Consider the following 57300-nt stretch of genomic DNA (forward strand, 5'->3'; position numbering starts at 1 on the left):
CTCCCGCACCGCCCCGCACCATGGCCGCCACCTGCACAACCCCAATAACAACAGGTCCAACGCCATGAGCACGTTCCGTCCTCGCCAGCTTTTACTGGCCACCGCTGTCGCCAGCCTTGCCCTTCCCGTCGTCGCCGAAGAACACGGTTTCCTGGAAGACGCCAGCGCCAACCTCAACCTGCGTAATTTCTTTATCAACCGCAATTTCACCAACCCAACCAAAACCCAGGGCGGCGCGCAGGAGTGGACGCAGAGTTTCATCCTCGACGCCAAGTCCGGCTTCACCCAAGGCACGGTGGGGTTCGGTGTGGATGTGCTGGGGCTGTACTCGTTGAAGCTTGATGGCGGGCGCGGTACTGGCGGTACGCAGTTGCTGCCGCTGGATCATGACGGCCGGCCGGCGGATGAATTCGGGCGTCTCGGCGTTGCGTTCAAAGCGCGTATTTCGAAGACAGAAGTAAAGGTCGGCGAATGGATGCCTGTGCTGCCGATCCTGCGTTCGGATGACGGCCGTTCCCTGCCGCAAACCCTGCGCGGCGGGCAGATAACGTCCAAGGAAATCGACGGCCTGACACTGTACGGCGGCCAGTTCCGCGCCAACAGCCCGCGCGACGACAGCAGCATGTCGGACATGTCGATGGTCGGCAAAACCGCTTTCACTTCGGACCGCTTCAACTTCCAGGGCGGCGAATACGCGTTCAACGACAAACGCACCCAGGTCGGCCTCTGGAATGCCCAGCTCAAGGACATCTATAGCCAACAATACGTCAACCTGACCCACAGCCAGCCACTCGGTGACTGGACCCTGGGCGCCAACCTCGGGTTCTTCTACGGCAAGGATGACGGCAGCGCCCGCGCAGGCGACTTGGACAACAAGACCTGGTCCGGCCTGTTCTCCGCCAAGTACGGCGGCAACACGTTCTATGTCGGCCTGCAAAAACTCACCGGCAACAACGCCTGGATGCGCGTCAACGGCACCAGCGGCGGCACCTTGGCCAACGATAGCTACAACTCCAGCTACGACAACGCTCAGGAAAAATCCTGGCAACTGCGCCACGACTACAACTTCGCCGCCGTCGGTGTGCCGGGGCTGACGCTGATGAACCGCTATATCAGCGGCAGCAACGTACACACAGGCACCATCACTGACGGTAAGGAATGGGGTCGCGAAAGTGAATTGGGCTACACCGTGCAAAGTGGCAGCCTGAAAAACCTGACGATGCGCTGGCGCAATTCGAGCATGCGTCGCGACTACAGCAACAACGAGTTTGACGAAAACCGGTTGATCGTCAGTTACCCGATAAGTCTGCTGTAATCCGGCGCGGCACTTACTGTATCGTGCGCGCCTGCCGCTGCTGATCCGCCCAGCAGCGGCCTCTTTTTCGAGCCCGCGCACACCATGAAATCCTTCGCCATCGCATCCGCCGTGCTGGCCCTGGCCGTGAGCCTCAGTGGCTGCATCGGCGCGCCTATCGCCCTGACGCCCCAGACCGAACAGCGCCTGCAAGCACAGGCGCCGATCCGTTTTCTGCTGACCTTCGATGACGGCCCCAGCGCCTCGGGTTACAACAACCCGAGCCGTTCGGTGGTGGCCGACCTGGCGCACAACCCGGTGTTGCCGGGAATCAAGGCCGTGTTTTTTTTACAGACCGAAGCGGCCCGTTCCGGCGGCAGTTCACGGGGTCGCAAGACCATGGAGCGTGAGTACGCGGGCGGTCATATTCTGGCGTTTCACACGGCCACCGCGTTCCATACCAACCACCGCTGGCTGAACAACGCCGAACTGGATAGCACCCTGGCCCAGGGTTCTGCCGATATCGCCTCGATCACCGGCGCACCACCGGTATTGGTCCGTCCGCCGTTCTGGAACTACGACCGCCGCACCTTCGCCGCCTACCAGCGCCATGGCATGCACGTTCTGCTGACCGACTTGAGCGCCAATGACGGCAAGATCTGGGGTTTCAACGGCAGCCCACGCCGCCGCGCCAACCTGTATCGACAACTGTCGGTCGTGCGCGAACGCATCGCGCTGGGGGAGTTGCCGACAGTGGACGGCGTGATACCGGTGGTGGTGACCTTCCACGACATCAACCGCTACACCGCGCGGCATATGCAGGAATACCTGCAGATCCTGCTGGACAGTGCCCAGGTCACCGGCATGAAGACCGCCGCCGAGCCGTTCTACACCGACCGTAGCGCACTCGAACGGGCAGCGCTGTCACGCACCGTGAAGGCTGTCAGTGAGGAAGTGCATTTACCGGGCGTGTGGAATTGGGTGTGGGACGCCGACTCCCACTGACCTTAAGCCGTGTGAAGAGCAAAAATGTGGGAGGGGGCTTGCTCCCGATGGCGGTGGTGCAGTCTCAATAACGCTGACTGATCCATCGCCATCGGGAGCAAGCCCCCTCCCACATTTCGACCGCGTTTCAAATCTACTCTGGTTGCCGGGACTCAACACCCAATTCATCCCACACCGACTCTGCCAGGTGAAAGGTGGCATTCGCCGCCGGGATACCGCAGTAGATCGCGCTCTGCATCAGCACTTCCTTGATCTCGGCACGGGTCACGCCATTGCTGGCAGCCGCGCGCAGATGCAACTTGAGCTCTTCGGCGCGGTTCATGCCGATCAGCATCGCAATCGTGATCAGGCTACGAGTGTGCCGAGGCAGGCCAGGACGGGTCCAGATATCACCCCAGGCGTGGCGGGTGATCATTTCCTGAAACTCGCTGTTGAACTCGGTCAGGGCATTGAGGCTGCGGTCGACATGGGCATCGCCCAGCACTTCGCGGCGTACTTGCAGGCCCTCGGCATAACGTTGTTTCTCTTCCACAAACAGCTCCTCAACGGGCCAGCAAAAATTCAATCACGCGGTCGCTGAATGCAGCGCCGGCCTGAACGTTGGACAGGTGCGCCGCGTAGAACTCAGCGTACTCGGCCCCCTGCACATGATTCTGGATAAAGTGGCTACCGGCCGGCGGTGTGACGGCATCTTCGGTGCCCGCAATCACCAGCGTCGGCACTTTGATCGAGCGCAGTTGCTCACGGAAATCCGCATCACGCACGGCGCCGCAGCTGGCCGCGTAACCTTGGGGTGACGTGGACGCGAGCATGTCAGTGATCTGCTGGGCCTGATGGGGGTTCGCCGCTGCAAAGTCGGCGGTAAACCAGCGTGCAATGGAGGCATCGCGCAAGGCGACCATCGCCGCCGAGCCATCGCGCAACACCATCTCGATGCGCGGGTTCCAGATCTCCAGCGTGCCGATCTTGGCGGCGGTGTTGCACAGCACAAGGCGGTTCAGGCGGCCACCTGCGTGGATGCCGAGCCATTGGCCGATCAAGCCACCCATGGACAGCCCGCAAAAATGCGCACGTTGAATATCCAGTGCGTCCAACAGCGCCAGCACATCACGGCCGAGTTGCTCGATGCTGTAGGGCCCTTCGGTAACCAGGGATTTGCCGTGGCCACGGGTATCGAAACGCAACACGCGAAAATGCTCGGTGAAGGCCTGGATCTGGATGTCCCACATATGCAGGTCGGTGCCCAATGAGTTGGACAGCACCAGTACCGGCGCGTCCACCGGCCCATCCAGTTGGTAATGCAGGTCGCCCTCGGCGAGTTGTACAAATGGCATGGGGGCCTCCTCAGGCAGTCAATTCAAAATGTTCGGTGACAGCACGCGTGACCCACGTATGGGCCTGGCCCAGATAGTGGGCAGGGTCGAGCAGTCGGTCCAGTTCGGCCGCAGATAACTCAGCGGTGATCTGCGGTTCGTCCGCCAATACCGCGCGCAGATGGCGCCCCTCGGCGACCGCACGCTTGCAGCACTGCTCCAGCAGATGGTGCGCGGTTTCGCGGCCAAGGCGTTGGGCAAGCACAATGCTGACGGCTTCGGCCAGTACCAGGCCTTGGGTCAGGTCGAGGTTCTGCTTCATGCGCTCGGGGTCGACTTCCAACCCTTCGCTCACCAGTAGCGCCTGTTGCAAGGCACCGGACACCAACCGGCAAATCTCCGGCAAGGTTTCCCATTCCGCATGCCACAGTCCCAGGCTGCGCTCGTGCTCCTGGGGCATGGCGCTGAACATCGTCGAGACCAACCCAGGCACGCGCGTAGCCGCACTGATCAGCACCGCAGCGCCTACCGGGTTGCGTTTATGGGGCATGGTGGACGAGCCGCCCTTGCCAGGCGCCGACGGTTCGAACACTTCCGCCGCTTCAGTCTGCATCAACAGGCTGATGTCCCGGCCCAGCTTGCCGAGACTGCCCGCGATCAAACCCAGCACGCTGGCGAACTCCACCAGACGATCTCGCTGAGTGTGCCAGGGCTGTTCGGGCAGGCTCAGTTGTAACTGGGCCGCCAAGGCCTCGGCCACGGGCATCGCCTGTTCACCCAACGCCGCGAGGGTTCCGGAGGCGCCGCCAAATTGCAGCACCAGCAAGCGCGGTTTCAACTCCGCCAAGCGCTGGCGGCTGCGCGTCACAGCGCCCAGCCAACCGGCGATTTTCATCCCCAGCGTGACCGGCGTGGCGTGCTGCAACCAAGTGCGCCCGGCCAACGGCGTCACCGCGTAACGCTGGGCTTGGGCGGCAAGCACATCGCCCAAGCGGGCCAGGTCGGTTTCGATCAACAGCAGTGCACGCCGCAGTTGCAGCACCAGGCCGGTGTCCATCACGTCCTGGCTCGTCGCCCCCAGATGCACGTAGCGCTCGGCGCCGGCATCTTCACTGGCAATCAACTTGCCCAAGGCCTTCACCAATGGAATCGCCGAGTTCCCGGCCGAGGCAATCGCCACGCCGAGGGCGTCCATGTCATACAGTGACGCCAGGCACGCCTGGGCAATTGGTGCGATGGCCGACGGCGGGATCAACCCGACCTGAGCTTGCGCCCGGGCCAGGCCGGCTTCGAAATCCAGCATGCCCTGCAAGCGCCCCTCGTCGCAGAACACCTCGGCCATGCTGTCAGCGGTGAAATAGGCGTCGAACAGTTGGTTGCTCGTGCGCAGTGTCATAACGCGTCCCTTACAAATCGTGGTGCAAGTACTCCGCCTGTTTCGGCAGACGCAAGCTGAACAGGAAGGCCACGGCCATCATGCCGGTGACGTACCAATAAAAAGTGTTTTCCATGCCCATGGATTTGAGTCCCAAGGCCACGTATTCCGCCGAGCCACCGAAGATCGCGTTAGCCACTGCGTAAGCCAGGCCCACACCCAGGGCACGTACGTGCGGCGGGAACATTTCCGCTTTCACCAGGCCGCTGATCGAGGTGTAGAAACTCACGATAGCCAACGCCAGGGAAATCAGTACAAAGGCCAGGAACGGGCTTGTCACGGTTTTCAGGGTCAGCAGGATCGGCACCGTGCAGAGGGTACCGAGGGCGCCGAACCAGAGCATCGAGTTACGTCGGCCGATCTTGTCCGAGAGCATGCCGAACAGCGGCTGCATGCACATGTACACAAACAGCGCGCCGGTCATGATGTAGCTGGCGGTCTTGGCGTGCATCCCGGCGGTGTTCACCAGGTACTTCTGCATGTAGGTGGTGAAGGTGTAGAAAATCAGCGAGCCGCCCGCGGTGTAGCCGAGCACGGTGATGAAGGCCGCTTTGTGATTGCGAAACAGCGCGGCGACGCTGCCGGCGTCCTTGTCCTGGCGGGTTTCCTTGCTGGTGGTTTCCTTGAGGGTGCGCCGCAGCAACAGGGAGATCACCGCCGCAATCGCACCGATCACGAACGGAATCCGCCAGCCCCAGGCGCGCAGTTCTTCTTCAGTGAGGATCTGTTGCAGGATCACCACCACCAACACCGCCAGCAGTTGCCCGCCGATCAGGGTGACGTACTGGAACGAGGCGAAGAAGCCGCGCTGGCCTTTGAGTGCGACTTCACTCATGTAGGTCGCGGTGGTGCCGTACTCGCCACCCACCGACAAGCCCTGGAACAACCGCGCCACCAGCAGCAATGCCGGGGCCCAGGCGCCGATGTCTTTGTAAGTGGGCAGGAAGGCGATGACCAACGAACCGGCGCACATCATCAGCACCGAAATCATCATCGAATTTTTGCGCCCGTGCTTGTCAGCGACCCGGCCGAACAGCCAGCCGCCGATGGGGCGCATCAGGAACCCGGCGGCGAATACACCGGCGGTGTTGAGCAGTTGCACCGTGGGATCGTCCGACGGGAAAAATGCGGGGGCGAAGTAGATAGCGCAGAAGGCGTAGACGTAGAAGTCGAACCATTCGACCAGGTTGCCGGAGGAGGCACCGACAATCGCAAAGATCCGTTTGCTGCGCTCTTCTCCGGTGTAGTGACTGGTGGCTGTTGTCATGATTTTTTCACTCAGTGGGAACGGTTATAGCCTAGACATACTTTGCAATAACCATGTTCCGCAAGCAGACATTTGGATAGGGATCTCCTGAACTGGCCTCATCGGGGGCAAGCCCCCTCCCACATTTTGAGCGCGCCGCCTATCAAATGTGGGAAGGGGCTCGCCCCGATGGTTCCCTGACAAGCGACTCAGTAGTCGAAGAACACCGTCTCCTTATCTGTCCCCTGCAAAATCACATTCCACTGATACACACCGTCAGCATCCTGCTTGGCAATCAAGGTGCTACGACGCTCGGCAGGCACGCACGCCAGCAAGGCGTCATCCCCATTCAACGCCTCACCGTCAAAATAAATCCGCGTGAGCAAGTGCTTCACCAAGCCACGGGCAAACACCAGCACCACTAAGTGCGGCGCCTGGGTCGTGCCCTTCAGGCCCGGCACGCTGCCCGGCTTGATGGTGGTAAAGCGAAAACGTCCTTCGGCGTCCACCGGCACCCGACCGAAACCCTCGAAGTTGGGATCGACGGCCTTGTCCTGGTCATCTTCCGGGTGGTCGTATTTGCCGGCGGCGTTGGCCTGCCAGACTTCGAGCATGGCGTCGTTGACCACATCACCGTTGCCATCCACCACTTGCCCGCTGATCGCCACGCGCTCACCAAGGGTGGCGGCGACGGTCAGGTCTTCGCGGTTCAGCCAGGTCAGGCCAATGTGGTAGTACGGCCCGACGGTGTGGGACGTGGTTGCGTAAAGGCTCATCTCATTTCTCCATCGGCGTGGCGTCGCGGCCGCGCAGGACGATGTCCCAGCGGTAGCCGAGGGCATAGGAAGGAATGGTTTTTTCCAGGTCGAAACTGGCGATCAGGCGCTGCTTGGCCGAAGTGTCCGGCACACAGTTGTAGATCGGGTCGTATTCCAGCAGCGGGTCGCCAGGGAAATACATCTGCGTGACCAAGCGCGTCAGCACGCTGGGGCCGAACAGCGAAAAGTGGATATGCGCCGGGCGCCACGCGTTGTGGTGATTGCCCCATGGGTAAGCGCCGGGCTTGATGGTCTGGAACTGATACCAGCCATCCGCGTCGGTGACGGTACGGCCGGTGCCGGTGAAGTTCGGGTCCAGCGGCGCGTCGTGCAGGTCACGCTTGTGGTTGTAGCGGCCGGCGGCGTTGGCCTGCCAGATCTCCACCAGAATGCCCGGCACCGGCAAACCGTTTTCGTCCAGTACACGCCCATGGATGATGATGCGTTCGCCCTGGGGCTCGCCTTCATGCTGGGCGGTGAGGTCGTTGTCTTTCTCGTTGATCCGCTCGGCGCCGATGGTCGGGCCGGTGATTTCCGACAAGGAATGGGGCAGGAACACCAACGGCTGTGACGGCGAACGCAAGTTCGTCGACTGGTAGGCCGGGTGCAGGTAATCAGGTTGGGTGCCCGCTTGCGGGCGCCGGTAACCGGGCTTGTCACTCATGGAGCAATCCTCTCTTATTAGATGCGTTCAATCGCCAGGGCCAACCCTTGGCCGACGCCGACACACATGGTCGCCAGGCCTTTACGACCACCGGTTTTTTCCAACTGATGCAGGGCTGTCAGTACCAACCGCGCACCGCTCATGCCCAACGGATGACCGAGGGCGATGGCGCCGCCGTTCGGATTGACCTGGGGCGCGTCGTCGGCAATACCCAATTCGCGCAGTACCGCCAGGCCTTGGCTGGCGAAAGCTTCGTTGAGTTCGATCACGTCAAAGTCGGTGACCGCCAACCCCAGGCGTTCCACCAGCTTGCGCACCGCTGGCACCGGACCGATGCCCATCACACGCGGGGCGACACCGGCGCTGGCCATGCCCAACACGCGGGCACGCGCCGTCAGGCCGTGTTTCTTGACCGCTTCGGCGGACGCCAGAATCAGCGCCGCCGCACCATCGTTCACACCTGAAGCATTACCGGCGGTGACGGTCTTGTCAGGGCCGTTGACCGGCTTGAGTTTGGTCAGGGCTTCCAGGGTGGTGTCTCGTGGATGCTCATCGTGCTCGACCACGGTTTCGCCTTTTTTATGGGCAACCCTTACCGGCACGATTTCTTCGGCAAAAAAGCCCGCAGCCTGAGCGGCCGCCGTGCGTTGCTGGCTGCGCAGGGCGAAGGCGTCCTGATCAGCACGTGAAACCTGATAATCATCGGCGACGTTATCGGCGGTCTGCGGCATCGCGTCCACGCCGTACTGGGCTTTCATCAATGGGTTGATAAAGCGCCAGCCGATGGTGGTGTCTTCCAGCTTCATGTTGCGCGAAAACGCCGCGTCAGCCTTGCCCATCACGAACGGCGCACGGGACATCGACTCAACGCCCCCGGCAATCGTCAGCTCCATTTCGCCGCTGGCGATGGCGCGAAAGGCGGTGCCAATGGCGTCCATGCCCGAGGCGCACAAACGGTTAAGGGTCACGCCCGGAATGCTTTCCGGCAGACCCGCCAGCAACAGCGCCATGCGGGCGACGTTGCGGTTGTCTTCACCGGCCTGGTTGGCGCAGCCGAGGAACACCTCATCCACCGCGCTCCAGTCCACCGACGGATTGCGCTCCATCAGCGCCTTGATCGGCAATGCCGCCAGGTCATCGGCGCGTACGGTGGACAGGCCACCGCCAAAGCGGCCGATGGGAGTGCGAATGGCATCACAAATAAATACGTCGCGCATCAGGCTTCTCCCGGTGCTTGGCCGTGGGCGGCAGCGGTGCGGGCTTCGAGATCACGCAGGGCGGTCAACTCGACCTCGGTCGGCTCGGCGGTGGTGCTGACTTGGTCGGCAAAGCGAATCGCCCAACCGGTAGCGGCCACCACTTGCTCGCGGGTCACGCCAGGGTGCAGCGCGGTGACCACGAATTCATGGGTGCCCTCTTCCGGCTCCATGATGCACAGGTCGGTAATGATTCCGACAGGACCGGCACCCGGCAGGCCCAGGCGTTTACGTGAATCGCCGCCCTCGCCGTGGCCGACTGAGGTGATGAAGTCCAGCTTGTCCACAAACGAACGGGACGACTGCTTGAGGATAATCAGCACGCTTTTGGCGGAGCCGGCGATTTCCGGCGCGCCACCGGCACCCGGCAGGCGTACTTTGGGCTGGTGATAGTCACCGACCACGGTGGTGTTGATGTTGCCGAAACGGTCGACTTGAGCTGCACCGAGAAAGCCCACGTCGATACGTCCGCCTTGCAGCCAGTAGCGAAAAATCTCACCGGTTGGCACCACGGTGTCAGCGGTTTCCGCCAGTTCGCCATCACCAATGGACAACGGCAGTACCGAGGGCTTGGCGCCAATCGGGCCGGACTCGTAGATCAACACCACATCGGGCGATGAGGTCAGGCGCGCCAGGTTGGCCGCTTTGGATGGCAGGCCGATGCCGACAAAGCACACCGAGCCGTTCTTGAGGCGGCGCGCGGCGGCGACGGTCATCATTTCATTGGTCGAGTAAGCCATTACTTGGCCTCCTGCGCGGTGGCCAACTTGGCCTGGTATTCACTGAAATCAGCAGTGCCGTGGATGTATTCGTCGATCCAGGCGGTAAACGTCCCACGGTCGCGGGCAATCGGATCCCACGCCTGGTAGAAGCGGTTGTCGCGCTCGTTGTAACCGTGGGCGTAGGACGGATGCGCGCCGCCGGGTACGTGGCACACAGCAGTCAGGGCCCAGGTGGGCAACACGCAGCTGTTCATCGGTGCATTCAGGTCGTCGACAATTTCTTCAACGGTGACAATGCAACGCTTGGCCGCCAACGCCGCTTCCTTCTGCACACCGAGAATCCCCCAGAGCAGCACATTGCCCTTGCGGTCGGCCTTTTGCGCGTGGATCACCGTGATGTCCGGACGCACCGACGGCACCGCCGCCAGCACTTCGCCGGTGAACGGGCATGTCACGCTTTTGATCAATGGGTTGACTTTGGGCAGGTCGGAACCGGCGTAGGCACGCAGTACCGCGAACGGCAGGCCAGAGGCGCCGGCGACGTAGGCATTGGCCAGGTCGGCGTGGCTGTGTTCTTCGATTTCCAACGGTTGCGGCCATTGCTTCTCGACCGCGTCACGCAGGCGATGCAGGGAGCCCACGCCCGGGTTGCCGCCCCAGGAGAAAATCAGCTTGCGTGCGCAGCCGGCACCGATCAACTGGTCGTAGATCAGGTCAGGCGTCATACGCACCAGCGTCAGGTCTTTCTTGCCCTGACGAATGATTTCATGGCCTGCGGCGGTAGGGATCAGGTGGGTGAAGCCTTCGAGAGCGACGGTATCGCCGTCGTTCACGAAACGCTTGACCGCATCACGCAGGGTGAGAATTTCAGCCATGGGGTTGGGCTCCCGGTGTTGATCGAAAAAGGCGCTGAGGTGGCGCCGAAGTGCTTGAAGATTAAGCCGGGGAAATGGGCCAAACAATCCGATAATCGACTCAGCGTTCGATTATCGAACATATTGTTGTCTAGCTAATCTTCTGGTGTGAGAGGGCGCTTGCCCTCTCCCAGCTTAGAAACCTGCCAAGCTCAGGTGGCATCCGCATGGCTGACCATGCCCTTGATCACCACCGCCGTCGTGGCCACAGCGGCCGGGATCACCAGGGCGGTGAGCACCTGCTCAAAGTTCCAGCCCAGGCCCAGCAAGGTGGCGCCCATCCAGGCGCCGAGGATCGCGCCGAAGCGGCCGATGCCGAGCATCCACGACACGCCGGTGGCGCGGCCTTGGGTCGGGTAAAAGCGCGCCGCCAGGGACGGCATCGCCGATTGCGCGCCGTTGACGCACATTCCGGCGATCAGCACCAACGTCGCCAGCACGGTGATATTGCCCAGGCTCTGACCTACCGCGTAGGCAAACACCCCGGCCAGCAGGTAAAAGATGCCGATGACTTTGTGGGGATTGAACCTGTCCATCGCCCAGCCCACGCCGACGGCGCTTAACACCCCACCGAACTGAAACAACGCGCCAATAAACGCGGCCTGCTCCATGCTCGCGCCACTGTCACGCATCAGCGTCGGCAACCAACTGGTGAGCAAGTACACGATCACCAGGCCCATGAAGTAGGTGAGCCACAGCAGCAAGGTCCCGGCGCTATAAGTGCCGGAGAAGATCACCGCGAACACGTTGCGGGCCTTGACGGTTTTTTGTTCGGGCACGCTGAAGGCGGTGGCCTGGGCGACGATGTTGGGCTCGATGGGTGACAAGGTTTTGCGCACCTTATCGGTGCCGCGGTTGCGCACCACCAAGTAACGCGCCGACTCCGGCAGCCAGAGCAGCAGCACCACCACCAGGATCAACGGCAGGATGCCGCCGATCATCAATAACGCGTGCCAGCCGAACGCCGGGATCAGTTTGGCCGAGATAAACCCGCCACCGGCCATGCCCAGGTTGAAACCACAGAACATGCTGGTCACCAGCAGCGACTTGTGGCGCTCGGGGGTGTACTCGGACAGCAGCGTGGTGGCATTAGGCATACCTGCTCCAAGGCCCAGCCCTGTGAGGAAACGCAGCACCAGCAACTGGTCGACGTTGCTGCTGTAGGCCGAAGCCAGGCTGAACGCGCCAAACACCAAAACCGCGCCGACCAGCACGACTTTACGACCGAAACGGTCGGCCAGCGGGCCCGAACCTAACGCGCCGAACACCATGCCGATCAACGCGGCGCTCATCACCGGACCAAGGCTGGCGCGGTCGATGCCCCAGTCCTGGGACAGCGCAGGCGCAATAAAGCCCATGGCGGCGGTGTCGAGGCCATCAAGGAAGACAATCAGGAAACACAGGATAACCACGCGCCACTGATAGCGTGACAGTGGCTGGGTGTTGATGAAGGACTGCACGTCCAGCGTGGTACCGACAGAAGGCTGATTCATTATTTTTATTCCACACCGAGGGCGGGCCAACGACCTGGGGTCGTCATTATTATTGGGGCGCCCTTAAGAGCGCTGCCGCACAGTAATAAGCCGGGGGAAATAGCGTCAATTGATCAAGCCGGGATCTGTGCGGTCACCGAACACCTTAGGCAAACAACTGCGCACTCAGCTCACGGCTGGCGCTGAGCATGCTCGGCAGGAAGCGCTGTTCCAGCTCGCTGCGGCTGACGCGTCCGGCATGGGTACTGACGTTGAGCGCTGCCAATACCTGGCCAGACGCGTCATACACCGGCACGGCGATGGAGCGCAGGCCTTGCTCCAGTTCCTGGTCGACGATGCACCAACCCTGCTGACGCACTTGTTGCAGGCATTCGAACAAGGCTTCGGGAGTGGTGAGGGTGCGGCTGGTCTTGATTTGCAGGTCCGCGTGGTCGAGGTAATCCTGCAGCGAGGCGTCGTCCAGCGCCGCGAGCAGGATGCGCCCCATGGACGTGCAATAGGCCGGCAAACGCCCGCCCACCGACAGGTCCACGGAAATCAGGCGTTGGGTGGTGGCCGAACGGGCGATATAGAGGATGTCGTCGCCTTCGAGGGTCGCCATGTTGCAGGCTTCGTGCAGTTGTTCACTCATACGGTCCAGATATGGCTGGGCCGACACCGCCAACGGCGTGGACGACAGGTAGGCATGACCGAGGGTCAGTACTTTGGGCAACAAGGAATAGGTACGCCCATCGGTGGTGGCGTAGCCAAGTTTGATCAGGGTATGCAGGCAACGACGCACAGCGGCGCGGGGAATTTCGGTGCGATGGCTGATTTGGGCAATCGTCAGATGACGTTTGCGCTCCTGGAATGCCTGCACCACGGCCAAGCCACGGGCCAGGGAGGTCATGAAATCCGGGTCACCGGTAAACGCCTGGATACGCTTGGCCGGCGAGGCAACGATCGGCGGCGCCACTGAGGCGAAAGAGTTGCGCAATTGATCGTTCATCTCAGGTTCCTTTCTCTTATTGTCAACCGCAGGGATTGGGCAGGTATTACAAGCCGCACCGACCGATCTGCACAAGGCAGGGCCGGCAACATTGGGCGATTATCGGACGATCATGCGATTATCGCAATTTGGGGCGTACCTTAGCGACCGGCCTCGCGATGGCGCCTTGGCAAAGTAAAGTTACGGTGAAAGGCTTGAACCTTTAGTTGCTTGTTGAATTTATGGCGCCAGAATCTCAGCAACTACTCACGTGTGCGTGTAACAAAACGCTCACACAAAGTTGACGCTTTTCAACTTTATGCCGATAGTGTTATTCAAATGCGCCGCTATAATGCACCCTGTGCGGAGGTCAGCCCGGTTTCACTTTCGGGGCCAGAGCTCGCCAGGCCAGGCACATGCAGTGCATGGACAGTCGCAACTACCTGCTTTGAATGACAGCCATAACCAACGGTTTCCAGTATCCGTTGTTCAAACTTGAACGCATCAACTGCTCAACTTTGAACAATCCGAGGGCGACATTCAGGCATAACGCTGCAGCGTAATTACACTCAACTCAATTAGGTAACAATGTGACGAAAGATGAACTGCGCGCGGAACTTGAGCGCCAGGAGCAACGTTACAAGGATGTTTACGGCGGGGAAGTCACCACCTACGCCGCCCAGCCTGAACCTGAACGCAAACCATGGCGCAAGCGAGCCAGCCTGCTCGACCAGGCATTTGCCCAGGAAATCCAAAAGATTGAACAGGAACTCAAAGCCGAAGAGCCATAAGCGCTTCGGATTGAGCCTAGGGTTCGGCCCTGACTGCTGGCAGCTAGCCATCGGTCGGGCACCCTGAGTCCCACTCCCACCAGTAAAATTTCATACAAATGTTTCAAGGATGACGATTCGGTGACAAAACCGTGTCTTTTCAGCCCTGCACTTTATAAATCAAAGACTTGCTAAAGCCCCGAAAACCCTGGGATCGCCCGGTTTCGCCCCAGGCGTTTCAATGAAGATTGTTACCGATGAGCAGCTAATGCATCGATTACTGAGGTTTTCTGGCATAATCGCGCCCCCTTACGACCGGGTCAGAAAACCTTCATGATCGATTTATTCAGCGGACTGGATGCTTGGGTTCTAGTGAGCCTGTTGCTCGCCCTCGCCTTTGTCCTCGCCTTCGAGTTCATCAATGGCTTTCATGACACCGCTAACGCGGTGGCCACAGTCATCTATACCAAAGCCATGCCGCCGCATCTGGCCGTGTTCTTCTCCGGGGTGTTCAACTTCCTCGGCGTGTTGCTCGGTGGTGTCGGTGTCGCCTACGCCATCGTGCATCTGCTGCCGGTGGAGTTGCTGATCAATGTGAACACCGGCCATGGTTTGGCGATGGTCTTCTCGTTGTTAGCTGCGGCGATCACCTGGAACCTGGGCACCTGGTACTTCGGTATCCCTGCTTCCAGCTCCCACACCTTGATCGGTTCGATCCTCGGTGTCGGCCTGGCCAATGCCCTGATCAACGATATCCCCCTGTCTGACGGTGTGAACTGGCAGAAAGCTGTTGATATCGGCGCATCCCTGGTGTTCTCGCCAATGGCTGGCTTCCTGGTCGCAGCCCTGGTGCTGATCGGTCTTAAATGGTGGCGTCCGCTGTCGAAGATGCACAAGACTCCGGACCAGCGCCGCAAGCTCGACGACAAGAAGCACCCGCCGTTCTGGAACCGCCTGGTCCTGGTGATCTCCGCCATGGCCGTGAGTTTCGTGCACGGCTCCAACGATGGCCAGAAAGGCATCGGCCTGATCATGCTGGTGCTGATCGGCATCGTGCCGGCGCAGTTCGTACTCGACCTGGGCAGTACCACCTATCAGATCGAACGCACTCGCGACGCCACCGTGCATTTGAGCCAGTTCTACCAGCGCAATAACGCCACCCTCGGCGAATTCCTGGCCCTGGGCAAAAGCGTGAAAGACGATCTGCCGGGCAAGTTCCAGTGCAACCCGCAGCAGACCGAACCTACTATCAATGCGCTCGTCAGTACGTTGAAAGGTGTCTCCGACTACCATTCGCTGACTTCGGATCAGCGTATCGAAGTGCGTCGCTACCTGCTCTGCCTGGACGACACTGCGAAGAAAGTCGGCAAGCTGCCGGGCCTGGATGCGCGTGAGAAGTCCGACCTCGACAAACTGCGCAAAGACCTGACCGCCACCACCGAGTACGCGCCGTTCTGGGTGATCCTCGCCGTCGCACTGGCCTTGGGCCTGGGCACCATGGTGGGTTGGAAGCGCGTGGTACTGACCATCGGTGAGAAGATCGGCAAACAGGGCATGACGTATGCCCAGGGCATGTCGGCACAGATCACCACCGCTACCATGATTGGTTTTGCCAATATCTTCGCCCTGCCGGTGTCCACGACCCACGTGCTGTCTTCGGGCGTGGCCGGCACCATGGTCGCGAACAAAAGCGGCCTGCAAGGTGGCACTGTCAAGACCATCCTGATGGCCTGGGTGTTGACGTTGCCTGCGACTGTTGGGCTGTCGGCCGGGTTGTTCTGGTTGGCTTCCAAGGCGTTGGGTAGCTGATAGATTTGGGTTGGAAAAGAAGGCGTGATCCTGATGGGGGTTGCGCCTTTTTTTTGGTTTTTTTGGCGGGGGACCTATCCGTTGCTGCAGCGACGGATATACACACAAAAACAACTCAAAAAAAAAGGCGACCGAAGTCGCCCAAAATGCCTTGCGTGCTCATGTAACCCGGAAAGACCTAGGGTTTTTTACGCTTGTTTGCGTCTTTCCAGATGAAGAATCCAAACCCTACAAAAAACAACACCATGAGGCTTACAGTCAGCACTCCGGCGAATACCACATTATCGATAAACATGACCGGCCTCCTGCACTTGCCCTGTTGCGATAGGGCTAAGTTACTGGAGAAGGCGGATTGAAAAATTGACGGGGATCAATGTCGCCCGCAACGGGGCGTAAAGAAGGGGACTAACTGACCTGCATCAACAGATGCAGGCCGTGTTAACGCTTTTTCGGTTTGTTCTTTGATTTTTTCTTGCCTTTGCCTAAAGGCATCGCGTGTTCAAACGCCTGGCGCACTTCATTCAGGCGTTTGTCATTGAGGTCATGTACGCGCTTGGCGCGTTCGGCATTCAGGTCGATCAGCTTGTCGTCATCACTCATGGCTTGTCTTACGTCGTGGCGAGTAGGGTTCAATAATGCGGGCTGCTGCGCCCGACGGCAAATCAGCGCGCGACAAATGGCAGGCGGTCGCCCAAAATCGGCACTTTCCGCACGACCCAGGAGGCGCACTCAGGTGGCTCTGCACAAGGATCTTCCACCGTTGCTGGCACTACGAGCCTTTGAAGCCGTGGCCCGCCACTTGAGTTTTATCAAGGCGGCGAGTGAGTTATCGGTTACCCAAAGCGCCCTAAGCCATCAGGTGCAAAAGCTCGAACAGCATCTGGGTAAACCGCTGTTTATCCGACGCACCCGCGCGATCGATCTGACCGCCGACGGGCAGCGTTACTACGATGAAATCCGCCCCGCCCTTGACGCCATCGCTGCCGCGACCCGCGCCCAACGGCAGCTGCCCAGCGCCACTGTGTTGCGCATCGGCCTGCTGGCGTCTTTCGCCACCTTGTGGCTGGCCCCGCGCCTGGCGGGGTTTCTCAACCGCTATCCGCACATCCAGGTGGAGCTGTTGCCAGCGATTCAACTGGCCAACGTCGCCGCCGCCGAGGTCGACCTGGCCATTCGTTACGGCAAAGGCGATTGGCCGGACGTGCGGGCCACGCGGCTGATAGCTGAAGTGATTTCACCGGTGTGCAGCCCGGCATTCAAGGCCAGTCACCTGCACAACGGCCCCTTGCTGATGGCAACCTCGCACCGGCCGTTCGAATGGACGGATTGGTCCCAGCATTATCAAGTCGACCTCGAACACCACCCGCGCGTCATGCTGCATGACTACAACATCGTGGTCGAAGCCGCCGTCGCCGGCCAGGGCATTGCCATGGGCCGTCACCGCCTGATCCAACGCCGGCTTCAGGACGGCAGCCTGGTGGAAGCCTTCGACTGGCCGCCCTACCACAGTGACATCGGCTATTGGCTGATCGCCCCCCAAGGTTCCACCGGTGAAGCGGCCGAGTGTTTCAGCCAATGGTTAAAGGAGGTCTGCGCTGACGCGTGAGTTATTTCGATACGTCGCGTGAGATCTATCCGTTTGTCGCAGCCTCCCCCGGACCAACATGCTCAAACCTCTTGAAATCAGAGGATTCAGCATGAGCAACTCCATCCGCCAACGCGTGAACGCCCTTGGCTTGACGCTGCCAGCCCCCAGCCAGCCGATTGCCAACTACATCAACCATGTCATCAGCCAGAACCAACTGTTTATTTCCGGGCAGATCCCACTGCTCGACGGCAAGCCTGCTTACCTCGGCAGACTGGGGGAATCCCTCAGCGAGGAAGACGGCACCCAGGCGGCAGAACTGGCTGCACTGAGCTTGCTCGCGCAATTGAGCGATGCCTTGGGCGATGACCTGTCGCGCTTGGTACGCACCCTGCGCCTGGGGGTGTTTATCGCCAGCAGCGCTGACTTCCAGCACCAGGGCGCGGTGGCGAACGGTGCGTCGAACCTGCTGGTGAACGCACTCGGCGAACAGGGCCGGCATGTGCGAACAGCGGTGGGTGTTGCCAGCCTGCCGGCCGGCGTGGCGGTGGAGGTTGACGCAATTTTCGAGTTGCAGCCGTGAGCCCGCTGGATATTCAACGATTAAGGGAGGCCACTCCCGGCTGCCAATCGGGCCTCGTGCACTTCAACCATGCCGGCGCGTCCCTGCCAAGCCAGGCGACACTGGACGCCATCATCGACCAACTACAGCGCGAAGCCCGCGACGGTCCAATGGAGGCCGGTGAGCATGGCGCCATGCTGATGGAAAAAGCCCGCCACGCCGCCGCGCAACTGCTCAATGCGCCCACCGCGTCCATAGCGTTTGCCAGCAGCGGCTCAACTGCCTGGAACATGGCGTTCCAAGCCTTGGGCGCGTGGCAACCCGGTGATCGCATTCTGGTGGGGCGCCACGAATGGGGCGGCAATCTGGCGAGCATGCAGCTGGCCGTGCAGGCGGGTGCACGGGTGGAAGTCATTCCCTGCGATGCAACTGGCGCGGTTTGCCCCGTGGCGCTGGAGTCAATGATCGATGCCCATGTAAAGCTGATCGACCTCACCTGGCTCCCGGCCAACGGCGGCCTGATCAACCCCGCCCAGGCCATCGGCGCAGTGGCCAAGCGTCATGGCATCCCCTACTTTGTCGACGCAGGCCAAGCTGTCGGCCAAGTGCCGGTGGATGTACAAGCGTTGCAGTGTGACGTACTCAAGTCGGCCGGTCGCAAACACCTGCGCGGGCCGCGAGGCACGGCGCTGCTGTATGTACGGCCGGACTTTCTCAAGCACCTGGACCCGGCCCAGCGTGACGTGCTTTCTGCCCCCTTGGCCGCAACCGGTTTCGACCTGCGCGACGACGCCAGGCGCTTTGAAACCAGCGAAGTGTCCTTCGCGCTGTTAGCGGGTTTGGGAAATGCGCTGCACGAGATGAATCACCTGGGGATTGAGCGCGTATGGGAACGCGTCGCACAGACCAGCACACAAATTCGCGAAGCTCTACGTGAGATTTCGGGGATTTCCCTGCATGAACTGGGCACGCTTCAATCAGGGCTGATCGCTTTCAACCTCGCCGGCTGGGACGCCTTCGAACTAAAACGGCAATTGGGATTGAAGCGCATCAATATCGGCGCCAACGGCGTGGGCTACACCCCGCTGGATATGCAGGCGCGTGGCCTGGCAAGCGTTGCAAGAATCTCCGTCAGCCCCCTGAACAACGATCACGACATCAAGTCGCTGATGGCAGCCCTGCGGCAACTGAGCGCTTAAACTTCGACGTCAACCCACAAGCCCTGGCGCGGCGCGTCTTCGATCAACGGCACGACCGGTACGGTGTTGTCGGCATTGAGCAGGTCGCCCGGAATCGCCAGGTGCTGATCCGGGTTTTCATCGGCTTCGCGCCGACGTTTCTGTTGTTCCTGCTGGCGGCGTTGTTCCTCGCGCAGCAAAAAGGTCGACTGCTCGGCATCGCCCTTTTTCAGGTCGATCGTGCTTTCGTTGGAGCCCGCTTGCACAGGGACCACGGGCGGAATATCCGGTTTCTGGCGGACCGGGTCGAGTTGCGACGTAACCGGTACAACGCTGACGGGCAGCATGGGTGGCAGCATGATAGTTGTTCTCCTGTCAGCAGGCTGTCGGCGGACCGGGCGACGACTTGAGCACGGACTCGCCAACCTGTGACCTAGTCGACACTCGCAAGTGCCCGCCACCCGTCGATTCAGCGCTCGCCCCTGCACTCAAACGGAGTAGTTTTCGTCAGAGTCCTTTGGCTGAGGGCCTTGTTCCGTTAAGATAGTCGGCTTTTTCACGGCGGGAGTCAGGCAGCATGGCGCAGCAGTATCAACCGGGGCAACGCTGGATTAGTGACAGCGAAGCAGAGCTGGGGTTAGGCACCGTTCTGGCACAGGACGGCCGCTTGTTGACCGTGCTCTATCCGGCCACTGGCGACACTCGCCAGTATGCGCTACGGAATGCGCCCCTCACCCGCGTGAGGTTCTCGCCGGGTGACTCCATCACCCATTTCGAAGGCTGGAAAATGACCGTTCAGGAAGTCGACGACGTCGACGGTCTGTTGGTTTACCACGGCCTCAATGGGCAGAACGAGCAGGTCACCCTGCCGGAAACCCAACTCTCCAACTTCATCCAGTTCCGACTGGCCAGCGACCGTCTGTTCGCCGGCCAAATCGACCCGTTGGCGTGGTTCTCGCTGCGCTACCACACCCTGGAACACACCAGCCGCCAATTGCAGTCCTCGCTGTGGGGCCTGGGTGGCGTGCGTGCGCAACCCATTGCTCACCAACTGCATATCGCCCGTGAAGTCGCTGACCGTATCGCGCCGCGGGTATTGCTGGCGGACGAAGTAGGCCTGGGCAAGACCATCGAAGCCGGCCTGGTGATCCATCGCCAATTGCTGTCGGGCCGCGCCAACCGTGTGCTGATCCTGGTCCCGGAAAACCTGCAGCACCAGTGGCTGGTGGAAATGCGCCGCCGCTTCAACCTGCAAGTTGCGCTGTTCGACGAAGAACGCTTCATCGAAAGCGATGCCGCCAACCCGTTCGAAGACACTCAGTTGGCCCTGGTTGCACTGGAATGGCTGGTGGACGACGAGAAGGCCCAGGACGCGCTATTCGCCGCCGGCTGGGACTTGCTGGTAGTCGACGAAGCCCACCACCTGGTCTGGCATGAAGAAAAAGCCAGCCCGGAATACACGCTGGTGGAGCAACTCGCCGAAGTGATCCCCGGCGTACTGCTGCTCACCGCTACCCCGGAGCAACTGGGCCAGGACAGCCACTTCGCTCGCCTGCGCCTGTTGGACCCGAACCGATTCCACGACCTGCACGCCTTCCGCGCCGAGAGCGAGAACTATCGCCCGGTGGCCGAAGCCGTGCAGGAGCTGCTCGATAAGGGCCGCTTGTCACCGACTGCACACAAGACCATCCAAGGCTTCCTCGGCAACGAAGGCGAAGCGCTGCTCACCGCCGTCAACGATGGCGACGCCGAAGCCAGCGCGCGCTTGGTGCGTGAGCTGCTCGACCGCCACGGCACCGGCCGCGTGCTGTTCCGTAACACCCGTGCCGCCGTGCAGGGTTTCCCGGAGCGCAAGCTGCACGCCTACCCAATGCCGAACCCGGATGAATACCTGGAGTTGCCGCTGGGCGAACACGCCGAGCTGTACCCGGAAGTCAGCTTCCAGTCGCAACCGGACATCGATGAAGAAAACCGCTGGTGGCGCTTCGACCCGCGCGTCGAGTGGCTGATCGACCAGCTCAAAATGCTCAAGCGCACCAAAGTGCTGGTGATCTGCGCCCACGCCGAAACCGCCATGGACCTGGAAGACGCCCTGCGCGTGCGCTCCGGCATCCCGGCCACGGTGTTCCACGAGGGCATGAACATCCTCGAACGTGACCGCGCCGCCGCCTACTTTGCCGACGAAGAGTTTGGCGCACAGGTGCTGATCTGCTCGGAAATCGGCAGTGAAGGCCGCAACTTCCAGTTCTCCCACCACTTGGTGCTGTTCGACCTGCCGTCCCACCCCGACCTGCTGGAACAGCGGATCGGTCGTCTGGACCGGATCGGCCAGAAGCATGTAATCGAACTGCACGTGCCGTACCTGGAAACCAGCCCGCAAGAGCGCCTGTTCCAGTGGTACCACGAAGCGCTGAACGCGTTCCTCAACACCTGCCCGACCGGCAACGCCTTGCAGCATCAGTTCGGCCCGCGCCTACTGCCGCTGCTGGAAAACGCCGACGACGGCGAGTGGCAAGCCCTGATCGACGAAGCCCGTGCCGAGCGCGAGCGCCTGGAGCAAGAGCTGCATACCGGTCGTGACCGTCTGCTGGAGCTCAACTCCGGCGGCGCTGGCGAGGGCGATGCGCTGGTTGAAGACATTCTTGAACAAGACGACCAGTTCGCCCTGCCGATCTACATGGAAACCCTGTTCGACGCATTCGGCATCGACAGCGAAGACCATTCGGAAAACGCGCTGATCCTCAAGCCCAGCGAAAAAATGCTCGACGCCAGCTTCCCCCTGGGCGACGACGAAGGTGTAACCATCACCTACGACCGTAACCAGGCACTGTCGCGCGAAGACATGCAGTTCATCACCTGGGAACACCCGATGGTGCAGGGCGGCATGGACCTGGTGCTGTCCGGTTCCATGGGCAATACCGCCGTGGCGCTGATCAAGAACAAGGCGCTCAAGCCGGGCACCGTGCTGCTGGAGCTGCTCTACGTCAGCGAAGTCGTCGCACCACGCGCACTGCAACTGGGTCGCTACCTGCCGCCGGCGGCACTGCGCTGCTTGCTGGATACCAACGGCAACGACCTGTCCGGCCGCGTCTCGTTCGAAACCCTGAACGACCAGCTGGAAAGCGTGCCACGGGCCAGCGCCAACAAGTTCGTGCAAGCCCAGCGCGATCAACTCACCCCGCGCATCAACGCCGGTGAAGAGAAGATCACTCCGCGCCACGCCGAACGTGTGGCCGAGGCCAAGCGTCGCCTGGCGGCAGACACCGACGAAGAACTGGCACGCCTGACCGCGTTGCAAGCGGTCAACCCGACCGTGCGTGACAGTGAGTTGGTTGCCCTGCGCAACCAACGCGAGCAAGGCCTGGCCATGCTCGACAAAGCGGCGCTGCGACTAGAAGCGATTCGGGTGTTGGTGGCGGGTTGATTACCGCCCTGCCCTGCTGAACAAGAAGGCCCGCGCAATGCGGGCCTTTTTTATTCGCTGGAGAACAGCGTTGGCTTTGCGGGCTTCATCGGGGGCAAGCCCCCTCCCACATTGATCAGTGGTCGACATAACAACTCGGTCAACTGTGGGAGGGAGCTTGCCCCCGGTGGAATCACCGCGGTTTCAAGCAGTCGCTGCCGCAGCCGGCACCTCAACCGCCATCAAGCCTTCCTTCATACGCTTGGCATCACGCACAAAACTGCGTGACGCCTGGAACAGAAACAACATCGTCAAAAACAGCGCCACCGGAATCAGGTACATGGCGTCGTGCAAGCCCACGGCTTTATAAGCCTCGGTCATCTGCGCAGCCCCATCGGCATACATCGCCGAATGGGCAAAGTGGTCGGACAGCCCGCCCACCACAATCGGCCCCATCCCGCCGCCGAGCAAGTACAACCCGGCAAAGAACAACGCCATCGCCGTGGCCCGCAGGCGCGGCTCGACCACGTCCTGAATCGCGGTGTACACGCAGGTGTAGAAGTTATACGCAAACAACCAGCCCACACTGAACAGGGCCACAAACACGCCGATCTCGATGCGCCCGGCGTGCAATGCCCAGGCGGTGGTCACAGTGGAGATGATCAGGCTGAACGCCGCAAACAGCAGCCGGCCATTGGCAACACGTTGATGGATCTTGTCGGCAATCCAGCCCCCCAAGGTCAAGCCCACCAGGCCGGTCAACCCGACAATGACGCCAGTGGCGACCGCCGCGTCCTGCAGTGGCATAAGGAAATAGCGCTGCAGCATCGGCACCAGGAACGAGTTGCACGCGTAGGTGGCAAAGTTGAAGCACAGGCCAGCCAGCACCAGCCACAGGAAAGTCGGCACAGCCAGTACGCGGCGAATCGGGCGGTCGACGCGTTCCTGGGAGACTTGTACGGTTTCGGCGGCGCCGCGCTTGGGCTCCTTGATATAGAACATGAACACCGCAAGGATCATCCCCGGCACGGCGGCGATAAAGAACGGCGCGCGCCAGCTGTCGAAGGCCTTGACCATCCAGCCAATGGTAAAGAATGCCAGCAATAGGCCAAGCGGCAGGCCCAGCATGAAAATCCCCATGGCTCGAGCACGGCGGTGCGCCGGGAACAGATCGCCAATCAGCGAGTTGGCGGCAGGCGCATAACTGGCTTCACCGATACCGATACCCATGCGCACCAGCAAGAATGTCCAGAAACTACCGACCAAGCCGTTGACCGCCGTCAGGCCGCTCCACGCGAACAGGCCCCAGCCCATGAGTTTGCTGCGCGAGCCGGTATCGGCCATGCGCCCCAGCGGCAGGCCGGCAATGGCGTAGACGATAGTGAAAGCGGTGCCGATGATGCCGAGCTGGAAGTCGCTCAGGTGCCATTCCATGCGGATTGGCTCGATGATGATCGCCGGAATCGTGCGGTCGAAGAAGTTGAACAGGTTGGCCAGAAACAGCAGGAACAGAATGCGCCAGGCATTCGCCGCTTGGGTCGAGTTCTGCATGGGTCCGTCTCTTTTATTGTTATGAGAGCTGCGATGCCCGATGCATCCTGCCCGGTACCTGCAACATAGTCAGGCGAGCTCTGGTTGTCTGTAATGATTCGTAAAGCTGATAGGGCATGATTTCACCCGGTGCTGCGGGACTTCACCTACAAAAATATAAGTGCGCCACCCTCTTCCCAACGGCCATGACGCGGATAGAATGGCGAGCCTTCCCGCAGCACCCCCTTCTTACCTTTCTTATCGATGACGCCCATGTCCGAAGCCAGTCCGTGTCTGAGTTGCGGTGCCTGCTGTTCACACTTCCGTGTGTCTTTCTTCTGGGGTGAGTGTGCCTCATCGGGGGGCACGGTGCCGGATGACCTGGTGGTGCAGATCAACCCGACCCGCGTGGCGATGATCGGGACTGATCAGAAGCCCGCACGCTGCTGCAGCCTTGAAGGTGAAGTCGGCAAAGGCACCAGTTGCTCAATATATGAGCAGCGTTCAAGCCCCTGCCGAGAGTTCGATGCGTCGTGGAGTCAGGGCGAACAGAACGTCGACTGCGATGCAGCCCGTGCCGCATTTGGCCTGCCGCCGTTGCAAGCGCCGTTCGAATTGGAACTGCCCATCAGCGCTTAGCATTAATCGCTATGGGCGGCATGCCAAAATCATTCAGAGCAAAGTGCCATTATCCCTGGCAAATCCTTCGAGGCTTCTATACTCGACCCCATAGGTCATTGCCGCAGGCTGTGACGTGACGCTATGACGGGACATGCTATGGAATGGCTGGGTCTGCACTTCTTTACCGATCTTCCAGCGAACGGGCACTTATTACTCAATTGCAGTCATAACCCTTTCCTGGTGTTGCTGGCCTATCTGGTGGCCTGTGCGGCGGGGTTCGGCACCCTGGACATGGCGGAACGCGTTGGCCATGTCGAAGATCCCACCGCACGCCGCCACTGGCGCTGGCTGGGTGCCGGCTGCCTGGCGGGTGGCATCTGGTCTACCCACTTCATCAGCATGCTGGCCTTCCAGGCCCCCATTGCGATTCACTACGAACTGATTACAACATTCGCCTCGCTGCTGATCGCCCTGATCGCCTCGTTGTTCGCCATGAAAACCCTCAGTCATGCCAACCTGCGGTTCCACCAATACGTGCTGGCGTCGGTCTGGATGGGGTTTGGCATCGCGTTGATGCACTACGTCGGCATGTCAGCCATGCGCTCCCAGGCTCAGATGTATTTCGAGTCGGGGCTGTTCCTCGCTTCTGTGGGCATCGCCATGGGCGCCAGCCTTGCCGCGTTATTGCTGTCGAGTTACCTGCGCACCGGCACTGGGGTATTTCATCAACTGCTCAAATACGCCGCCAGCCTGGTGCTGGGCGCGGGCATTCTCAGCATGCACTTTACCGGCATGGCCGCGACGCAATTGATCGTGCCCACGGGTGCCGACCTTTCATTACCGCTGGACAACAACCCGATCCAATTGGGACTGTCGGTCGCCGTGATCACCCTGCTGGTAATCGGCAGCAGCATCAGCGCTGCTCTGGCGGACAAGAAACTGCAGCACAAGGAACGCGACCTGCGTCGGGTCAACGCACTGCTCAGCGAACTGGACCAGGCGCGCGCCTCTCTACAACAGGTAGCCCATTACGATGCCCTGACCAGCCTGCTCAATCGCCGGGGTTTCAATCAGATCTTTGCGGAGAAAATCGCCGAAAAAACCGCTTCAAACGGCATGATGGCCGTGATTTTCCTGGACATCGACCACTTCAAGCGCATCAACGACAGCCTCGGTCATGACGCCGGCGATCAATTGCTCACCGTACTCGCCAGCCATATCAAAGGCTCGGTGCGCAGCCATGCAGACGTGGTCGCCCGGTTTGGCGGCGATGAGTTCTGCATCCTGATCAGCGTCCACCACCGCGACGAAGCGCGGCACCTAGCCCAGCGCATCATGCAGAAAATGAAAGAGCCCATCGAACTGGCCGGCCGCCGCATGGTAATGACCACCAGCATCGGCATCAGCCTGTTTCCCGACGATGGCCTGACCTGCGAAGAGCTGCTCAAGACCGCCGACCTGGCGCTTTACCAGTCCAAGGATACGGGGCGTAACAGCCTGAACTTCTTCAGTTCCAACCTGAAGACCCGGGCCTTCCTCGAACTGCAATTGGAAGAAGAACTGCGCAGCGCCTTGCGCGCCCAGAACCAACTGGTGCTGTTCTACCAACCGATCTTTGACATGAAACTGGGCAAGGTCACGCGCCTGGAGGCCCTCGTGCGCTGGCAGCATCCGCAACATGGGCTGCTGGCACCGGACCGATTTATCGGCATTGCCGAAAGCAACGGACTGATCGCCGACCTCGACCACTGGGTACTGCGCCAGGCCTGCCATGACTTGAGCCTGCTAACTGACCGAGGCTATACCGACCTGACCATGGCGGTGAACTGCTCGGCCCTGAACCTGGCCCGCGATGAGCTGGCAGATGAGATAGAAGACGCCCTGCGCTTCAGCGGGATCGGCGCTAATCGCCTGGAGCTGGAAGTGACTGAAAATGCGCTGATGGGCAACATCAGCAGTACCCTGGCGCTGTTGAGGCAAATACGTTCGCTGGGCGTGTCGCTGGCCATCGACGATTTCGGCACCGGCTACTCCTCCCTCGCTTACCTCAAGCGCCTACCGCTCAACACCTTGAAGATTGATCGTTCGTTCATCCAGGACATTCCCAAATCGACCGCCGATATCGAGATCGTCCAGGCGATTATCGGCATGGCCCATACCCTGCACCTGCAGGTGGTGACCGAAGGCGTGGAAACCCATGCCCAGTTCGAACTGCTGCTCCAACACGGCTGTGATTACGTCCAGGGTTACCTGCTGAGCCCAGCAGTGGCCGCCAGTGACATCATCAGCGTTATGCAGGGCATCGACATACACAACCCGCTTTATTCGTTGAGCATGGCAGCCACCAAAGACACCATCGCGCCGAGAGAACCTGCCCCGGGCCGACCTGGGCCCACCTCTATCGTCAGGCCAATTCGCTGACGCCGACTCTTTGGCATTTCGCCATCATTCATCTAAAGATTCCCGACGAACGGCCGATTCATCAGAGTCCGGCCAGGTTTTCCCTGAGAACAAGGGTTCAACCCGATCGTCCCGGACAAGGACGCACTGCAAAGTCGCGAACTCCCATTCCGTGATGGCCCTTTGATTCTTTCCAGCCATCCGCCCAGGCACATGGCGCACAATGACTTCTAAAAATAACTCTGCCACCGTGGTATCCGACGTGTTGCTCGCAGCGCCTGCGCAGAAGCCCTCAGGTTCAACGTCATTGACCACTGCCCGCCCGCTGTCCACCCAGCAATACCTGTACTTCACCGAAACCAATACCGACCGTATCCTCGATAACCTCGATGGCCTGCGCGACATGGTGTTTCCACGCCCGCCTCATCTGGAAGTGGACGGCGAGCAGCGCAGCGAGCAAGAGTTTCCGTCGGTATGCCTGATCGGCCTGGGCCGCTGCGGTTCGAACATTGCGCTGGACGTGGCGGAGTTGGTGTACAACGCGCGCAAGTTCTACCTGAACGAGTTCAGCAACGAAGATAAGTCGTTGGACAAGGGTTACAGTCCGGCCCAGTGGATCCGCAATAACCTGCGCCTGGGCGGCGGCAAGGCCAGCAAGCCGGTGTTCCTGGTGGAACCGTTGGTGATGCTCGGCGACCTGGACAAGGACATCGCCGGGCGTATTCGCTTCTCACGCAAGGGCGAAAAAAGCGGCTTCCTGCGCGACTACAGCAAGATGAAAATCATGGACCTCTCCGAAGTCCATGCCGGTGGCGCCGGTAACGCGCCGATCCTCGGCCAATACCTGGCGAAGATCATCCTCAACAAAGACACCCAGCGCTTTTCCAGCCCCGACTGGAAGATGATCCATTCGTACCTGATCGATTCCTGCGGCATCAAGGCCAATCAGTCGCGCCTGTACTTCTCGATCTTCAGCGCCGGTGGCGGTACCGGCTCAGGAATGGCCTCGGAATTCGGCCTGGCCCAGCAGCACTCGTACATGAACAAGACCTTCGACACCAAGCCCGCCGACGAGCACGACAGCAAAAGCGGCCATGCTTTCGTCTTCGAGCCGATCTTCACCAGCGGTATTTGTGTGCTGCCGAACATTTCCGATCACCGCAGTGAAATGTCCGAGGCGCTGCACATCAACGCCGGCCGGCTGCTGTGCAAATACCTTTCGGAAGAGTGGGACTTCTCGTACAACTTTGACAACGAAGACAGCAGCGAAGCCAGCGTGAAGGGGCGTATCCGCCCATGGAACGCGATGATGCTGATCTCCAACGACATCATGCGCTATGCCGAAGAAAGCGATGACGGCAACATCCAGAACATTGACGTCAATGCCATGGAAAAACACGCCAACCAGTACATCTCCCAGCAGATCTTCAACATCCTCACCGCCCAGGCCGTGACCACCGACTACGACCAGAACTACTTCCGTCGCGCCGGTATCGACATCGGTGAAACCATCCGCCTGGACGCCAATGACCTATTCATGAGCCTGGCCGGCCCGGTGGCGATTGCCTACGCCGAGTCCGTGGTTCCGGAAACCCCAGTTCCTTCGAATGACAAGTTCAAAGTCTTCGAGAAGGAGCCCCAGCGCCTGAATATCGACGATCTGTTCTTCCGCTCCATCGACCTGCCGCACTTCAATAAGGTTACCCAGGCCATCGAAGGCATCAGCCTGTTGCCAATCGAGTCCAAGCGCTACAAAGCGTCCCTGGAGCAGTACAAGAATTCCGGCTATGACGCAGCGGCGCTGCACGACCTGCACTTCTTCAAGAACTGCTCGTCGGTGGTGTCCATCGTCTCGCTGCCCAAGGACTACAAACTGTCCTACATGGACCTGAACCGGCTCAAGACTCACCTCAACAGCCTGTTCCCCAATACCACGCTCAAGCGCTACGCCTTGGTCATCGGCGCGTCGGCCAACCTGTCGCTGACCACCCTGATTGCCAAGAGCCCCTGCCTGTCGGATGACTTCCTGACGCTGATCGTGGCGTTTATCAAGCGTTGCTTCGCGCGCAATCCGTACCGCTTCGATGACACGCTGGACAACTCGATCCTGGATTTCATCATCCACGAGGACTTCGACGAAGACCGTATCGACGAGCTGCTCAACGAGTTTGAAAACCCGGCCAAGATCCTCGACACCAACTGGTACGCGATCAAACCGATGTATGAGAAGAAGTACCGGGAGCTGATCAACGACAAAGACAAGTTCGTATCGATCAATGACATTCGCCTGTCACGGGACTGCGTGAAGAAAGCGATCAAGTACCTGCGTGAGATCTATCGTCACCGCATCGGTAAGACCAAGGTTATTTCGTTGAATAACCATACCGGCAAAACGGCCTGATACTGTGCGACGGCGCCGCGTGGCGCCGTCGCAACGTCATTGCGTCATGCGCTGGCGCAGGAACGCGAGGATGGTTTGTTCGTCAGCGCGCTTGGCAGGCCGGGGAATATGCTTCGGCCAGCCGGCGTCTTTCGCACCGAAAAACCGCTGCTGCTCCGCCTCATCCCAGCCGCGAATCTCCCGCGAAGCCGATTCCCACCAGCCATGTCGGCACACGTCGTAGTACGGATGCTCGGGCGCCGAGCTGCCGTAGAGCAAATCGCGGCCGACCTTTTTGACACGCTTGCACTGATTGCGCAGCTTCCATTTGATGCGCAGTCGCTGCCAGGGCGAGGGCACCGGCTTGACCCGCGGCACATCAAGGCAACGCGCTACCAGCTCAGGGCCGAATACCTCACCGTGCTGGGCGAAGAAGTGCGCCTGCATGGCATGGAAGAAGCGCTTGTCGGCATAGTAGTGATGCACGAACTTGCACGCCTCGCGCACCTTCTGTTCGCGCATCGCAAAGGAAATCGCGATTTGCTCGATGGTGTGGATATCGAACGAGTGCTGGGTCCACTCGTCGATCAGGCAGATGGACGCTTCGAGCAGCGGCGCATCACTGGCGCGGACACCGCACAGGCCACTGTTGTAGAGCTTGAAGCTGTTATCGGCAGAGATGCCATGGGCCTGTAGGTGCTCGCCCAACTTGAGGTAGTCAGGACGCTTGCACACGTAGCTCCAGTCGTATTCGAAGCCATCCATCACGTACTGGCCCGGCTCGATCAGCTCAAGCACGCGATGGGGGGATTTGAGAAACAGGGTGTCGGTGTCAACGAACAGGGTCTTGTCCGCAAGCGCAAGCCCGTGGGCAATCGCGCACGCCTTGCGGCGGTGGGCATAGCCGTTTTCACCCTGCCATTGGGTCAGGGTCTGCTCGGCCAAGGTGATGGTCTCAACCGGCCAGCCGAAGTAATCCTGGGGGCGATCGGTCATGACACGGATGCACAACGACTCGCCCGCTTTGAGCTGGGACAAGGCAGTGAGGATACTGAACTTGGCTTCGCGCCGATAAACGTCCTGATTACCGTAAATAAGGTAAAGCAGCTGGTGCGAGGACTTGGCTAAAGGGGGCAGCGCTGACGGCATGACGAGCTCCGGGTGACAAGCGGCGAACTTTACCGGAATTCACCCTTTCCCACGTCATGATCTGACAGCCGCTACGCTTTATTCACACTGAGAAACAATTCTCCCGCCTATTCGCTCGCAAGATAACTGTTCCCATGACGCGCACGTCACCCTGAGCTGTGACCTTTCTCCACGGCAAGATGCCATCACCGTATCTGCGGTTACTCGGCTACACACTTTTGCCACGGAAAAACACGCACCGTTTTAGTGCTCACCTCTATTGCACCGCCCTTTCCTGGATCAATATCCACGGCGAAACCACCACCGCCCACAAACTCGGGTCACGCTCCACCAGGTCCAATGCCCGCGTCGCAGACACTTCGCCCAGGCTACCCGAGGCCAGCCAGGCAGCGACTTTGTCACGGTTGTCCTCGGCCATTCCCTCGGCGGCTTCGATCAAATCCAAGCCGGTGTCGACCCACAATAGGGCACCCTTGGCAAAGAACGGTTCAAGCTCCTTCCAGGAAATTTCGGCGGTTTCACCGAGCAGCTTGGCATAGAGGGTGCTAGGTTCTTGCGTCATGGGAGTTCACCTTGGGAAAAAATCGGCGCAATCATAACGTCGCGACCGAGGTAGAAAAACCCAGTTGCAAATGAGTCATCGATAGAAAGTGTCAGGAAAGCCAAGGATTGCCCGAAACTCTGGCATCACCCCGCCGCAATTCTGTCTTTTTCTTTCATTTAAGCGACACGCCAAGGTTTTGCCCCCAGCAGCCAGCTTTTCAAGCGATGAACCGGCGCTCTACACTGTACCGGTACAGTTGCCAGGGCACTGCCGGGGGATATCCGAGATATCTGATCCGGTTCTGCAGCTCACAAGGCCGCTAGAACTATAAAAAATACAACAGTAAGAGTGGAGCACTATGAATAAGGCTACTAAGCAGATTTCCAAACTGTTTGCCGCTATGGTCCTGGCTGGGGTTGCCGGCCATTCGTTCGCAGCTGACACCATCAAGATCGGCATCGCCGGTCCAAAGACTGGTCCTGTAACGCAATACGGCGACATGCAATTCATGGGTGCCAAGCAAGCTATCGCCGACATCAACGCCAAAGGCGGCGTCGACGGCAAAATGCTTGAAGCCAAGGAATACGACGACGCTTGCGACCCTAAACAAGCCGTGGCTGTCGCCAACAAAGTAGTTAACGACGGCGTTAAGTTCGTGGTCGGTCACCTCTGCTCCAGCTCCACTCAGCCAGCGTCCGACATCTATGAAGACGAAGGCGTGATCATGATTACCCCGGCGGCCACCAGCCCGGAAATCACCGCCCGTGGTTACAAGCTGATCTTCCGTACCATCGGCCTCGACAGCGCCCAAGGCCCAGCGGCCGGCAACTACATCGCCGACCACGTGAAGCCTAAAATCGTTGCCGTCCTGCACGACAAACAGCAATACGGCGAAGGCATCGCCACCGCCGTCAAAAAGACCCTGGAAGAAAAAGGCACCAAAGTTGCCGTCTTCGAAGGCCTGAACGCTGGCGACAAAGACTTCTCCTCGATCATCCAGAAACTCAAACAAGCCAACGTCGACTTCGTTTACTACGGCGGCTACCACCCTGAGCTGGGCCTGATCCTGCGCCAAGCCAAGGAAAAAGGCCTGAACGCCAAGTTCATGGGCCCTGAAGGCGTCGGCAACGACTCCATCTCGCAAATCGCCCAAGGTGCTTCCGAAGGCCTGCTGGTGACCCTGCCGAAATCCTTCGACACCGACCCAGCCAACAAAGCCATCGTTGAAGAGTTCACCAAGAACAAGCAGGACCCAACCGGTCCGTTCGTGTTCCCGGCCTACTCGGCCATTGAAGTCATCGCCGGCGGTATTACCGCTGCCAAGAGCGAAGACACCGCCAAAGTGGCTGCCGCCATCCACGCGGGCACCTTCAAGACCCCTACCGGCGAGCTGAGCTTCGACGCCAAGGGCGACCTGAAGGACTTCAAGTTCGTGGTCTACGAATGGCACTTCGGCAAACCAAAAACCGAAGTTTCCCCTCAGTAAGCCAGGCGTTACTGGTCCAACAAGCCCACTGTGAGAGCAGTGGGCTTTGTTTTACGAGGTTTATGGGCCTGTCACCCGCGATCCGGGCGCTGGCTCACCTGAAAATCTTAAAACCGTCACCAGCGGTTCGCTGGCAAACGCTTTGTGCAAATGTGCTCACAGAACACAGCACAGGGCCGGAACATGACTCCACCAGTGAAATGCGTATCGGGTTTTTAGGAGCGCTGTAATGCCTGAGATCTATCATTTTTTCCAACAGCTGGTTAATGGCCTGACCATTGGCAGCACCTATGCCTTGATAGCCATTGGCTACACAATGGTTTACGGCATCATTGGAATGATCAACTTCGCCCATGGCGAGGTGTACATGATTGGTTCCTACGTGGCCTTCATCGCCCTTGCCGGGCTGGCCATGATGGGTATCCACTCCCTGCCGCTGTTGATGACCGCCGCGTTCCTTGCGTCGATCGTCGTAACCAGTGCCTATGGCTACAGTATCGAGCGCGTTGCCTACCGTCCCTTGCGTGGCAGCAACCGTTTGATCCCGCTGATTTCCGCCATCGGCATGTCGATTTTCCTGCAGAACACCGTGTTGCTGTCTCAGGACTCCAAGGATAAATCCATCCCGAACCTGATTCCGGGGAGCTTCTCCTTCGGCCCAGGTGGTGCGGAAGAAGTGCTGATTTCCTACATGCAGATCCTGGTCTTCGTCGTCACCCTGGTGGCCATGCTGGGCCTGACCCTGTTCATCTCCCGCTCCCGTCTGGGGCGCGCCTGCAGGGCCTGTGCCGAAGACATCAAGATGGCCAACCTGTTGGGCATCAACACCAACAACATCATCGCCCTGACCTTCGTGATCGGTGCTGCGCTGGCAGCCGTCGCGGCGGTACTGCTGAGCATGCAGTACGGCGTAATCAACCCCAACGCCGGTTTCCTGGTAGGCCTCAAGGCTTTTACCGCAGCGGTATTGGGCGGCATCGGCAGTATTCCGGGCGCGATGCTCGGCGGGCTGGTGCTGGGTGTGGCCGAGGCGTTTGGTGCCGATATCTTCGGCGACCAGTACAAGGACGTCGTGGCGTTCGGCCTGTTGGTTTTGGTGCTGTTGTTCCGTCCGACCGGCATCCTGGGCCGTCCGGAGGTTGAGAAAGTATGAGCAGATATCTTAAATCGGCGTTTTTCAGCGCCTTGCTGGTGTGGGCCGTGGCCTTCCCGGTACTCGGCCTCAAGCTGAGCATTGTCGGCATCAACCTGGAAGTGCATGGCACCGGTCCCGTGACCCTGACCATCATCGCCCTGTGTTCGGTGCTGATGTTCCTGCGTGTGCTGTTCACCCAGCAGGTCGGCGCTCTGTTCAAGAGCAACCGTGGTCCGTTGTTATCGCCTAAGGTCAGCCAATTCCTGACCCTGCCGCGCACCCAGCGCTACATCATCATCGGCCTGATCGTGGCCGCGCTGATCTGGCCGTTCTTTGGCTCGCGCGGTGCCGTAGACATCGCCACCCTGATCCTGATCTACGTGTTGCTGGGCCTGGGCCTGAACATCGTGGTGGGCCTCGCCGGCCTGCTCGACCTGGGTTATGTGGGTTTCTACGCCGTGGGTGCCTACACCTACGCGCTGCTCTCGCACTATCTGGGCTGGAGCTTCTGGATCTGCCTGCCGCTGGCCGGCATGGCGGCGGCCACGTTCGGCTTCCTGCTGGGCTTCCCGGTACTGCGACTGCGCGGTGACTACCTGGCCATCGTGACCCTGGGTTTCGGCGAGATCATTCGTCTGTTCCTGCGTAACCTCACGGACATCACCGGCGGCCCCAACGGCATTAGCAGCATCCCCAAGCCAACGTTCTTCGGGCTGTCGTTCGACCGCTCCGCTGCCGAAGGCATGCAGACCTTCCACGAGTACTTCGGGATTGCCTACAACCCGGTAAGCAAAGTGGTGTTCCTGTACCTGGTGGCGCTGTTGCTGGCGCTGGCGGCATTGTTCGTGATCAACCGCCTGCTGCGCATGCCAATCGGCCGTGCTTGGGAAGCGTTGCGCGAAGATGAAATCGCCTGCCGCGCCCTGGGTCTGAACCCGACCATCATCAAGCTCTCCGCCTTCACCCTGGGTGCTGCGTTCGCCGGTTTTGCCGGCAGCTTCTTCGCCGCGCGCCAAGGCCTGGTGACACCGGAGTCGTTCACCTTTATCGAGTCGGCGATCATCCTCGCCATCGTGGTATTGGGCGGCATGGGCTCGCAGCTGGGCGTGATCCTGGCCGCGATCGTGATGATCCTGCTGCCAGAAATGATGCGTGAGTTCAGCGAATACCGCATGTTGATGTTCGGCGCCATGATGGTGCTGATGATGATCTGGCGTCCTCAAGGTCTGCTGCCCATGCAACGTCCACACATGGAGCTGCGCAAATGAGCCGCGAGATCCTGAAAGTCGAAAATCTGAGCATGCGCTTTGGCGGTTTGCTGGCGGTCAACGGCGTGGCCCTGACCGTGAAAGAGAAACAGGTGGTTGCATTGATCGGCCCCAACGGCGCCGGCAAGACCACGGTGTTCAACTGCCTCACCGGCTTCTACAAGCCAAGCGGTGGCAGCATCCTGCTGGACGGCCAGCCTATCCAGGGTTTGGCCGGTCACGAGATCGCCCGCAAGGGCGTGGTGCGTACCTTCCAGAACGTGCGGTTGTTCAAAGACATGACGGCGGTCGAAAACCTGTTGATCGCCCAACACCGTCACCTGAACACCAACTTCTTTGCAGGCCTGTTCAAGACCCCGGCGTTTCGCAAAAGCGAGCGCGAGGCCATGGAATACGCGGAGTACTGGCTGGACAAGGTCAACCTCACCGAGTTTGCCAACCGTCCCGCCGGCACCCTGGCCTACGGTCAGCAACGTCGCCTGGAAATCGCCCGCTGCATGATGACCCGCCCGCGGATCCTCATGCTCGACGAACCAGCCGCCGGCCTGAACCCAAAGGAAACTGAAGACCTCAAGGCGCTGATCGGTGTGCTGCGTGAAGAAAACAACGCCACGGTGCTGTTGATCGAACACGACATGAAACTGGTCATGAGCATTTCCGACCACATCGTGGTGATCAACCAGGGCACGCCCCTGGCCGACGGGACGCCGGAGCAGATCCGCGACAATCCTGAAGTGATCAAAGCCTATTTGGGGGAAGCGTAAAATGCTGCAATTCGAAAACGTTTCCACTTTCTACGGCAAGATCCAGGCCCTGCACAGCGTCAATGTGGAAGTACGCCAGGGTGAAATCGTGACCCTGATCGGCGCCAACGGCGCCGGCAAGTCCACCCTGTTGATGACCTTGTGCGGTTCGCCACAGGCCCACAGCGGCAGCATCCGCTACATGGGTGAAGAACTGGTGGGCCAGCAGTCTTCGCAGATCATGCGCAAGAGCATTGCGGTGGTGCCGGAAGGCCGCCGAGTGTTCTCGCGACTGACCGTCGAAGAAAACCTGGCCATGGGCGGGTTCTTCACCGACAAGGGCGACTACCAGGAGCAAATGGACAAGGTGCTGCACCTGTTCCCCCGGCTCAAGGAGCGCTTCAGTCAGCGCGGCGGCACCATGTCCGGCGGCGAGCAGCAAATGCTCGCCATCGGCCGGGCGCTGATGAGCAAGCCCAAGCTGTTGCTCCTGGACGAACCGTCCCTGGGCCTGGCACCGATCATCATCCAGCAGATTTTCGACATCATCGAACAGCTGCGCAAAGACGGTGTGACCGTGTTTCTGGTGGAACAGAACGCCAACCAGGCGCTGAAAATCGCCGACCGCGCCTATGTACTGGAAAACGGTCGTGTGGTGATGCAGGGCACTGGCGAGCAGTTGCTGACGGATCCGAAGGTGCGCGAGGCGTACTTGGGCGGCTAAGAGACGGTTGCTGAATAAACCGGATCTAAATGTGGGAGGGAGCTTGCTCCCGATGGCGGACTATCAGGCACAGAGCATGTGACTGATAGTCCGCCATCGGGAGCAAGCTCCCTCCCACATTTGTTTTGCACCGTTTGAAAGTTTTTCAACTGCCTTTGTAACGAACTCAATCCTCCCTTCTCTAGTGGTGCATGCAGGCAATCAAGCCTGCCCACTCAACCACTGCTGGAGAAACACCATGACGACCAAACTGTCCGCCGCGTCCCTCGTCCTCGCCCTGAGTTCTGCCTTGAGCCTCTCCGCTCTGACCAGCACCGTCCACGCCGCCGACGACATGCAGAAATGCTTCGGCGTCGCTGAAGCCGGTAAGAACGATTGCGCCGCAGGCGCAGGCACCTCCTGTGCCGGCAGCTCGAAAACCAAGGATCAGGCCAACGCCTGGAAACTGGTCCCCGCCGGCACCTGCACCCAAACCCCCAGCTCCACCTCACCGACCGGTTTCGGCCAGGAAGCTGCCTTCACCGCCAAGTCGTGAAACCCTGCACAGCCTGAGTACGGATCATGACGCTTTCACGCCAGCACACGGTCTCACACGCTCAGGCGCCCGGCCTCCCCTGTCGGGCCGGGCTGGGGCTGAAGAGCGAGCACTTCACCGAAGTGCTCCAGACCCTTCCCGATGTCGGTTTTTTTGAAATACACGCCGAAAACTACATGGTGGCCGGCGGCCCGTTTCATCACTACCTAGGGTTGATTCGCCAACAGTACTCGCTGTCGCTGCACGGCGTGGGCCTGTCCATCGGCGGCGAAGGCCCGCTCAACCGTGAGCACCTGGCGCGCCTGGCAACGCTGATCGAACGCTACCAACCCCACTCCTTTTCCGAACACTTGGCCTGGTCCAGCCACGGCCCGGTGTTTCTCAATGACTTACTGCCCCTGGCCTACGACGCAGACACGCTGAACCGGGTATGCGAACACATCGACCAAGTGCAGAGCACACTCAAGCGGCCCATGCTGCTAGAGAATCCATCGACCTATTTGCAGTTCCAGCGCTCTACCCTGGACGAGACCGACTTCATCAGCGAGACCATCCGCCGCACTGGCTGTGGCTTGCTGCTGGATGTGAACAATGCCTACGTGTCGTGTATCAACCACCAGCGCGACCCGCTCACTTACATCGACGCCCTGCCGTTGCACGCGGTGGGCGAGATTCACCTGGCCGGCTTTGGCGAGGACACCGACAACCTGGGTGATCGCCTGCTGATCGACGACCATGGTGCCCCCATCAACAACGCCGTATGGCAACTGTACGAACAGGTGCTCACACGAACTGGCCCGGTCGCCACGCTCATTGAACGTGACAACCACGTGCCGGCCTTTAACGTTTTGCACGCTGAAGCCCAACAGGCCGAGCACTATTTATCGCAGGTCCGCCCATGAGCCTTCACGACGCCTTCACCAGCGCCTTGCTGGCACCCGACCTGCCTTGCCCGGACGGCCTGTTCAGCAGTAACGGTGCCGACCCGGCCAGTCGCTTTGCGGTATATCGCAACAATGTTCACAGCTCATTGATCAATGCACTGGCATCGGCCTATCCCGTGACAGTGCAATTGGTAGGCGATGAGTTTTTCCGCGCCATGGTCGGCGTTTACGTCCAGGCGCACCCGCCTACCAGCCCACTGATCAGTGAGTACGGCAGCACATTCGCCGACTTCATCCAGGGTTTCGATCCGGCCTCCAGTGTGCCTTATCTGGCCGACGTGGCCCGCTTGGAACGCTTGCGGGTTCGTGCCTATCACGCGGCAGATACGCCGGCGGTGAGTCAGCAAGACGCCCTGCAACAGCTGCAGGCCCAAACGGAGCTGGGCGCATTGCGCCTACGGCTGCACCCATCCCTTGCCGCTTTGAACTCAGCCTACGCCGTGGTTGCGGTATGGGCGGCGCACCAGACCGAGGGCGCCTTGGCCACTCTTGATCCTTACAAAGCCCAAAGTGCATTGGTGCTGCGCCAGGGGTTGATCGTCAAGGTCTTCGCCGTCGACGGCGGCTCTGTCGCTTTTATCAATAGCCTGAACCACGGCGCCGCATTGGAAATGGCCGTGGCGGATGCGCTTAAAGCCTGCGCCGAGTTCGACCTGCACCAGTGTTTGTCACTGCTGATCAACCACGACGCCATCACTCACTTGCTCCCAGAACAAAAGGTATCGCCATGAACACTAGCCCTTCGTGCCGGATCAAACAGGCCATCGTTCTTTTCGAGAAAATCCCCTACAGCCTGATCGCGTTTATTGCGCGCTTTTCAATCGCGGCAGTGTTCTGGAAATCCGGGCAAACCAAGGTAGAAGGCTTCGCCATCGATCTGGTCAGCGGCACGTTCCAACTCGGTGAACCCTCACTCGCCGCCTCGACACTGCCGCTGTTTCGCAGTGAGTACCACGTGCCGTTGATATCGCCGGAAGTGGCCGCGCACATGGCGGCGTTTGCAGAGCACTTTTTCCCGGTACTGATATTGGTGGGGTTCGCCACGCGCTTCTCGGCCCTGGCCTTGATTGGCATGACGTTGGTCATTCAATTGTTCGTGTACCCGGACGCCTACCCCACCCACGGCACTTGGCTTGCGCTGCTGTTGCTATTGGTTGCCAAGGGCCCTGGTTGCTTGTCCATCGACCACTTGATCGCCCGCCGCTACCGTTAAAGACGATCCAACGCCTCGCCGCTGCGCTTGAACCACTCCACCAGGTAGTCGGCCAGAACCTGGGTGCGCCTGGGCAGACCACCTTGATAAGGGTGAACCAGGTACATCGGCAGGCTTCGAGTCTGATAGTCACGCAGCAACCAGCGCAATCGACCGTCGGCCAGTTCCGTCGGCAGCACGTAGGACGGCAACCGGGCAATACCAGCGCCTACCAGCGCTGCCTTCTTCAGCAAGTTGTAATGGTTGGAGGCAAAGGTGCCGCTTACCCTGACCCGCAACAACTCGTGCTGCTGGTGATACAGCCATTCCTCGCGGCCGCTGTAGTGGCTGTTGAGCAAGCAGGTGTGCGCCGCAAGATCCGCCGGGGTCAGCGGTTCGCCGTGCTGCTCCAGATAGGCGGGGCTGGCGCAAGTCATCTCATGCCAGGCCAGCAGAGGCTTGGCCACCAGGCGCTCGTTTTCAATCGCACCCGAACGCACCCCCAAGTCGAATCCATCACGCGCGAGGTCTCGATAGCTGTTGTTGAGTTCAATCTCGATCTGCACCTGAGGGTACTGCTTGGAAAATTCCAGCAACAAGCCATCGAAGAAAGTTTCGCCTAATGAAACGGGAACCGTCATACGCACCGGCCCGGCCAGATCGTCCTTGAGCCTCGCCAGTGCCTGACGCGCACGTTCCACCTGCACCACCAATGCCTGGGCCTGTGGCAACAACGCCGCGCCGGCAGCGGTCAGGGTGAGCTTGCGGGTGGTGCGGTGCAACAACACCACACAAAACTGCGCTTCCAACTGGGAGATACGCTTGGATAACTGGCCCTTACTGCAGCCCAGTTGCTCGGCGGCCACCGTAAAACTGCCGGCTTCGATCAGTACGGCAAAGGCCGCCAGGTCATCCATCTCGCTCATGGATTGTTTCCATTTGAAAACCAAAGGTTGCCTATTACCACGTTTATCCAGCGAAAAAGCCACCCTAGACTGAGCCCTCACTTATCACTGGAGGAACAGCACCATGAAAATCCTATTGATTGGCGCGAGTGGCACCGTCGGCTCGGCAGTCAAGGCCGAACTGGCTCAGCGTCATGAAGTGATCAGCATCGGCCGCACCAGCGGCGACTTCCAAGTGGATATCAGCGACAGCGCGTCAATCCGCAGGTTGTTTGAGCAAACCGGTAAATTCGACGCCCTCATCTGCGCGGCCGGTAGCGTGAATTTCGTGGCGCTGGGTGATATGAGCGAAAACGACTTTGAACTTGGCCTGCGTGACAAGCTGATGGGCCAGGTAAACCTGCTGCTGATAGGCCGCGAGTATGCTAACGACGGCGCCTCGTTCACCTTCACCAGTGGCATTCTCAACCGTGATCCGATTCGGACTGGCGCTTCTGCGGCGCTGGTCAATGGCGCACTCGATGCGTTTGTCAAAGCGGCAGCGATCGAATTGCCACGAGGCCTGCGCATCAACTCCGTGAGCCCCACAGTGCTGGAAGAGGCCATGGGCAGCTACGCACCTTACTTCCGAGGCTATAAGCCGGCTCCGGGCGCTGACGTGGCCTTGGCCTACGCTAAAAGCGTAGAAGGCCTACAGACCGGCCAGACATTTATGGTTGGCTGAATGTAAGGGTTGTAAGAATTACCTGAAGCGGGACAGCGGGGTTGTGATGCACCGCCAGCCTGCGTAACGTGGCGGCACTTGCCTGGAGACCCCGATAATGCGTGCCGCCCGTACCTTTGCTTTGTGTGCTTTGCTTCCCTTTCTAACCGCGTGTCAGGTCTTCGAGAGCGAGCCGGCCAAGCCGTCTACGGTTGGGCTGACCCGCATGCAGGGCCAACTCACAGCCGTAGGCGACAAACTGTTGTTCCAAGCGTGCCACGACCAACGTAACTACGTGGTCAAGGACACCGGCGGCACCAGCATCCTGCAGGAAGCCGCCTCCCTGGCCGGCCAGCAAGGTGCGCTGTTTGCCGACCTGCGCGGTAAGTTTTCGGGCGTCGCCACCGGCACTCAGGGCGAAGTGGAGTTGCAACAGCTCTACCGTGTCGAACGGTCGACCTCGGCCTGCGACGACCCCGATTTCAAACGCATGATCCTGCGCGCCAACGGCCACAAGCCGGCCTGGGCGATGAACGTCACCGCCAAGGGCATGGTGCTGGAACGTGAAGGCCAGCCGCCTTTGGCCGTACCTTATGTAGAAGAGCAGATCGGCGACGGCCGCTTTAACCTGATGACCGAAGCCAACAACCAGCACATCGAGCTGTGGGTGGCTCCGCAACGTTGTGTGGACAGCGTCAGCGGCAGCCTGCAACACATGACCGCCGAATTGCGGATCAACGGTCAAGTCCAGCGTGGCTGCGCGGCTTTCGGTGGTTCGCGGGACGATTGATAGTGTCCTGCGCTTTTTAGCATGACGGGACACCACCGTTGGGGCTTATAATCGCCGGTTTGCAAAACCGCCGGCCTTACCGAATGCCGCACACCGGATCCCGTCATGTTACGAATCACCGAACTCAAGCTGCCCATCGACCATCCCGAAGAAGACCTGCGGCCTGCCATCCTGGCGCGCCTGGGCATCGCCAGTGATGACCTGCTCGATTTCACCCTCTTCAAACGCAGCTACGACGCCCGTAAAAAATCGTCGGAGCTGTGCTTCATCTACACCATCGACTTGGATGTGAAGGGTGAAGCCGCCCTGCTGCTCAAGTTTGCCGATGACCGCAACGTCAACCCGGCGCCGGATGTCAGCTACAAAGTAGTCGGCCAAGCGCCCGAAGGCCTGGCTGAACGACCGATCGTAGTCGGTTTTGGCCCCTGCGGGATCTTCGCCGGGCTGCTGCTGGCGCAGATGGGTTTCAAGCCGATCATCCTCGAACGCGGCAAGGAAGTGCGCCAGCGCACCAAAGACACCTGGGGCCTGTGGCGCAAAAGCGTACTGAACCCCGAGTCCAACGTGCAGTTTGGTGAAGGCGGCGCCGGCACCTTCTCCGACGGCAAGCTTTACAGCCAGATCAAAGACCCCAAATTCCACGGCCGTAAAGTACTCCACGAGTTCGTCAAAGCCGGCGCGCCGGAAGAAATCCTCTACGTCAGTAAGCCGCACATCGGTACCTTCCGCCTGACCGGCGTGGTGGAACACATGCGCGAGCAGATCATCGCCCTGGGCGGTGAGGTGCGTTTCGAGCAACGCGTGACTGACGTGCTGATTGAAGACGGCCAACTGAACGGGGTGGTGGTGGATGGCGGCGAGCAGATCCTGTCCAGGCACGTGATCCTGGCACTGGGCCACAGCGCCCGCGATACCTTCCGCATGCTTCACGGTCGTGGCGTATACATGGAGGCCAAGCCGTTTTCGGTGGGCTTCCGCATTGAACACCCTCAATCGCTGATCGATGCCGCGCGCCTGGGTAAATACGCCGGGCACCCGAAGCTGGGCGCCGCCGACTACAAACTGGTGCACCACGCGAAGAATGGTCGCTCGGTCTACAGCTTCTGCATGTGCCCTGGCGGCACTGTGGTGGCGGCCACCTCCGAGCCGAACCGCGTCGTGACCAACGGCATGAGCCAGTACTCACGTAACGAGCGCAATGCCAACTCCGGCATCGTGGTCGGCATCACGCCGGAAGTGGACTACCCCGGTGGCCCGCTGGCGGGTATCGAGTTGCAGGAACGCCTGGAGTCCCACGCCTACATTCTCGGTGGCAGCAACTACGAAGCCCCGGCACAACTGGTGGGTGATTTCATCGCCGGCAAGCCGTCCACCGCCATCGGCAGTGTGGAACCGTCCTACAAACCTGGCGTGGCCCTGGGCGACCTGGCGTTGGCGCTGCCGGACTTCGCCATCGAAGCCATCCGCGAAGCGCTGCCGGCGTTCGAGAAGCAAATCAAAGGCTACTCGCTGCACGATGCGGTACTGACCGGTATCGAAACGCGCACCTCGTCGCCGCTGCGGATAACCCGTGACGAATCGATGCAGAGCCTGAACGTGAAAGGCCTGTTTCCGGCCGGTGAAGGCGCGGGTTATGCCGGTGGGATTTTGTCGGCGGGTGTTGATGGGATTCGAATTGCCGAGGCGTTGGCGCGGGATATGTTGGGCATCGAGGCCTGAGCACATCCGTGTTCACAAGTGGGAAGGGGCTTGCTCCCGATAGCAGTGGATCAGTCAGGACACATGTGACTGGTCCACCTTCATTGGGAGCAAGCTCCCTCCCACACGGTTTTTGCGTGATTTCAGATGTTAGCGCGCAGGATGCAATCCGGTAGCGGCTCGCCCCGCTCCACACTGGCCGCAACGGCCGCGATCAGCCCTTGCAACTCGTACCCCTGCCCCGCCAACCACACCGGGTTGTAATAGGTTGTGGCGTATCGCTCGCCACCATCGCACAAGATCGCCACGATAGAACCCGACTCCCCCGCAGCCTTCATCTGCTGCGCTGCCACCAGCGCGCCAACCAGGTTGGTCCCGCTGGAACCGCCCACTCGCCGCCCCAATCGCTCTGCCAAGTAATGCATGGCTGCCAGTGACAGCGCATCCGGGACCTTGACCATTGCGTCGATCACCTTCGGCAAAAACGACGCCTCGACCCGTGGCCGGCCAATGCCTTCGATACGCGAACCGCAGTCCAGGCGCAGGCTGGCGTCACCCGTCTGGTAATAGTCAAAAAACACTGATCGCTCAGCATCGGCACATAGCACGCGGGTGGCGTGCTGGCGATACCGCACGTAGCGACCCAATGTCGCCGTGGTGCCGCCAGTGCCGGGGCTGGAAATCAGCCAGCTCGGCTCGGGATGCTGCTCGAAACGCATCTGTTGGAAGATCGACTCGGCGATGTTGTTGTTCGCGCGCCAGTCGGTAGCGCGCTCGGCGTAGGTGAACTGGTCCATGAAGTGACCGCCACTTTCCCGCGCCAAGCGCTCGGATTCTGCATAGATCTGTGTGGGATCTTTTACCAGATGGCTCTTACCGCCATAGAAGGCAATCTGCGCGATTTTTTCCTGGGAGGTGGTGGCCGGCATCACCGCGATAAACGGCAGGCCGAACAGCCGAGCAAAGTAGGCTTCGGAGATCGCCGTGGAGCCGCTGGAGGCTTCAATCACCGGTGCTCCGGGCTTGAGCCAACCATTGCACAGCGCATACAGAAACAGCGAGCGGGCCAGCCGGTGTTTGAGGCTGCCGGTGGGATGGCTCGACTCGTCCTTGAAGTACAACTCGATACCCGGCAAACCTGGCAGCGGCAAGGGGATCAGGTGGGTGTCAGCGCTGCGCTGGAAGTCTGCTTCGATGATACGAATGGCTTCGCGAGCCCAGGGACGATGGTCACTCATGGTCGGTTTCTCTAAGAATTTCCAGGTCAATATTAGGATCTTTCCTACACTCGACACAGATACAGTAACGTCTCAATTGGACACACAATTTCAAGCCCCTGACGCAACGCTGAACCTGCCCATTGCTTATAACAAATAAGAATATAACTTTTGTTTTAACAACTAACGGTACGGGTTAGGGTACCCGCCTATTGAATCCGGATTGGAGAGCACCCCTTGGCTCTGCGTAGCACTTTCACTCGTTTCTTCCAGCTGGAAGCCGCCAGCGGTCTGTTGTTGATCGCCGCTGCGGCCCTGGCATTGATCATCAATAACTCACCGTTGTCCCACCTGTACGGCGCGTTTCTCGACGTGCCGGTGGTGGCGCAGATTGGCGCGTTGAAAATCGACAAGCCAGCCTTGTTGTGGATCAACGATGGCCTGATGGCTCTGTTCTTCCTGTTGATCGGCCTGGAGGTCAAGCGCGAGTTGCTTGACGGCCATCTGTCCAAACCGTCGCAAGTTGTCCTGCCCGGTGCAGCCGCCATCGGCGGTATGGTGGTGCCGGCGCTGATCTACTGGGCGATCAACAAGGACTACCCCGCCGCCCTCTCCGGTTGGGCAATCCCCATGGCCACCGACATTGCCTTCGCCCTGGGCGTGTTGGCGCTGCTGGGCAAGCGCGTCCCGACGTCCTTGAAACTGTTCCTGATGACCCTGGCGATCATCGATGACCTGGGCGCGATCATCGTGATCGCAGTGTTTTATTCCGCCGATTTGTCCGGTGCAGCCTTGGCTGGCGCGGGCGCCTGTCTGGTGGCCTTGATCGCGATGAACCGCCTCGGAGTGATCAAGCTCTGGGCCTATCTGATCGTCGGCCTGATCCTGTGGGTATGCGTGCTCAAAAGTGGCGTGCACGCCACACTGGCCGGCGTGACGCTGGCGTTCTGCATCCCGATGCGCACTAAGAACGCCGAGCCCTCGCCGCTGCTGTCCCTCGAACACGCTCTGCACCCGTGGGTGGCGTACGGCATCCTGCCGCTGTTCGCCTTCGCTAACGCTGGCGTTTCCCTCACCGGCGTCAGCCTGGAGAGCTTCACCCACCACGTGCCCATGGGCATTGCCGCCGGCCTGCTGATCGGCAAGACCATCGGTGTGTTCGGCCTCACTTGGCTGGCCATCAAGACGGGGCTCGCCACACTGCCTAACGGCGCCAACTGGGGCCAAGTCTTCGGCGTGGCGATCCTGTGCGGTATCGGCTTCACCATGAGCCTGTTCGTCGGCTCCCTGGCATTCGTGCCGGGCGCCAGCGAATTTGCCGGCGAGGATCGAATGGGGATTCTGACCGGGTCGATATTGGCAGCATGTATTGGATATCTGGTGACGGCGATGGCGAGTCGTAAAAAAGCCTGATCCCCCAGAAACAGCGCCCACAAAAAAACCCCAACCGGTCACCCGGTTGGGGTTTTTCTTTACCTGCTGCTTACCGATTAACGGGTAACGCGACTGGTACCATCGACCGTCATGATGCGCACGCGGTCGCCAATGCGGAAGATTTCGTTCTCCTGCACAGCCTGGACGTAAGCGCGCATGCTGCCATCGTCTTCGCGAACGGTGATTTCCACGCCTTGAGTGCGGGTCAGGCCTTCTTCAGTGGCCGAGCCCAGCAGGCCGCCAGCAACTGCGCCGATCACAGCAGTGACGATGCTGCCACGGCCGCCGCCGATGGCGCTGCCGCCAACGCCGCCGATGACTGCGCCGGCAGCGCCGCCGATTGGGGTCTTGGTGCCTTCGATTTTCACCGGACGCAGGGATTCGATGGTACCCATGCGCACGGTCTGTACACGACGCGCTTCATCACGGGAATACGAATCGCCGGTCAAACTTGAGGCGCAGCCACCCAGCAGCAGCGACAGGGTGGTAAAGCAGGCAACCAGTAAAACGGACTTACGCATAGCATCAACTCCAAAGGACAGGTGTTCATTAGACGCTGCGGCTTGGCGCCTGTCACGGCAAGCACCGCAGAAAACTGCTTTCATTCAGCCTGAGTACAGACTGCGTACACCGGAAAACTCGACAAACGGTAGCTCAGTTCGTGTACCAAGAGATGTCACAACGGTTTCATCATTGTAGCCGCGCAGCCGCATGCGACCGAAGTCTCTCCCATAGAGACGTCGGTGCTGCGAACAACATTCAGATGAAGTGACGAAAGGTGACGCTCAGGGCGCCAGGCGCTCGCGGGTCCACTCGCCCCCTTGCAGGCGGTAATTCAAGCGGTCATGCAGGCGGCTGGCGCGACCTTGCCAGAACTCAATACGCTCCGGCAGCAGACGATAGCCACCCCAATGCTCGGGGCAGTCGGGCTGGGTATCGCTGAAGCGCTGCTCAGTAGCCGTGAGCAGGTCTTGTAGTTCTTCACGGTCACGAATGACCTGGCTTTGCGGGGAAGCCCAAGCGCCGAGACGGCTGCCCAAAGGACGGACCTGGTAATAAGCGTCCGACTCCTGAGGCGTGACCTTGACCACCCGCCCTTCGATGCGCACCTGGCGCTCCAGGGTCGGCCAGAAAAACGTCATGGCTGCAAACGGCCGCGCCGCGAGTTGTTCACCCTTCGCGCTCTGATAGTTGGTGAAGAAGGTAAAGCCCTGCGTATCCAAGCCCTTGAGCAGCAGGATGCGGCAGTGCGGGCGACCTTCCTGGTCGACCGTAGCCAGGGTCATGGCATTGGCTTCCACCGGAGGCTGCTCGGTTTTCACCGCATCGGCAAACCACTGGTGGAACAACGCAAACGGCTCGCCCGGGGCCTGGGCCTCGCTCAAACCGTCCCGTGTGTAGTCACGGCGCATATCGGCCAGTGCCTGGGTCATGCGGCTTTATCCTTCTGGTTCAGCAGATCAGTTTTTTGCCTGGTCGTTCGCCGGTGCAGCAGCCTTGGCTTTGGCCGGGGCAGTTTTCTTGGCAGCTGGCTTGGCCGGCGCCTTTTTAGCAGCTGGCTTGGCGGCAGCTTTCTTCGCGGCCGGAGCTTTTTTCGCCGCAGCTTTGGCTGCCGGAGCCGGTGCAGGTACGTTCTGCACGGCAACCATTTCAGCAACAGGCGGCGTCTTGCCCGAGTTGTACTTGCTCAGCAGCGCCAACATAGTTGTACGCTGAGTGAACATAATTTCCATGCGACGGTTCAGCGCACGGCCCTGGGTGCTGTCGTTGGCGGCACGTGGCATCAGGTCACCCATGCCACGCAGCATCAGGCGATCCTGCTTCAAACCGCTGAGGCTGAAAATCGAAGCGATAGACTGCGCGCGCTCCCTGCTCAGCGCCTGGCTCGCCGGGGCGGTGCCGGTGGCGTCAACGTGACCCAAGACCAGTACGGCGGTCTTGGGATCTGCTTCAACAGCCTTGGCAACACGCGTGAACGGGCCAAGGGTAACCGGCAACAGCATGGCTGGACGTTTTGGGTTGTAGGAGCCATCGACCGGCACAATCACGACGAGCACGTTGTCGCGACGTTCCAGTTGCAGGTTGCTGTCCTTGATGGCGGCGCGCAGGCGCGGCTCATAGTCGTCCAACCAGGCCTGGGTGATTTTCGGGTCCGGCATCGGCACGTTGGTCACGTCGACCTTGGACAATGGCTTGGGTTTGCTTTCGAACGGCCACCACCAGTGAGTTTCGCTGTCGGTCTTGGCGACGGCTGGTGCAGCGGCAGCGGCCGGAGTGGCGGCCTTGAGGTCGGCTTTCAGGTCTGCGGCCTTGGCATCGGCAGCCTTTTCGTCGGTGCTTTTGGAGGAGAACGGCCACCAGCTGGAGCCGGTGTCAGCCTTGGCTGCCGGAGCAGGCGCAGCGGCTACAGGTGCGGCAGGCTTGGCGCCAGCTGCGGGTTTGGCATCCGGCTTGGCCTCGGTCTGGGTCACGACGTCCTTGGTAGCGGCCTTATCAGATCCAAATGACCACCAATGCCCACCCTCGGCATCATTCTGTGGAGTTTGTGCGCAGCCGGTAATGGTGAGGCAAAGCGCCAGTGCCAAGGACTTGTTCGATAACATGAGATATCCACAAAATGAGAAAAGAAACGGGGGTCTGGATGACCCGTTAAACAGACGCTTACAGAACATTAAAGTTACATCATTTCGTTCAGCGTCTTCTTATAGTTGCCTTTGTAACAAAAAAATGTGAAACAGCAAGGGGTTTACAGACAACCGGCCAATATTCCGACCAACTTCTGTGCACGAGGGTCCATAAGTACATAAGGCCCCAATGTATTAGTCACGAAACCAAACGCTACATCGTGTTCGGGGTCGGCAAAACCTACCGATCCACCTGCACCAGGATGCCCAAAAGCACGCGGGCCAAGGCCGAATGTGGCATTAGGCAACTGCGGTTGATCCAACATGCATCCCAAACCAAAGCGAGTTTGTGTCAATAATGTTTTATCCGGCCCGATACTGTGTTCACGGGTCAACTCTTCGAGCATGTCGGCTTCCAACAAACTACCGCCCAACAAACCACTATAAAAACCCGCCAGGCTACGCGCATTACCGTGACCATTAGCCGCGGGCTGCTGCATGCGTCGCCATTCAGGTTTATTAGTACTGGTCAAAATAGACGGTGGATTGGCAAATGCCCGTGTGGTCATGGCGGTGGGTTCACGCATCATTACTTGCAGTAAACGTTGCGCAGCTTCATCGCCCATATTGCCTTTGCTGCGCGCTATATGGGCAACACGATAAAACTCTTCATCCGCCAGGCCCACATGAAAGTCCAGGTCCAACGGCCGTGCAACGCGCGCCACAATGGATTCACCGGGCCCACGCCCATCGGCGCGGCGCAGCAGTTCGCCGACCAGCCAGCCGTAGGTGATCGCCTCGTAACCATGGCCTTGGCCCGGCGTCCACCAGGGTGCTTCGGCCGCGAGGGTGTCGACCATCAGTTGCCAGTCATACAGGGCCTCGGTGGGCAGCATCTCGCGGATCGCCGGCAAACCCGCCTGATGGCAGAGCAACTGGCGCAGCGTGATGCTTTCCTTACCGGCAGCGGCAAATTCCGGCCAGTACTTGGCAACTGGAGCGTCCAACTGCAACTTACCCTCAGCCACCAATTGCAGGGCCGTGACGGCAGTAAATGTCTTGGTGCAGGAGAAAAGATTGACGATGGTGTCGCTGTGCCAGGCCTCGGCACCGTCCTTGTCAGCGGTGCCGGCCCACAGATCGACCACGGTTTCGCCGCCGATCTGAATGCAAAGCCCGGCGCCACGCTCCTGTGGGTCATCGAACAGCGCGGCAAACGCTTCACGTACCGCTTCGAACTGGAGTTCGTAATGACCCTGAATCTGCACGTAAGCCGCCTCGAAAAACACCATGGAAAGTGGCCGACATTGTTCCAGCCCTTGTAGGTTTTGTGAACCCGTCAGCGATCAATCAATGACCGTTGGCGGAGTGCCCACCGGCATGCCCGGCGCCCTGCCCTGCGCCTTTGCCGTCATGCCCAGACTTACCGCCTTCACCTTCACGGACAGCGCTTGCCGCCTTGGCCTTTTCCGCCTCCTTGCCCAGTTGGTCCACCGCCGCCAGGTTGCTTTTACGCACGCTGTCGACAAAGCCCTGATAAGGCACGTCGGTGATGCCCACCAAGCCGAAGTGGCCGTTTTCACCGTCCAGCAAACGGCCGGTCACGGGTTGGTCCAGGTACTGGAACCAGTGCACACCCACAATCGAAGGTTCGGCCATGGCTTGCTTGAGGAAGTTGGCGTACGCCGCGCCACGGTCCTCTTCCCTGGCCAACTGGGTTACGCCGCCCCAGAACGGGCCACGGTCGGCAGAGCCAAAGTTGAATTCAGTGATCAGCACGGGTTTATCCAACGCGCGCAGCGCAGCGAAGTCGTAACCGTCCTGGGGCTTGAGGGTGTACATGTTGAAGCTCAGCACATCGCAATACTGTGCACACGAAGCCACAGCCTCGGGCGTGCTCACCGCATAGCGACCACCCAGCAACAACTGGTTCGGCGCGTGCCATTTCAGTGAATCGGAGATGGTCTTGAAATAAGCATCGGCAAAGGTTTTCTGGAAGTATTTAAAGTCGGCCTCGATTTCCGGGTGCTCAGGGTTGGGAATCGGTGGTTCAAAGCCTGGATCTTCCATCAGCTCCCAACCCGCCAATTCGATGCCCCAGGCTTTCGACAAGCCTTCTTCATTGCGGTACTTGTCCCGCAATTGTTTGAGGAAAGCGCGTTTGGCTGGAACGTCGGTGGTCATACGCAACGTGCCGTAGGCCAAGGCGTAGCGGGATTTCGGATCATCACCCGGCCCTGCCCAGGCCAGTTCGTTATCGGCAAAGAAGCCGATCAGCCACGGGTCGTCGCGATGGTCGCGGGCAGCAATCGCAACGGCACGCTCGGTCGCCATGGCGAAGCGTGGGTCAAACGGATCGGGCATGCCGCCCCACCAGTCGGTGCCGGTGCTGATGCTGGCGTAATCGCCGACGATCGACAGCGGCAAGGTATAGGGGACGCGGTCGGCACGGGCCAAAGCCTCGTCGCTCCAGTTGCCCACGGTGTTGAAACCCCAGGCTTGCAGGCGGTCTAGGGTGTGAGTCACCCAGCGTTTCTGGTCGAAGCCTTCGCCACCATAGGCCCGCTGCAGGTTGGCGCCATAGAAATCGTACCAACGCCCGGCGCCAAAACTGCGCCCCTCACCCGCACCGTTACCGGTGCGGTTATCGCCGCTGCCGTAATACTTATCCAAGGGCTCACCAGCCTTGGGCAACGCCGCAAACATCCATTCACGACCGGCCACGTAGGTCTGGCTGTTATCCGGGGCCACGGTATTGACGCCCAGGGAGTAGAACGGATGGCCCTCAGGCGTTACCAGATACCAGCGGCCGTCACGCTTCTCCGTGTGGAAAAATCCGCTGGCCTTGAATGCAGGGCCTTTGTTCCAGCCACCAAACTTGTCCAATGCGGACTTATCCCGCGCAGCCAACCAGCCTTGAAGCTGGGTTTGCTCTTTGGCCGCGGCGGCCTTGAGCTGCTCGTCGCTGCTGACCTTCTCTGGCCAACGCGCACGGGTGGATTGGCCATACGTATCCACTAACTCGCTGTAGGCGGCCTTCAATACCGGCTCACTGTCCTGCACACCAAAGCGCTCCAGCAGGATGCTTTGGGCCGCGTTGGGCTTGATCATCGACAACGTCACCGAGACCACCTGGCTGCGGTCGATTTCCCCAGCGCTGCCAGCCAGCAACACACGCTGGCCATCAACAGTAATCGGCATCGGCGGGCCGGCCTTCATGCCCTGACTCAGCGGCGAGTTGGCTTGCAGCGGGATCAGCAGGGTCTGTGCCGGACCGGCCGGCAGGTCGATTCGACTGACCAACGTCTTGCCGTCACTGCTCTGCACCTTGACGTAAAGGGTCAGCGCCCAGTCCATGGCACTCTGAATACGCAGGCTCATGGCGCTGGACTGCGACCAGTCCCACACCCCCGTCTGCGGGCTAAGCACCAAGCTGGGTTCAGCGGCCGGGTTGAAGGTGATACGGCGCAACACCTCACCTTCGGGGGTTTGCTCGGCGTTGTATTGCGGCAGGCTGGCGTCCTGGGTCGCCACCTTGACCACATCGGCAGGCCGGACGAAGTTGAACAGGGTTTGTTGCCCTGCGGGCGCCGCCATCAAGGGCGCAGCGAACAGCAGAGCAAAAAGGGCGGGCAGCGTGCGAATCATACGAGCAAGGTTCTCCCAAACGGCCGGTGAATGGCCTGATGACATTGATGAGATAGACCACGAAGTGGGCGAATCCGCCCACAGTGGCTTAAGAAATTTCGCGCCGGAACGGCGGTAACGCATTCAGGATAGCTTTGCCGTAGCGCTGGGTGACCAAACGACGGTCGAGCAAGGTGATGGTGCCGCGGTCTTCTTCCGTACGCAGCAACCGCCCGCAGGCCTGCACCAGCTTCAACGAAGCATCCGGCACCGAGATTTCCATGAACGGGTTACCGCCCCGCGCTTCGATCCATTCGGCCAACGCGGCCTCTACCGGATCATCCGGCACCGAGAACGGGATCTTGGCGATCACCACGTGCTCGCAGTACGCGCCCGGCAAGTCGACACCTTCGGCAAAGCTCGCCAGGCCGAACAATACGCTGGAGTCCCCGCCGTCGACGCGCGCCTTGTGCTTGTTCAGGGTTTCCTGCTTGGACAGGTTGCCCTGGATAAACACCTGCTTGCGCCAGTCGCGGTCGAGGCCGTCGAACACGTCCTGCATCTGCTTGCGCGACGAGAACAGCACCAGCGTGCCCCGAGAGCCTTCGACCAAGCCCGGCAAGTCACGAATGATCGCGGCAGTGTGGGCCGGCGCGTCCCGAGGATCGGCCTTGAGGTCCGGCACCCGTAACACACCGGCGTCGGCGTGATGGAACGGGCTCGGCACCACGGCGGTGACGGCTTTTTTCGGCAGCCCGGCGCGCATGCGGAACCGGTCGAAAGTGCCCAGGGCCGTCAGCGTGGCGGAGGTGACGAGGCAGCCGTAGGCCACGTTCCACAGATTGCGCCGAAGCATTTCGGCGGCGAGGATCGGGCTGGCATTGACCTCAATATCAAACAGCGCGCCGCTTTCCGACAAGGTCAGCCAACGGGCCATGGGCGGGTTGTCTTCCGGGTCTTCGACGGTAAACGCGGTCCACAGCTCCCAGTTACCTTGGGAACGGGACAACAGGCTGCCGAACAGTGGGTACCACTCCTCGGCCTGGTTACTGGCGATGCCGATATTGACCTCGCCATCCATGCCTTCCTTGAGCAAATCCGTGAGACGGGTAAACAGGTCAGTCAGGCGTGAAAAGCCTTTCTTCAGTTCAATGCCCATTTCGCGCATATGCTCGGGGATCATCCCGCCGACAAAGCGGTGACGTGGGCGCTCACGGCCCTCCACATCTTCGCCGGGCTTGAAGTCGGCGACCTGCTCGCAGGCGCTGAACATGAACTGCTGCTGGGTCTTGATCTCCCGCGCCAGCTCCGGCACCTGCTCAATCAGCTTGCCCAAGTCGCCGGGCAGCGGGTGCTGGGCGAGCAATTTGGTGAGGTTCTTCGCGGTGGTTTCCAGCCAGTCGGCGGTGGAACGCAGGCGCGTGTAGTGGGCGAAGTGGCCGATGGCCTTGTCGGGCAGGTGATGGCCTTCGTCAAACACATAGAGCGTGTCGCGAGGGTCCGGCAGGACGGCGCCGCCGCCCAGGGCCAGGTCGGCCAGGACCATGTCGTGGTTGGTGACGATTACGTCGACTTTGCCCATGCCCTCGCGCGCTTTGTAGAAAGCGCACTGACCGAAGTTCGGGCAATGGCGGTTAGTGCATTGGCTATGGTCGGTGGTCAGGCGTGCCCAGTCGGCGTCTTCAAGGGCGGTGGGCCAGCTGTCGCGGTCGCCGTCCCATTTATTGCCGGCCAGTTTCTCGATCATGCTGGTAAACAGCTTCTGGCTGACTTCATCAACCTCAATCTTGAAGCCTTCTTCTTCGAACAGCGACGCCGTGGCGGTCTGCGCGTGGCCTTCCTGCAGCAGCACATCGAGCTTGGACAGGCACATGTAGCGGCCACGGCCCTTAGCCAGGGCAAACGTGAAGTTCAGGCCACTGTTGCGCATCAGGTCGGGCAGGTCTTTGTAGACGATCTGCTCTTGCAGGGCGACGGTAGCGGTGGCGATCACCAGGCGTTTGCCTGCGGCCTTGGCGGTCGGGATCGCAGCGAGGCTGTAGGCAACGGTCTTGCCGGTACCGGTGCCGGCTTCGACGGCCACGACCGCTGGGTCACCTTCGCGGCGACCTTCGTCGTCGGTGTCGATATCCCCGAGGACCTTGGCCACTTCGGCGATCATCAGGCGTTGGCCGTAGCGCGGTTTCAAGCTCTTGGCTTCGAGAAAACGCGAGTAGGCGCCCTGGATCGTGGTTTTGAGTTCAGTGCTGATCATGGATAGTCGGGCGCAAAAAACGCTGGATAAATTTTCAGTGGTTCGGATCGGCCGCTATCATACCCCGCTAATTAATCCCGCGCAGAACGGAGTACCACAATGACCGCGTTTAGCCTCGCTTACACCCTGCATGTATTGGCCGCCCTGGTATGGGTGGGCGGTATGTTTTTCGCCTGGATGATCCTGCGACCCGCCGCCATGGCGGCACTTGAGGGCCCTGCCCGACTCAAGTTGTGGGCAAATGTGTTTCAACGTTTTTTCGTGTGGGTATGGGTGGCGGTGCTGGTTTTGCCGATCAGCGGTGTGGGCCTGCTGCAACTGCGTTTCAGCGGGTTTGAGACTGCACCGCGTTACGTGCAGGTGATGATGGGCTTATATCTGGTGATGACCGCGTTGTTTATCCGCATCCAGGCGTTGAAATTTCCGGAGTTGAAGGCGGCGGTGGCGGCTGAGGATTGGCCGGCGGGCGCGGCTGCGCTGGGGCAGATTCGCAAGTTAGTGGGGGTTAATCTGATTGTTGGGTTGGTGGTGGTCGCGATTGCTTCGGCTCGGCCGATGTTCTGAGACGACCTTTAGCCCGCTATCGGCAGCAAGCCCCCCACACCCGGAATGCATTCCAAGGTCGGAGGGGCTTGAAGTATCAGAGACGCTGAATAGTCACAGTCCCCGCAGGCCCGACCGGCCCCGGTTGTCCTTCCAAACCAGGACGGCCCTTTTCGCCGCCATCGGCGCGATACACCAGGCAGCCTTTGGATTCCCCGCCTTTGCCCGGTTTGCCCGCTGTACCCGCCAGCCCGCCAGCGCCGCCGTCCACCCAGACCTTGATATGTTCAGCCGGGAAGTCCTTAGGCAACTCCACGCGTACCTGCGCACCTGCGCCCCCCGGCAGGCCATCACCGCCATTATCACCATTGAAACCGCGCCCGGCTGAACCCCATGTGCAACCCGGGTCCACACCATTGGCACCATCAAGCCCGGCATAACCCTGAGCACCGGCGCCGCCACGGGCATCCACCGACAGCTCTTCAGCCGCCAGCGAATTGATGCGCAAGGTCAGGTCTCGACCGGCTTTCGCAGGTTTTTCATGGGTGCCTGGCGCGCCGCGCGAGGTGATCTGGCTGCCATGTTCCAGTTGCGCATGACCCACCTGCAATTGCAGTCCGACAGCGCCGGGGACAATGGCGATACGTGCATCGCGCCCCAAATGCAGCTCATCGACGGTGACCTGGCTGATGGTCGAGGGGATCAGCAAGGTGCCGTAGTCCGCCACTTCCAAGCGTTCCAGCTGCAACACACTGGTGCTGCTGGGCAGGCGCATCAACGAGTTGGTTTCGACACTGACGCTCTGGGCCAGGGCAACGGGGCTGGCCAACAGAGCCAACAGAAAAACCTTACGCATCATGGGGCTCCTGAGTGTTTTCAAATTTTTCTTTGATCGCACAGTAACGACTTCTACAGGCGATTTGCCAGTGAAGGTTCAAAAAACTTGAAAGGGCGGCGATTAAAGAGAGGATCTGTGCCGCGGTACCCCATCCCCGTATTCATTGAGGATGAACATCAAAGTAGGACTTTTCGCCATCACCTGCTCTAGGCCCACACGCTCAGCCGCGCTAGTCTCTACGGTCCTGATGTGAGGATCTCTGATGACCGCTGGTATTTCTGCCCGTACCCCCCAGCAAGCCCTGGCCGCATTGCTCGATCTGCACCAGCCCAAACGCCTGTTGCTGTTGGGTGCCAGCCAGTTCCCGGCGCTGGATGCCTTTAAGGAAGCGCATCCCGACACCCAAGTGTTTGTGGCAACGCCTGGGCCGTTGCCCGCAGAGCTGGCCGCGCTGCGCTTTGACCTGGCATTGGTGGTCGATTGCCTGGAGCACCTGTCAAAACCCCAAGGCCTGACCCTGCTCGGCGGGATTCGCAACCTCAACGCCAGCCGCATTGCGGTGCTGGTGGACCTGGGCGCCTGCGACTGGAAGGACACCGACTTCTTCTCTCTGGCCCTGCAGGCCGGCGAACGCTTCCAGCGCGATGAGCAGGTGCTGACGCTGTTTACCTACGATCTGCTTGACTATAAACAGGTGCCGGACTGGCTCAATGCCCGCTTCTGGGCCAACCCGGAAAATTTCGGTAAGTATTGGTGGTAACCCAATGAGTACATCCATTTGTCCCTGCGGCAGTGGCAACCTGCTGGATGCCTGCTGCGGCCATTATCACGCCGGTCACCCGGCGCCCTGCGCCAGCGCGTTGATGCGCTCGCGCTACAGCGCCTATGTGCTGGGCCTGGTGGACTATTTGGTGGCGACCACATTGCCCGCGCAACAGGCGGGTTTGGATCGCGAATCCATCAGCGCCTGGAGTGCCCAGAGCACCTGGCTCGGCCTTGAGGTGGAAAGCTCGGAGGTGTTCGGCGGCCAGCCGGAACATGCCTTCGTGACCTTTACAGCGCGCTGGCACGACAGCACCGGCGAACATAGCCACCGCGAACAGTCTTCTTTCGTACAGAATGACGGGCGCTGGTACTTCATCGATCCGACGGTGGAGGTGAAGGCTGGACGCAATGACGCGTGCCTCTGCGGCAGCGGGCAAAAATTCAAGAAGTGCTGCTCCAGCTACTTCTAACCACAATAGGACCAACGCCATGCTCCGGATCTACAGCTTGATGCTGGCGTTAATCTTCGGTCTGAGCGGCTGCGCTTCGTGGTTCGAGGACGACGCGCCGCCGCCCCACGTCTCTCTGGTTAAGGTCGAAGTGGTGCGGGCCAAGTTGCTGGAACAGAAATTCAAACTGTACTTTCGCGTAGACAACCGCGACGACGCCGACCTGACCGTGCGCGGCCTGATCTACAAGGTCACCCTGGATGATTTTGTGCTGACCGAAGGCGAGTCCAACGAATGGCTCACCGTGCCGCCCCGAAGCCATGCGTTTTTCAAAGTTTCCGTACGCACCAACCTCTGGCCGCAGATAC

At 60.1% G+C, this 57300-nt stretch carries 54 protein-coding genes (1 of these 54 only partly in view); 28 read left to right on the top strand and 26 right to left on the bottom strand.

Annotation, left to right across the window (positions count from 1 at the left end):
• Positions 1-64: 64 nt before the first annotated feature.
• Complete coding sequence (locus tag BW43_RS01255) at positions 65-1315, top strand: OprD family porin (RefSeq protein WP_032891878.1); 1251 nt, start codon at positions 65-67, stop codon at positions 1313-1315.
• A gap of 84 nt (positions 1316-1399) precedes the next feature.
• Complete coding sequence (locus BW43_RS0127870; protein WP_032891540.1) at positions 1400-2299, top strand: polysaccharide deacetylase family protein; 900 nt, start codon at positions 1400-1402, stop codon at positions 2297-2299.
• 133 nt (positions 2300-2432) lie between these two features.
• Here the strand turns inward: BW43_RS0127870 and pcaC are convergent, their stop codons facing one another.
• The 11 genes from pcaC to pcaR all read right to left on the bottom strand — a co-directional run bounded on the left by pcaC (position 2433) and on the right by pcaR (position 13148).
• Complete coding sequence (pcaC, locus tag BW43_RS01250; RefSeq protein ID WP_032891541.1) at positions 2433-2831, bottom strand: 4-carboxymuconolactone decarboxylase; 399 nt, start codon at positions 2829-2831, stop codon at positions 2433-2435.
• Between the two features lie 10 nt (positions 2832-2841).
• Positions 2842-3633 carry a 3-oxoadipate enol-lactonase gene (gene pcaD, locus BW43_RS01245; protein ID WP_032891542.1) on the bottom strand — a complete coding sequence of 264 codons (792 nt, stop codon included), beginning with the start codon at positions 3631-3633 and terminating at the stop codon, positions 2842-2844.
• A 10-nt stretch (positions 3634-3643) separates the two neighbouring features.
• Entirely contained in the window at positions 3644-5008 is a 1365-nt protein-coding gene (locus BW43_RS01240; protein ID WP_032891543.1) for a 3-carboxy-cis,cis-muconate cycloisomerase, read from the bottom strand.
• Positions 5009-5018: 10 nt separating this feature from the next.
• Complete coding sequence (locus tag BW43_RS01235) at positions 5019-6314, bottom strand: MFS family transporter (RefSeq protein WP_032891544.1); 1296 nt, start codon at positions 6312-6314, stop codon at positions 5019-5021.
• Positions 6315-6502: 188 nt separating this feature from the next.
• The gene (pcaG, locus tag BW43_RS01230; RefSeq protein ID WP_032891545.1) at positions 6503-7069 is read right to left on the bottom strand and encodes a protocatechuate 3,4-dioxygenase subunit alpha; all 567 of its coding nucleotides are present in this window, start codon (positions 7067-7069) and stop codon (positions 6503-6505) included.
• A gap of 1 nt (position 7070) precedes the next feature.
• Positions 7071-7775 carry a protocatechuate 3,4-dioxygenase subunit beta gene (gene pcaH, locus BW43_RS01225; RefSeq protein ID WP_019817832.1) on the bottom strand — a complete coding sequence of 235 codons (705 nt, stop codon included), beginning with the start codon at positions 7773-7775 and terminating at the stop codon, positions 7071-7073.
• A 17-nt stretch (positions 7776-7792) separates the two neighbouring features.
• On the bottom strand, positions 7793-8995 hold the full coding sequence (pcaF, locus tag BW43_RS01220) for a 3-oxoadipyl-CoA thiolase (RefSeq protein ID WP_177326468.1): 1203 nt from the start codon (positions 8993-8995) through the stop codon (positions 7793-7795).
• The gene (locus BW43_RS01215; protein WP_032891547.1) at positions 8992-9771 is read right to left on the bottom strand and encodes a CoA-transferase subunit beta; all 780 of its coding nucleotides are present in this window, start codon (positions 9769-9771) and stop codon (positions 8992-8994) included. The genes pcaF and BW43_RS01215 overlap by 4 nt, the downstream gene beginning before the upstream one ends.
• Positions 9771-10628 (bottom strand): CoA transferase subunit A, encoded by an 858-nt coding sequence (locus tag BW43_RS01210; protein WP_032891550.1) that lies wholly within the window; start codon positions 10626-10628, stop codon positions 9771-9773. The genes BW43_RS01215 and BW43_RS01210 overlap by 1 nt, the downstream gene beginning before the upstream one ends.
• Positions 10629-10819: 191 nt before the next feature.
• Positions 10820-12160: an MFS transporter gene (locus BW43_RS01205; protein ID WP_032891552.1), complete on the bottom strand. Its 1341-nt coding sequence runs from the start codon at positions 12158-12160 to the stop codon at positions 10820-10822.
• Between the two features lie 145 nt (positions 12161-12305).
• Positions 12306-13148: a pca regulon transcriptional regulator PcaR gene (gene pcaR, locus BW43_RS01200; protein WP_032891554.1), complete on the bottom strand. Its 843-nt coding sequence runs from the start codon at positions 13146-13148 to the stop codon at positions 12306-12308.
• 569 nt (positions 13149-13717) lie between these two features.
• Here pcaR and BW43_RS01195 point away from each other — a divergent pair.
• Together BW43_RS01195 and BW43_RS01190 are read left to right on the top strand one after the other, a co-directional pair.
• Complete coding sequence (locus tag BW43_RS01195; RefSeq protein ID WP_003172389.1) at positions 13718-13918, top strand: hypothetical protein; 201 nt, start codon at positions 13718-13720, stop codon at positions 13916-13918.
• 312 nt (positions 13919-14230) lie between these two features.
• Positions 14231-15706, top strand: a complete 1476-nt coding sequence (locus tag BW43_RS01190; protein WP_032891556.1) for an inorganic phosphate transporter — start codon at positions 14231-14233, stop codon at positions 15704-15706.
• Between the two features lie 178 nt (positions 15707-15884).
• On the opposite strand, the gene ccoM is transcribed toward BW43_RS01190, so the two are convergent.
• Positions 15885-16001, bottom strand: a complete 117-nt coding sequence (gene ccoM / locus BW43_RS29470) for a cytochrome c oxidase subunit CcoM (protein ID WP_017530457.1) — start codon at positions 15999-16001, stop codon at positions 15885-15887.
• A gap of 143 nt (positions 16002-16144) precedes the next feature.
• Positions 16145-16306, bottom strand: a complete 162-nt coding sequence (locus BW43_RS29100) for a hypothetical protein (RefSeq protein WP_095184037.1) — start codon at positions 16304-16306, stop codon at positions 16145-16147.
• 133 nt (positions 16307-16439) lie between these two features.
• On the opposite strand from BW43_RS29100, the gene BW43_RS01180 reads away from it, so the two are divergent.
• The 3 genes from BW43_RS01180 to BW43_RS01170 all read left to right on the top strand — a co-directional run bounded on the left by BW43_RS01180 (position 16440) and on the right by BW43_RS01170 (position 19052).
• The gene (locus BW43_RS01180; protein WP_032891558.1) at positions 16440-17312 is read left to right on the top strand and encodes a LysR substrate-binding domain-containing protein; all 873 of its coding nucleotides are present in this window, start codon (positions 16440-16442) and stop codon (positions 17310-17312) included.
• Between the two features lie 91 nt (positions 17313-17403).
• Positions 17404-17874: a RidA family protein gene (locus tag BW43_RS01175; protein ID WP_032891561.1), complete on the top strand. Its 471-nt coding sequence runs from the start codon at positions 17404-17406 to the stop codon at positions 17872-17874.
• Positions 17871-19052, top strand: a complete 1182-nt coding sequence (locus BW43_RS01170; protein ID WP_032891562.1) for an aminotransferase class V-fold PLP-dependent enzyme — start codon at positions 17871-17873, stop codon at positions 19050-19052. Before BW43_RS01175 ends, BW43_RS01170 begins: the two co-directional genes overlap by 4 nt.
• Here BW43_RS01170 and BW43_RS01165 read toward each other — a convergent pair.
• Positions 19049-19390 carry a hypothetical protein gene (locus BW43_RS01165; protein ID WP_032891563.1) on the bottom strand — a complete coding sequence of 114 codons (342 nt, stop codon included), beginning with the start codon at positions 19388-19390 and terminating at the stop codon, positions 19049-19051. The genes BW43_RS01170 and BW43_RS01165 overlap by 4 nt on opposite strands.
• Before the next feature lie 218 nt (positions 19391-19608).
• Here BW43_RS01165 and rapA point away from each other — a divergent pair, with 218 nt between their 5' ends.
• On the top strand, positions 19609-22455 hold the full coding sequence (rapA, locus tag BW43_RS01160) for an RNA polymerase-associated protein RapA (protein ID WP_032891564.1): 2847 nt from the start codon (positions 19609-19611) through the stop codon (positions 22453-22455).
• Positions 22456-22638: 183 nt separating this feature from the next.
• Here the strand turns inward: rapA and BW43_RS01155 are convergent, their stop codons facing one another.
• On the bottom strand, positions 22639-23985 hold the full coding sequence (locus BW43_RS01155; RefSeq protein WP_032891565.1) for an MFS transporter: 1347 nt from the start codon (positions 23983-23985) through the stop codon (positions 22639-22641).
• Positions 23986-24237: 252 nt separating this feature from the next.
• Here BW43_RS01155 and BW43_RS01150 point away from each other — a divergent pair, with 252 nt between their 5' ends.
• From BW43_RS01150 to BW43_RS01140, 3 genes are all read left to right on the top strand, one after another.
• On the top strand, positions 24238-24603 hold the full coding sequence (locus tag BW43_RS01150) for a YkgJ family cysteine cluster protein (RefSeq protein WP_032891567.1): 366 nt from the start codon (positions 24238-24240) through the stop codon (positions 24601-24603).
• A gap of 138 nt (positions 24604-24741) precedes the next feature.
• On the top strand, positions 24742-27006 hold the full coding sequence (locus tag BW43_RS01145; RefSeq protein WP_032891569.1) for a bifunctional diguanylate cyclase/phosphodiesterase: 2265 nt from the start codon (positions 24742-24744) through the stop codon (positions 27004-27006).
• Between the two features lie 202 nt (positions 27007-27208).
• On the top strand, positions 27209-29386 hold the full coding sequence (locus BW43_RS01140; RefSeq protein WP_032891571.1) for a hypothetical protein: 2178 nt from the start codon (positions 27209-27211) through the stop codon (positions 29384-29386).
• A 36-nt stretch (positions 29387-29422) separates the two neighbouring features.
• Here BW43_RS01140 and BW43_RS01135 read toward each other — a convergent pair whose 3' ends face one another.
• On the bottom strand, positions 29423-30514 hold the full coding sequence (locus BW43_RS01135) for a hypothetical protein (protein WP_032891573.1): 1092 nt from the start codon (positions 30512-30514) through the stop codon (positions 29423-29425).
• A 256-nt stretch (positions 30515-30770) separates the two neighbouring features.
• The gene (locus tag BW43_RS01130) at positions 30771-31076 is read right to left on the bottom strand and encodes a DUF2288 domain-containing protein (RefSeq protein WP_032891575.1); all 306 of its coding nucleotides are present in this window, start codon (positions 31074-31076) and stop codon (positions 30771-30773) included.
• Positions 31077-31416: 340 nt separating this feature from the next.
• On the opposite strand from BW43_RS01130, the gene BW43_RS01125 reads away from it, so the two are divergent.
• The 9 genes from BW43_RS01125 to BW43_RS01085 all read left to right on the top strand — a co-directional run bounded on the left by BW43_RS01125 (position 31417) and on the right by BW43_RS01085 (position 39106).
• Positions 31417-32544: a branched-chain amino acid ABC transporter substrate-binding protein gene (locus BW43_RS01125; RefSeq protein ID WP_032891577.1), complete on the top strand. Its 1128-nt coding sequence runs from the start codon at positions 31417-31419 to the stop codon at positions 32542-32544.
• Positions 32545-32773: 229 nt separating this feature from the next.
• Entirely contained in the window at positions 32774-33697 is a 924-nt protein-coding gene (gene livH, locus BW43_RS01120) for a high-affinity branched-chain amino acid ABC transporter permease LivH (protein ID WP_003172375.1), read from the top strand.
• The gene (locus BW43_RS01115) at positions 33694-34947 is read left to right on the top strand and encodes a high-affinity branched-chain amino acid ABC transporter permease LivM (protein ID WP_032891578.1); all 1254 of its coding nucleotides are present in this window, start codon (positions 33694-33696) and stop codon (positions 34945-34947) included. Before livH ends, BW43_RS01115 begins: the two co-directional genes overlap by 4 nt.
• Positions 34944-35711 carry a high-affinity branched-chain amino acid ABC transporter ATP-binding protein LivG gene (gene livG / locus BW43_RS01110; protein ID WP_012722652.1) on the top strand — a complete coding sequence of 256 codons (768 nt, stop codon included), beginning with the start codon at positions 34944-34946 and terminating at the stop codon, positions 35709-35711. The genes BW43_RS01115 and livG overlap by 4 nt, the downstream gene beginning before the upstream one ends.
• A 1-nt stretch (position 35712) precedes the next feature.
• Positions 35713-36414, top strand: a complete 702-nt coding sequence (locus tag BW43_RS01105) for an ABC transporter ATP-binding protein (RefSeq protein ID WP_010212366.1) — start codon at positions 35713-35715, stop codon at positions 36412-36414.
• Between the two features lie 238 nt (positions 36415-36652).
• Positions 36653-36949, top strand: coding sequence for a DUF2282 domain-containing protein (locus BW43_RS01100; RefSeq protein ID WP_032891579.1), 297 nt, complete (start codon positions 36653-36655; stop codon positions 36947-36949).
• Between the two features lie 26 nt (positions 36950-36975).
• Entirely contained in the window at positions 36976-37851 is an 876-nt protein-coding gene (locus BW43_RS01095; protein WP_371260763.1) for a DUF692 domain-containing protein, read from the top strand.
• Positions 37848-38624, top strand: a complete 777-nt coding sequence (locus BW43_RS01090; RefSeq protein ID WP_032891581.1) for a DNA-binding domain-containing protein — start codon at positions 37848-37850, stop codon at positions 38622-38624. Before BW43_RS01095 ends, BW43_RS01090 begins: the two co-directional genes overlap by 4 nt.
• Positions 38621-39106 carry a DoxX family protein gene (locus tag BW43_RS01085; RefSeq protein WP_032891582.1) on the top strand — a complete coding sequence of 162 codons (486 nt, stop codon included), beginning with the start codon at positions 38621-38623 and terminating at the stop codon, positions 39104-39106. The genes BW43_RS01090 and BW43_RS01085 overlap by 4 nt, the downstream gene beginning before the upstream one ends.
• Here the strand turns inward: BW43_RS01085 and BW43_RS01080 are convergent.
• Positions 39103-40011: a LysR family transcriptional regulator gene (locus BW43_RS01080; protein ID WP_032891584.1), complete on the bottom strand. Its 909-nt coding sequence runs from the start codon at positions 40009-40011 to the stop codon at positions 39103-39105. The genes BW43_RS01085 and BW43_RS01080 overlap by 4 nt on opposite strands.
• A 103-nt stretch (positions 40012-40114) precedes the next feature.
• Between BW43_RS01080 and BW43_RS01075 the strand changes: the two genes are divergently transcribed.
• The 3 genes from BW43_RS01075 (at position 40115) to BW43_RS01065 (ending at position 43202) form a co-directional block, all read left to right on the top strand.
• A complete protein-coding gene (locus BW43_RS01075) occupies positions 40115-40714 on the top strand; it encodes a short chain dehydrogenase (protein WP_032891585.1) in 600 nt (199 codons plus the stop codon).
• 97 nt (positions 40715-40811) lie between these two features.
• A complete protein-coding gene (locus BW43_RS01070; protein ID WP_032891587.1) occupies positions 40812-41483 on the top strand; it encodes a COG3650 family protein in 672 nt (223 codons plus the stop codon).
• A 105-nt stretch (positions 41484-41588) separates the two neighbouring features.
• On the top strand, positions 41589-43202 hold the full coding sequence (locus tag BW43_RS01065; protein WP_032891589.1) for an NAD(P)/FAD-dependent oxidoreductase: 1614 nt from the start codon (positions 41589-41591) through the stop codon (positions 43200-43202).
• A 122-nt stretch (positions 43203-43324) separates the two neighbouring features.
• Here the strand turns inward: BW43_RS01065 and BW43_RS01060 are convergent, their stop codons facing one another.
• Positions 43325-44419, bottom strand: a complete 1095-nt coding sequence (locus BW43_RS01060; protein WP_032891592.1) for a PLP-dependent cysteine synthase family protein — start codon at positions 44417-44419, stop codon at positions 43325-43327.
• Positions 44420-44635: 216 nt separating this feature from the next.
• Between BW43_RS01060 and nhaA the strand changes: the two genes are divergently transcribed.
• Positions 44636-45811 carry a Na+/H+ antiporter NhaA gene (nhaA, locus tag BW43_RS01055; RefSeq protein WP_032891593.1) on the top strand — a complete coding sequence of 392 codons (1176 nt, stop codon included), beginning with the start codon at positions 44636-44638 and terminating at the stop codon, positions 45809-45811.
• Between the two features lie 77 nt (positions 45812-45888).
• Here nhaA and BW43_RS01050 read toward each other — a convergent pair whose 3' ends face one another.
• The 6 genes from BW43_RS01050 to dinG all read right to left on the bottom strand — a co-directional run bounded on the left by BW43_RS01050 (position 45889) and on the right by dinG (position 54337).
• Positions 45889-46353, bottom strand: a complete 465-nt coding sequence (locus tag BW43_RS01050; protein ID WP_003189251.1) for a glycine zipper 2TM domain-containing protein — start codon at positions 46351-46353, stop codon at positions 45889-45891.
• Between the two features lie 264 nt (positions 46354-46617).
• Positions 46618-47265 carry a pyridoxamine 5'-phosphate oxidase gene (gene pdxH / locus BW43_RS01045; protein WP_032891594.1) on the bottom strand — a complete coding sequence of 216 codons (648 nt, stop codon included), beginning with the start codon at positions 47263-47265 and terminating at the stop codon, positions 46618-46620.
• A gap of 27 nt (positions 47266-47292) precedes the next feature.
• Positions 47293-48435 carry an OmpA family protein gene (locus BW43_RS01040; protein ID WP_032891596.1) on the bottom strand — a complete coding sequence of 381 codons (1143 nt, stop codon included), beginning with the start codon at positions 48433-48435 and terminating at the stop codon, positions 47293-47295.
• Positions 48436-48578: 143 nt separating this feature from the next.
• The gene (locus tag BW43_RS01035) at positions 48579-49724 is read right to left on the bottom strand and encodes an EstA family serine hydrolase (protein WP_032891879.1); all 1146 of its coding nucleotides are present in this window, start codon (positions 49722-49724) and stop codon (positions 48579-48581) included.
• 82 nt (positions 49725-49806) lie between these two features.
• Complete coding sequence (locus BW43_RS01030; protein WP_032891597.1) at positions 49807-52104, bottom strand: beta-galactosidase; 2298 nt, start codon at positions 52102-52104, stop codon at positions 49807-49809.
• Positions 52105-52192: 88 nt separating this feature from the next.
• Entirely contained in the window at positions 52193-54337 is a 2145-nt protein-coding gene (gene dinG, locus BW43_RS01025) for an ATP-dependent DNA helicase DinG (RefSeq protein ID WP_032891598.1), read from the bottom strand.
• Between the two features lie 99 nt (positions 54338-54436).
• Between dinG and BW43_RS01020 the strand changes: the two genes are divergently transcribed.
• The gene (locus BW43_RS01020; protein WP_032891599.1) at positions 54437-54901 is read left to right on the top strand and encodes a CopD family protein; all 465 of its coding nucleotides are present in this window, start codon (positions 54437-54439) and stop codon (positions 54899-54901) included.
• A 76-nt stretch (positions 54902-54977) separates the two neighbouring features.
• Here the strand turns inward: BW43_RS01020 and BW43_RS01015 are convergent, their stop codons facing one another.
• Positions 54978-55736: a hypothetical protein gene (locus BW43_RS01015; RefSeq protein WP_032891600.1), complete on the bottom strand. Its 759-nt coding sequence runs from the start codon at positions 55734-55736 to the stop codon at positions 54978-54980.
• Between the two features lie 244 nt (positions 55737-55980).
• On the opposite strand from BW43_RS01015, the gene BW43_RS01010 reads away from it, so the two are divergent.
• The 3 genes in view from BW43_RS01010 to BW43_RS01000 are tightly spaced (at most 19 nt apart) and all read left to right on the top strand, a layout consistent with a single transcriptional unit that may run on beyond the window.
• Positions 55981-56478: a DUF6231 family protein gene (locus tag BW43_RS01010; RefSeq protein ID WP_032891602.1), complete on the top strand. Its 498-nt coding sequence runs from the start codon at positions 55981-55983 to the stop codon at positions 56476-56478.
• Positions 56479-56482: 4 nt separating this feature from the next.
• Positions 56483-56953 (top strand): YchJ family protein, encoded by a 471-nt coding sequence (locus BW43_RS01005; RefSeq protein ID WP_032891604.1) that lies wholly within the window; start codon positions 56483-56485, stop codon positions 56951-56953.
• A 19-nt stretch (positions 56954-56972) separates the two neighbouring features.
• Positions 56973-57300, top strand: the 5' portion of a protein-coding gene (locus BW43_RS01000) for an LEA type 2 family protein (protein ID WP_032891606.1). The gene runs 155 nt beyond the window's last position; only the first 328 of its 483 coding nucleotides appear in the window; the start codon lies at positions 56973-56975; its stop codon lies off the right edge, out of view.

Origin of the sequence: Pseudomonas sp. RIT357 (assembly GCF_000632245.1) — a bacterium.
Classification (GTDB): domain Bacteria; phylum Pseudomonadota; class Gammaproteobacteria; order Pseudomonadales; family Pseudomonadaceae; genus Aquipseudomonas; species Aquipseudomonas sivasensis.

Coding starts and splice junctions, on each gene's coding strand:
- BW43_RS01255 (WP_032891878.1), top strand. CDS start 65: ATGAGCACGTTCCGTCCTCGCCAGCTTTTACTGGCCACCGCTGTCGCC.
- BW43_RS0127870 (WP_032891540.1), top strand. CDS start 1,400: ATGAAATCCTTCGCCATCGCATCCGCCGTGCTGGCCCTGGCCGTGAGC.
- pcaD (WP_032891542.1), bottom strand. CDS start 3,633: ATGCCATTTGTACAACTCGCCGAGGGCGACCTGCATTACCAACTGGAT.
- BW43_RS01240 (WP_032891543.1), bottom strand. CDS start 5,008: ATGACACTGCGCACGAGCAACCAACTGTTCGACGCCTATTTCACCGCT.
- BW43_RS01235 (WP_032891544.1), bottom strand. CDS start 6,314: ATGACAACAGCCACCAGTCACTACACCGGAGAAGAGCGCAGCAAACGG.
- pcaG (WP_032891545.1), bottom strand. CDS start 7,069: ATGAGCCTTTACGCAACCACGTCCCACACCGTCGGGCCGTACTACCAC.
- pcaH (WP_019817832.1), bottom strand. CDS start 7,775: ATGAGTGACAAGCCCGGTTACCGGCGCCCGCAAGCGGGCACCCAACCT.
- BW43_RS01215 (WP_032891547.1), bottom strand. CDS start 9,771: ATGGCTTACTCGACCAATGAAATGATGACCGTCGCCGCCGCGCGCCGC.
- BW43_RS01210 (WP_032891550.1), bottom strand. CDS start 10,628: ATGGCTGAAATTCTCACCCTGCGTGATGCGGTCAAGCGTTTCGTGAAC.
- BW43_RS01205 (WP_032891552.1), bottom strand. CDS start 12,160: ATGAATCAGCCTTCTGTCGGTACCACGCTGGACGTGCAGTCCTTCATC.
- pcaR (WP_032891554.1), bottom strand. CDS start 13,148: ATGAACGATCAATTGCGCAACTCTTTCGCCTCAGTGGCGCCGCCGATC.
- BW43_RS01190 (WP_032891556.1), top strand. CDS start 14,231: ATGATCGATTTATTCAGCGGACTGGATGCTTGGGTTCTAGTGAGCCTG.
- ccoM (WP_017530457.1), bottom strand. CDS start 16,001: ATGTTTATCGATAATGTGGTATTCGCCGGAGTGCTGACTGTAAGCCTC.
- BW43_RS29100 (WP_095184037.1), bottom strand. CDS start 16,306: ATGAGTGATGACGACAAGCTGATCGACCTGAATGCCGAACGCGCCAAG.
- BW43_RS01175 (WP_032891561.1), top strand. CDS start 17,404: ATGAGCAACTCCATCCGCCAACGCGTGAACGCCCTTGGCTTGACGCTG.
- BW43_RS01165 (WP_032891563.1), bottom strand. CDS start 19,390: ATGCTGCCACCCATGCTGCCCGTCAGCGTTGTACCGGTTACGTCGCAA.
- rapA (WP_032891564.1), top strand. CDS start 19,609: ATGGCGCAGCAGTATCAACCGGGGCAACGCTGGATTAGTGACAGCGAA.
- BW43_RS01155 (WP_032891565.1), bottom strand. CDS start 23,985: ATGCAGAACTCGACCCAAGCGGCGAATGCCTGGCGCATTCTGTTCCTG.
- BW43_RS01150 (WP_032891567.1), top strand. CDS start 24,238: ATGTCCGAAGCCAGTCCGTGTCTGAGTTGCGGTGCCTGCTGTTCACAC.
- BW43_RS01145 (WP_032891569.1), top strand. CDS start 24,742: ATGGAATGGCTGGGTCTGCACTTCTTTACCGATCTTCCAGCGAACGGG.
- BW43_RS01140 (WP_032891571.1), top strand. CDS start 27,209: ATGACTTCTAAAAATAACTCTGCCACCGTGGTATCCGACGTGTTGCTC.
- BW43_RS01135 (WP_032891573.1), bottom strand. CDS start 30,514: ATGCCGTCAGCGCTGCCCCCTTTAGCCAAGTCCTCGCACCAGCTGCTT.
- BW43_RS01130 (WP_032891575.1), bottom strand. CDS start 31,076: ATGACGCAAGAACCTAGCACCCTCTATGCCAAGCTGCTCGGTGAAACC.
- BW43_RS01125 (WP_032891577.1), top strand. CDS start 31,417: ATGAATAAGGCTACTAAGCAGATTTCCAAACTGTTTGCCGCTATGGTC.
- livH (WP_003172375.1), top strand. CDS start 32,774: ATGCCTGAGATCTATCATTTTTTCCAACAGCTGGTTAATGGCCTGACC.
- BW43_RS01115 (WP_032891578.1), top strand. CDS start 33,694: ATGAGCAGATATCTTAAATCGGCGTTTTTCAGCGCCTTGCTGGTGTGG.
- livG (WP_012722652.1), top strand. CDS start 34,944: ATGAGCCGCGAGATCCTGAAAGTCGAAAATCTGAGCATGCGCTTTGGC.
- BW43_RS01105 (WP_010212366.1), top strand. CDS start 35,713: ATGCTGCAATTCGAAAACGTTTCCACTTTCTACGGCAAGATCCAGGCC.
- BW43_RS01100 (WP_032891579.1), top strand. CDS start 36,653: ATGACGACCAAACTGTCCGCCGCGTCCCTCGTCCTCGCCCTGAGTTCT.
- BW43_RS01095 (WP_371260763.1), top strand. CDS start 36,976: ATGACGCTTTCACGCCAGCACACGGTCTCACACGCTCAGGCGCCCGGC.
- BW43_RS01090 (WP_032891581.1), top strand. CDS start 37,848: ATGAGCCTTCACGACGCCTTCACCAGCGCCTTGCTGGCACCCGACCTG.
- BW43_RS01085 (WP_032891582.1), top strand. CDS start 38,621: ATGAACACTAGCCCTTCGTGCCGGATCAAACAGGCCATCGTTCTTTTC.
- BW43_RS01080 (WP_032891584.1), bottom strand. CDS start 40,011: ATGAGCGAGATGGATGACCTGGCGGCCTTTGCCGTACTGATCGAAGCC.
- BW43_RS01075 (WP_032891585.1), top strand. CDS start 40,115: ATGAAAATCCTATTGATTGGCGCGAGTGGCACCGTCGGCTCGGCAGTC.
- BW43_RS01070 (WP_032891587.1), top strand. CDS start 40,812: ATGCGTGCCGCCCGTACCTTTGCTTTGTGTGCTTTGCTTCCCTTTCTA.
- BW43_RS01065 (WP_032891589.1), top strand. CDS start 41,589: ATGTTACGAATCACCGAACTCAAGCTGCCCATCGACCATCCCGAAGAA.
- BW43_RS01060 (WP_032891592.1), bottom strand. CDS start 44,419: ATGAGTGACCATCGTCCCTGGGCTCGCGAAGCCATTCGTATCATCGAA.
- BW43_RS01050 (WP_003189251.1), bottom strand. CDS start 46,353: ATGCGTAAGTCCGTTTTACTGGTTGCCTGCTTTACCACCCTGTCGCTG.
- pdxH (WP_032891594.1), bottom strand. CDS start 47,265: ATGACCCAGGCACTGGCCGATATGCGCCGTGACTACACACGGGACGGT.
- BW43_RS01040 (WP_032891596.1), bottom strand. CDS start 48,435: ATGTTATCGAACAAGTCCTTGGCACTGGCGCTTTGCCTCACCATTACC.
- BW43_RS01030 (WP_032891597.1), bottom strand. CDS start 52,104: ATGATTCGCACGCTGCCCGCCCTTTTTGCTCTGCTGTTCGCTGCGCCC.
- dinG (WP_032891598.1), bottom strand. CDS start 54,337: ATGATCAGCACTGAACTCAAAACCACGATCCAGGGCGCCTACTCGCGT.
- BW43_RS01020 (WP_032891599.1), top strand. CDS start 54,437: ATGACCGCGTTTAGCCTCGCTTACACCCTGCATGTATTGGCCGCCCTG.
- BW43_RS01015 (WP_032891600.1), bottom strand. CDS start 55,736: ATGCGTAAGGTTTTTCTGTTGGCTCTGTTGGCCAGCCCCGTTGCCCTG.
- BW43_RS01010 (WP_032891602.1), top strand. CDS start 55,981: ATGACCGCTGGTATTTCTGCCCGTACCCCCCAGCAAGCCCTGGCCGCA.
- BW43_RS01005 (WP_032891604.1), top strand. CDS start 56,483: ATGAGTACATCCATTTGTCCCTGCGGCAGTGGCAACCTGCTGGATGCC.